Genomic DNA, 56115 nt, shown 5'->3' with positions numbered 1-56115 from the left:
TATACGAACGAGGCGATCTTTCTGTTTCACGCCACCACGCTGGTGTTCTTTTCCAGCTTTCCGGCGTTTCAACAGCGCGGTGACAGCCTGTATTATGCCAGCTATTTCGCCGACAAGACATTTAACCCCTTCGTCGCCTACCCCATCGTCGCAGGTTACTTCATCCTGCTGACCTTGTTGCTGATTTCCGTATTCGGCATAGTGAATCGGCGCCTGAACCGGCATCTGCCCGGCGCGGTGACAGGGCGCATGAAATATCGACCGCAACTGATCAGGTGACATATGGACTGGCTGAGGGAACACCCTGAGGTCAAGACGATCCGAATTGCCGCTGCCGACCTCAACGGGGTCGCGCGCGGAAAACGTGTGCCCGCCCGCTTTGCCGAGAAGGTGCTGACCGAAGGGACCAAGTTCCCGTATTCGGTGCTGAACCTCGACATCTGGGGCGAGGATATCGAGGACAGCCCGCTGGTCTTCGAATCCGGCGACCCCGACGGTATCCTGCTGCCGACAGAACGCGGCTTCCTGCCGATGCCCTGGCTGGACGCGCCAACCGCGCTGTTGCCCTTGTGGATGTTCCATCCCGATGGCCGCCCCTATGACGGCGATCCGCGTCAGGCGCTGGCCCAGGTGGTCGCGCGCTATGACGCCGCAGGTCTGGTGCCGGTGGTCGCCACCGAACTGGAATTCTATCTGATCGACGATTCCGGCCGCACCCTGCGCGTTCCTCCCAGCCCGCGTTCCGGCAAGCGTCGCACCGGGGGCGAGGTGCTAAGCCTGCGGGCGCTGGACGCGTTCGACCAGTTTTTCAGCGCGCTGTACGACGCCTGCGAATCCATGGACATCCCGGCCGATACCGCCATTTCCGAGGCCGGGCCGGGCCAGTTCGAGATCAACCTGATGCATCAGGCCGACCCGCTGAAGGCAGCCGATGATACCTGGCTGTTCAAGATGCTGGTCAAGGGTGTGGCGCGACAATACGGCTTTGCCGCCAGCTTCATGGCCAAGCCCTATGACATGTGGTCCGGCAACGGGATGCATATGCATTTCTCGATCCTGACCAAACAGGGCAAGAACATCTTTGACAATGGCGGCGACGAGGGAACCGAGGCTTTGCGTCATGCGGTCGGCGGCTGCCTGCGGGCCATGCCCGGCTCGACCCTGCTGTTTGCGCCGCATGAAAATTCCTATGATCGGTTGGTGCCGAACGCCCATGCGCCCACGGGGATTGGCTGGGCCTATGAAAACCGCACGGCGGCGATCCGCATCCCCTCATCCGGCCCCAAGGCCCGCCGGATCGAGCATCGCGTGGCGGGGGGCGATGTGAACCCCTATCTGACCGTCGCCGCCATCCTCGGCGCCGCGCTGAACGGCATCGAGGAAAAGCTGGAGCCACCCGCCGCCTTCCAGGGCAACGCCTATGATCAGAAGCTGGCGCAGCTTCCCGGCACCTGGCAAGAGGCCATCGACGCCTTTGCCGATTGCCCGGACATCAAGCGCATCTTCCCGGATCATCTGATCGAGAACTATCTGATGACCAAGCGCCAGGAACTGCATTACATGGCCGAACTGTCGGACGAGGAAACGGTCGAGCTGTATCTGGACACTGTCTAGGCTAAAGCGGCGCGGCGGCCCGACCTCGCCTTGAAAAAGCGGCGGCGCTGGATCACAGCGCCGCCTGCAACATGACCACCGAAATCGGGCGGGTCGCGATTCACGGGCGGCGGCCGACTGATCTGATCAGGTCCTTCGCAGCCGTCAGTGGTCTTTCAGCACATAGGCATCGCTGGCGCGCAGGCGGGTCAGATGCCGGTCGACGAAATCGGCGGGCACGGCATCGCGCACGCTGCGGCGCGCGGCCAGCTCGCGGCGCCAGGCATCCAGCCGGGGCAGATCCGCAAAAAGACCCAAGGGGGCCACTGTCTCGATCGCGTCGATCTGGCGGAAGGCCGGGGCATAGACCGCGTCAACCGCAGAAAAGCGCTGACCGGCGAAGAACGGCCCCTTCACCTCGGGTTCAAGCACGGCCAGCCGGTCGCGCAGCGCGGTCAGCGCTGCATCGAACCCTTCGGCGTCTTTGGCTTGGCCCAGTTTCCACAGATCGCCCAGCACGCTGCCGGCATATTCGATCCATGACCGCTGACGCGCGCGGTCCAGCGGATCGTCGGGGAACAGCCGGTCACCCGGCAAGGTCTCGTCAAGATAGGCCAGAATGACCGCGCTTTCGAACAGGATCGCAGGGTCATCGCCGTCGCGTTCAACCTTCAGCACCGGCACCTTGCCAAGGGGAGAGATCTGAAGGAACCAATCCGGCTTGTTGGCGAGGTCGATATAGGTGACCTGGAAATCGACGCCACGTTCCTTCAAGGCGATCACGGCGCGCTGCACATAGGGGCAGGTCGGAAAGCTGATCAGGGTAAGCCGTGGCAGTGCCACCGCCCCGGCTTCGGGGACGGCGCAGACGCCGCCCTCGCAGGTTGCCGCAGCATCGCCAAGGGGGGTGAGGGGGCTGGTCATTCAGATGTCTCCGTCTGTTCGGATTGCACCTTGTTCAGGGCTTGCAGAAACGTATCGGCTTCCTGCGCGCCTGACAGCCCATATTTGCCGCCCATGACGAAAAAGGGCACGCCCTGGATGCCAAAGGCCCGTGCCTGCGCCTTGTCATCGGCGACGTCCTTGGCGAAATCACCCGATTCCAGCGCCTGCCGGGCCGCCGCCCGATCAAGCCCGATTTCAGCCGCAAGATCGGCCAGATCGTCGATTCGGCCGACATGGCGGCCATCGGTGAAATAGGCCTTGAGCAGCCGTTCCTTCATCTCGGCGCCTTTGCCCTGGGTCTGGGCGAAATGGATCAGTTCATGGGCCTTGCCGGTATTGGTGATCTGCACGGCGTCCAGATCATAATCCAGCCCCTCGCGCGCGGCGAGGCTGGTGACCTGCGCGCTCATCTGCTGGACCTGCTGGGGCGAGGCACCCAGATGTTTCGCCAGATAGTCGGCCTGCGTCCCCGGATATTCGGCGGGCGCGTCGGGGTTCAGTTCGAAACCGTGCCAGGTGATCTGCACCGGTGCGCCGTCGAAACGGTCAAGCGCGGCTTCCAGCCGCCGCTTGCCGATATAGCACCAGGGGCAGGCGATGTCCGACCAGATGTCGATCTTGAAGGGGGCGGTCATGGTGTTCTCCTTCATCCGGGGTCAGGCTGCGGCGGGCAGGTTCAGCGCGGCCTTCAACTGGCCGCGATCCAGCCGCGCGCCAAAGACGGGCGTGCCGATGTCGAAGGCGCTGGCGGCGCTTAGCCGGCCGGCATCCACGGGGTCAAAGCCAAGGCGGTCGATGAACCCCGCCACGGTTTCGCGCGCCTGCGGATCATCGCCGGCGACCGCCATGGCGCGACGCTCGGCGTCGCCCTTGGGCCGGGCCTCGCCATCTATCTCGTGATAGCCCATGTGGTTGAAGCTGCGCACCAGCCGCGCGCCGGCCAGATGGTCGGCGACGACCTCGGTGCTGCTGGGCGCACCTTCAAATTCCGGCAAAACGCCATCGGTCGGTGCCCAATAGTTCATCGCATCGACCACGATCTTGCCAGCCAGCGCGTCGGGGCGCAGGTTGCGATATTTCGACAGCGGCAGGGCCAGCACGATGATGTCGCTGCCCGCGATCACCTCGTCAGCATCGGATGCGATCGCGCCGGGGGCCACGAATTGCAGCACCAGCGCGATCTCGGTCGCGGGGCGGGACGAGGCGACGCGCACCTGGTATCCCGCCGCAAGGGCGCGCCGGGCAATTGCCGTGCCCACGCGCCCCGCGCCAAGGATGCCGATCACTTTCGGTTCGGTCATCTTTTCCTCCATCATGCGGTTTCGGGCTGGGCATCGGCCTTTTCGGCCAGCGCAGCGTCGACCAGCGGTTTCACCTTCGTCCCCAACAGCTCGATCGAGCGCAGGAAGTCTTTTTGCGGCAATTGACCCAGATCCATCTGGAAGAAGTGCCGATCATGCTTCATCGCGCCATGCAGCGCCAGGATACGGTCTGCGATTTCCTCGGGCGAACCGACGAACAGGGCGCCTTTGCCATTGGCATCGCGATCGTAGCCGGCGCGCTGCGGGGCCGGGAAGCCGCGGATTTCGCCAATGGCGCGGAAAGCCTCGTGATAGTGGTTCCACCACAGTTCTTTGGCCGCGTTCGAATCCTCGCCGACAAAGCCGGGGCTGGCGACCGAGATGCGGACATCGGCGTTGGGCACCTTCACCTGCTCGACGGCCTGACGGTAAAGCTGGGCCAGCGGGGCAAAGCGTTCTGCATCGCCGCCGATGATGGCATAGCTGACCGGCAGACCGGCAATCGCCGCGCGAACGGTCGAGTTGGGGTTGCCGCCCGTGGCCAGCCAGATCGGCAGCTTGCCGTTTACAGGGCGCGGCACCACCAGGGCATCATCCAGCGACGGGCGGAAGCGGCCTTCCCAGGTGATCCGGTCCGATTCGTTCAGCCGCAGCAGCAGGTCCAGCTTTTCGGCATAAAGATCGTCATAGTCATTCAGGCTGTGCCCGAACAACGGGAAGCTTTCGGTCGAGGAACCGCGCCCCGCCGTGATCTCGGCCCGGCCGTTCGACAGCGCGTCAAGCGTGGCGAATTGCTGATAGACCCGCACCGGGTCATCGGTCGACAGCACCGTTACCGCGCTGCCCAGAAGAATGTTCTTCGTGGTCGCAGCCGCCGCGCCCAGAACCACGGTCGCGGCCGAGGCAGGCATTTCATAGGTGTGGTGTTCGCCAATACCGAAATAATCCAACCCGACCTGATCGGCCAGTTGGATCGCCTCCAGCAGGTTGCGCTGCGCCTCGGCCGTGGTGCCAAGCGCGCCGGTTTCAGGGTCGCGCTGCACATCGCCAAAACTGTAGACGCCAAGTTCCATATCAATCCCTCCTTGCATCAGCGGGTGCGAAATTTTTCTGCGATCCGCTGGTATAAATTTGTAACTTGCACCTATATTGATACTGAAAACCACGATGCAAGTAGGCACATCCATGTTACCTGATGCCCATCAGACGCCCCCCGGCACTGGCCCTGCCGATGATGCCGCCAACGGCCCCGGCCTGCTGGATGCCTGCGTCCCCGTGCGCCTGATCCTGAACCGGATCGGGGATAAATGGTCGATGCTGATCGTGATGGCGTTGTGCGGCGGGTCGCTGCGGTTCAATCAGCTGAAGCGCGGCATCGACGGCATTTCGCAGCGGATGCTGACCCTGACCCTGCGCGGGATGGAGCGTGACGGCCTGATCACCCGCACGGTCATTCCGACGACGCCGCCGCGCGTGGAATATGCGCTGACCGATCTGGGCCGGTCGCTGCGCGCGCCGGTCGAGGTGCTGGGCCAATGGGCGATCACGAACGAGCCCGCGATCGCTGCGGCTCAGGCGCGGTTCGACCGCGAGAATGGCTGAGGATCAGCCGACAACGATATCGTCATACTCCCGATGGGTGCTGTAGAACCGGCCCATGAAGCTGCATTTCAGCACAGCCTTGCGCCCGGATGCCCGGATCAGGTCAAAGACGCCGGTGGCCAGCTGGGTGCCGATGCCGCGACCGGAATAGGCGAAGGGCACCTCGGTATGGGTCAGAACGACATTGCCGTTTTCGTCGATCCGGTAATAGGCGGCGGCGATGTCCTCGCCATCCAGCGCCAATTCAAAGCGGTGTTCCGCGGGGTTGTCGATCACGGTGTCCGGCATCATTATCCCTGTCCTTCATCCTGAGGGGTCACGGGTTCAAGACCCAGATGGTCGACCAGTTCCCGCGCCGCCGCAGCCCCCGCGCGATTGGCCCCGATGGTCGAGGCCGATGGCCCATAGCCGACCAGATGGATGCGCGGATCCCTGACCACCTGCGTCGCCAGTCGCCCGCCCATGACGATGCCGCCATTGTCCTCGCGCAGTTGCAGCGGCGCAAGATGATCCAGCGCGCTGCGGAATCCCGTCGCCCAAAGGATCACGTCCACCTGTTCCTCGCGCCCGTCGGGCCAGCGAATGCCGGTGGGCGTGATCTGCGAGAACATCGGCTGCCGGTCCAGGACGCCGCGTGCCTCCATCGCGTCGATGGCGGGGGTGCGCGGAATGCCGGTGACGGACACGACCGAGCCGGGGATCAGCCCGCGCCGCACCCGATCCTCGACCAGCGCGACGGCGGCGCGGCCATCCTCGGGGGTGAAATCGCCGCGATGAAATTCGGGCGGGCGGCGCGTCACCCAGATCGTGTCGGCCACGCGCGAAATCTCGTCCAGCATTTGCAGCGCCGAGATGCCGGCGCCGACGATGGCAACGCGCTGCCCGGCAAATTCATCGGCCGTCTTGTAGTCATGGGTATGCATCTGCCGACCCTGAAACAGCTCGCGTCCGGGGTAATAGGGGATCTGCGGCATGTCCCAGGTTCCGGTGCAGTTGATGATGCCGCGGGCCGAGAAGGTCTCGTGATCGGTTTCCACCCGCAGCCGGTCGCCCCGACCGCAGACCAGCCGCACGGTCACCGGGCGATAGACCGGCAGGTGAAAGCGTTCCTCATAGGCCTGGAAATAGGCCGGCACGGCCTCGGCCGCGCGCACCTCGGTCTGGCCGGGGTCAAGCACCTCGGCAAAGCCCATGCCGGGCAGGTCATGCAGGCGGTTGATCGTCTTCATGGTCAGCGAGGGCCAGCGGAACTGCCAGGCGCCGCCGGCACGGGGTGACTTGTCCAGCAGCAGAAAGCCCTTGCCGCCGACCAGACCCAGGCGTTGCAGGTGATAGGCGGCCGACAGACCGGCCTGACCGCCGCCGATCACCAGGATATCAATCTTGTAAGCAAGCGCGTTTGTCATTTCCCCTGTGTGTCACAGGGTGCGCGCCACTGCTATCGGTAAAAAACCGACGGGCCCTGCGGTCAGGCCTGGCCTGTCGGTCTTGTGCTTTCGCGGATCAGCAATTCGACCGGCAGCATCTGTTCATCGGGGCAGCTTTGGCCGTCGATCAGCGCCAGCAGGCTGTTGGCGGCCTGACGGCCAAGCATGGCGCGATACTGCCTGATCGTGGTCAGCGGTGGCAGGGCATAGGCCGACATCTCGATATTGTCGAAACCGACGATGGACATGTCCTGCGGCACGTTCAGCCCGCCGCGCACAAGGCCGTTCAGCAGTCCGATCGCCATCTCGTCATTGTCGCAGAACACGGCACTGGGGCGGGTGGCCATGGACAGGATCTGCTCGGCCGCCGCGTGGCCCGATTGCAACGAGAAATCACCCGGAATCACCCGATCCTCGGCGCCGGCAGACAGGCCTGCATCGGCCAGGCCAATCAGCACACCCGCGCGTCGCGACGTGGTCAGCGAGTTTTTCAGCGGGCCGGTCAGGTGCAGGATGTTCTGATGGCCAAGCCCCGCCAGATGCGCGATGGCCAGCCGCCCGCCCTCGGCATTATTGGCCAGCACGCGCGGCGCAGGCAGATCCTCGATCCACTCGCAGGCCTGCACCACGGGCGGGCAGTTGGCGTGACGGAACAGCGCAGGGTCAAGCCCGCCATCCAGCACGATCACCCCGTCCGAATGCGAACGCGTCAGATAGGTGCCGATGGCCTGTTGCGCGGTGCCGCCGGTCGCGGTCGTGTCCAGCACCAGAAGGTTCAGCCCCTTGCCGCGCAGCACATCGGCGATGCCCGACAGGATGACCGAGAAGAACGGATTGGCCAGTTTCGGGACCAGCGCCAGCACTGCGCCGACCTGCTGCTGACGCAGGTTCCGGGCGGTCACGTTCAGGGTATAGCCGGTTTCGGCAATCGCATCCTCGACTGCGCGGCGGGTGGCCTCGGCGACGATTGCGGGGTTGGACATGACCCGGCTGACGGTGGCCACCGACACACCTGCAATCCGTGCAACATCATGAATTCTGGGCGGTCTTTTCGCGTCGCTCACGTCGGCCTGCCGATTGGATCTGTTCTGTCTTGGATAGCGCAAAAAAGAATGTTGTAAACCTTTTCATTCTGTGACAGTTTTCTATGAAACCGATTACATGAACAGAATCGGTTCCGGGGGGAGTTCCGGGGGGAAATATGAAAACGATCAAGGGTCCTGGGCTGTTTCTGGCCCAGTTCGTCGGCACGTCTGCGCCGTTCGACAATTTCGACGCCATCACGGGCTGGGCCGCCGGTCTGGGCTATCTGGGCGTGCAGGTTCCCTCGGGCGAGGCGTCGCTGATGGACCTCGATCTGGCAGCTGGTTCGCGCGGCTATTGCGACGACCTGCTGGGCCGTGCGCGCCAGAACGGCGTCGAGATCACCGAACTTTCGGCCCATGTTCAGGGGCAGCTGGTCGCCGTGCATCCGGCCTTTGACGAGGCCTTTGACGGCTTTGCGCCGGCGGCCCTGCGCGGCAATCCCAAGGCACGGCAGGTCTGGGGCGTCGAGCAGGTGATGAAGACCATCGACGCCTCGGCCAATCTGGGGCTGGACCGGATGGCGGCGTTTTCGGGCGCGCTGGCCTGGCCCTATTTCTACCCCTGGCCGCAGCGCCCGGCGGGCCTGGTCGAGGCCGCATTTGATGAACTGGCCGCTCGCTGGCGTCCGATCCTGGATCATGCCGAGGAAAAGGGCGTCGATATCTGTTTCGAGATCCATCCCGGCGAAGACCTGCATGACGGCGTCACCTTCGAGATGTTTCTGGACCGGGTGGACCAGCACCCCCGTGCGCGGATGCTTTACGACCCGTCGCATTATGTCTTGCAGCAGCTGGATTACCTCGACCACATCGACATCTATGCCGAGCGGATCGGCATGTTCCACGTCAAGGATGCCGAGTTCAACCCGACCGGGCGGCAGGGTGTCTATGGCGGCTATCAACCCTGGATCGACCGGGCGGGCCGGTTCCGCAGCCCCGGCGACGGGCAGGTTGATTTCAAGTCGATCTTTTCCAAGCTGACGCAATATGATTTCGACGGTTGGGCCGTGGTCGAATGGGAATGCGCGCTGAAACATCCCGAGGATGGCGCCCGCGAAGGGGCTGGGTTCGTGCGCGACCACATCATCCGCGTGACCGACCGTGTCTTTGACGATTTCGCCGACGCTGGCACCGATGAGGCGGCCAACCGGCGCATGCTGGGGCTGGAGGGTTGAGCATGGAACGGCATATTCCGATCAGGCTGGGCATGGTCGGCGGCGGCGCAGGCGCGCTGATCGGCAATGTCCATCGCATCGCCGCGCGACTGGACGGGCAGTATGATCTGGTCGCTGGCGCGCTGTCCTCGACCGCCGAGAAATCCGCGCAAAGTGCCGCAGCGGTGGGCATCGCAGCCGACCGCAGCTATGGCGATTTCGAAGAAATGGCACGCGCCGAGGCCGCCCGTGACGACGGCATCGAGGCCGTCGCCATCTGCACGCCCAACCATCTGCATTTTCCGGCGGCCAAGGCGTTTCTGGCGCAGGGCATCCATGTGATCTGCGACAAGCCGATGACCGTTTCGCTGGATCAGGCGCGGGAACTGGCGGAACTGGTGCGGACCTCGGATGCGCTGTTTGTGCTGACCCATAACTACTCTGCCTATCCGCAGATCCGTCAGGCCCGCGCGATGATCGAGCGCGGCGATCTGGGGGCTGTCCGGCTGGTGCAGGTCGAATATGCGCAGGACTGGCTGACCGAGCCTTCCGACAGCAAGCAGGCCGAATGGCGTGGCGATCCGGCGAAGGCCGGGGCAGGGGGCGCCATCGGCGATATCGGCACCCATGCCTTCCAACTGGCGCATTTCGTCACTGGCATGGCGCCCGATCAGATTGCCGCCGATCTGTCCAGCTTTGTCCCCGGCCGCAAGCTGGACGACAACGCCAATATCCTGATGCGCTATGCCTCGGGGGCGCGGGGGATGCTTTGGGCCTCGCAGGTCGCACCGGGCACCGAAAACGGGCTTAAACTGCGGGTCTATGGTGACAAGGGCGGTCTGGAATGGTCGCATGAGGTGCCGGAAACGCTGTGGTTCACGCCCTTCGGCCAGCCCGCGCAAAAGCTGCGCCGCAATGGGCCGGGCACGGCGCCGGGGCTTGGCCGGCTCAGCCGCACGCCGACCGGCCACCCCGAGGGCTATCTGGAAGGCTTCGCCAATATCTATACCGAGGCCGCTCTGGCCATCCGTGCCCGTCAGGCCGGGCAGGCCGCGCCCGAGGGGCTGGCCATGCCGGGCGTCGATGACGGGCTGGAGGGGTTGTTCTTCATCGACGCCTGCATCCGCTCTAACGCGCAAAACGCTGCTTTCGTGAAGGTGATGAAATGACTGACGCTATCCTTGAACTGAAGGGCGTAACCAAGTCCTTCGGCCCCATCGAGATCCTGCACGGCGTCAATTTTGCCCTGCGCCCCGGCGAGGTTCACGCCCTGATCGGCGAGAACGGGGCCGGGAAATCGACCACGATGAAAATCCTCGCCGGATACCTGTCCCAGACCGGGGGCGAGGTCATTCTGGACGGCAAGCCGATCCAGTTCACCGGCTCGGATGAGGCCGAGGACCTGGGGATCATCATGATCCATCAGGAATTCAACCTGGCCGAACATCTTTCGGTCGATCAGAACGTCTTTCTGGGCCGCGAATTGAAACGCGGCTGGCTGTTGGATCACCGCAGCATGCGGGACCGGACGGCGGAGCTGCTGTCGCGGCTGGAAAGCCGGGCCGATCCGGGCACCCGCGTCAGCCAGATTTCCGTGCCCGACAAGCAGATGGTGGAAATCGCCAAGGCCCTGTCGCGCAAGGCCCGCGTGCTGATCATGGACGAACCCACCGCCGTTTTGACCGAGCGCGAAACCGAAGTGCTGTTCCGTCAGGTGGAACGCCTGCGGGCCGAGGGCGTGGCGATCCTTTATACCTCGCACAAGCTGGGCGAGGTGAAGCATATCGCCGACAGGGTTACGGTGCTGCGCGATGGGATCATGGTGCGGTCAGACCTGATCGCAGACGTGACCGAGGATGACATGGCCACCGCGATGGTGGGCCGGGAACTGTCGGACCTTTACCCGCCCAAGGTTGCGCGGGGCGCCGAGCCGATCCTTGAGGTTGCGAATGTCAGCGTGCCGGGCGTGGTCGAGGATGCCAGCCTGACCCTGCACCGGGGCGAGGTTCTGGGCATTGGCGGTCTGGTCGGATCGGGCCGCACCGAACTGGCCGAGGCGATTGCGGGCCTGCGTCCGCGCAATGGCTCGGTCCGGCTGAAGGGGCAGGAACTGGCGCCCGATCACGTCTCGCAGGCGATGGCGGCGGGGCTGACCTATCTGACCGAGGATCGCAAGGGCGCGGGCCTGCTGCTGGAAAAATCCCTGCGCGAGAACCTGACCCTGCCTTTGCTGGAAAACTTTGGCCGCCCGCTGATCGACCGCAAGCGCGAGGAAGCGGCGCTGGACAAGGCCATCGCCGATTTCGCCATCCGCGTGCCTTCGCGCGATATGGCGGTGGGGGACCTGTCGGGCGGCAACCAGCAGAAACTGTTGCTGGCCAAGACCCTGCTTAGCAACCCGGACGTGGTCATCATTGATGAGCCGACGCGGGGCATCGACATCGGCACCAAACAGCAAATCTATAACCTGATCGCCCAGCTTGCGGCCGAGGGCCGCAGCATCATCGTCATTTCCTCGGAAATGCCCGAGCTGATCGGCCTCGCCTCGCGCGTGGTGGTCATGCATGCGGGCCGCATTCAGGGGGAATTGTCGGGCGAGGCCGTGACCGAACACGGTATCGTGCGACTGGCGATGGGCATGGAGCATTTGGACAAGGAGCACGCGGCATGAGCGCGGCAAGTATCTCGAATACCGGCGCCACCCGCGCCCGCAAGATTGATCTGCGCGTCATCGGGCCCCTGGTGGCGCTGGCGGTGCTGATCCTGATCGGGGTTTTGCTGAACCCCAATTTCCTCAGCTATGCCAACGTGACCAACGTGCTGGCGCGGTCGGCCTTTATCGGCATCATCGCCATCGGCATGACCTTCGTGATCACTGCGGGCGGGCTGGACCTGTCGGTCGGCTCGATGGCGGCCTTTGTCGCAGGGTTGATGATCATGGTCATGAACCTGCTCAGCGCCAGTATGGGTGACAGCATCGGGGTGATCCTTCTGGGCATCGCGCTGGCACTTGGCGCGGGTCTGGCGGCGGGCTTCATCAACGGCATCATGATCACAAGGGCCGGGATCGAGGCCTTTATCCTGACGCTTGGCACCATGGGCATCTATCGCAGCCTGATCACCTGGCTGGCCGATGGCGGCACGCTGTCACTGGGCACCGGCCTTAGCGAGATGTATCGGCCGGTCTATTACGGCGGCATCTTCGGGATCAGCTGGCCGATCATCGTCTTTGCGGCCCTGGCGATCATCGGTGAAATCGTCATGCGCCACACCGCATTCGGCCGCCATTGCGCCGCCATCGGGTCGAACGAAAAGGTCGCCCGCTATTCCTCGGTCCATGTGCAGCGGGTCAAGCTGGCCACCTATGTGCTGCTGGGTCTGCTGGTCGGCGTCGCGGTGGTCATGTATGTGCCGCGCCTTGGTTCGGCATCCGCCACCACCGGTCTTTTGTGGGAACTGGAGGCGATTGCGGCCGTGATCATCGGCGGCACCCTGCTGAAGGGCGGCTTTGGCCGGGTCTGGGGCACGGTGGTCGGCGTTCTGATCCTGTCTCTGATCGGCAACCTGCTGAACCTGACCGATTTCGTCAGCCCCTATCTGAACGGTGCCATCCAGGGCGTCGTCATCATCCTGGCCGTCGTCTTGCAGCGCAATACCGGCCCCGCCCGCTAACCAACCAATCCCAAGGAGGAGAAACCAGATGAAGAAAACCCTGATCGCTGCTACCGCCCTGACCGGCATTTTCGCATCGCCCTTGATGGCCGAGACCATCGGTGTCTCGATCCCCGCCGCGACGCATGGCTGGGCCGGCGCGCTGAACTTCCACGCCGAGCGCACCATCGAACGGCTGGAGGAAGCCAATCCCGATCTGGATTTCGTGCTGACCACGACGTCCAGCCCCAGCCAGCAGGTCTCGGATATCGAGGACATGGTGGCCACCCGCAACATCGACGCGCTGGTGGTGCTGCCCTTTGAATCAGAGCCGCTGACGGCGCCGATCCAGCGTGTGTCGGAAGGCGGGGTCTGGGTCACGGTCGTTGATCGCGGTCTGGCACAGGACGGGATCGAGAACCTGTATGTCGCGGGCGACAATGACAGTTTCGGCCGCACCGCAGGCACCTATTTCGCCGAAGCGCTGGATGATGGCGCCAAGATCGTGGTGATGCGCGGCATTGCCTCGGAAGTCGACAACGAGCGTGTGGCGGGCTTTGAAGCGGCGCTGGAAGGCTCGAATATCGAGGTTCTGGCCATGGATCACGGCAACTGGAACCGCGACACGGCCTTTGGCCTGATGCAGGATTATCTGTCGCGCTTCCCGGAAATCGACGCGGTCTGGGCTGCAGATGATGACATGGCGGTTGGCGCGCTGGCGGCCATCGACCAGGCCGGCCGCACGGGCGAGATGATCGTCGTCGGCGGCGCCGGGATGAAGGAAATGGTCGCCCGGATCCGCGACAATGACGCGACTGTGCCGGTGAACGTGACCTACCCGCCGGCGATGATTTCGACGGCGATCGAGATGACCGCGCTTGGCATCACGGGCGCGGCCCCGGTCAGCGGCGATCTGATCCTGGCCTCGGAACTGATCACGCCGGAAAACGCCGAGAACTTCTATTTCGAAGACAGCCCCTATTGATCGGCTGATCCAAGATCGGGGGCGGCGCCGGATGTGGCGCCGCCCCCCTCCGGCCCGCTGGTTGCGGTGCCGCTCACCGATCTGGAATCGGTAACCTTCGTCGCGAGATCGCTGCCTTTGCAGTGTCGACCGGCTGTCATCCCATCCCAAACCACCGTTGCAGGAGGAGAATTGACCATGTCGTCAAATCGAACAGACTTGCCCGCAGATCCCGGCAGGCGGGCGCTGGCGAAGGGCGCGGCAGGCCTTGCCGTATTGGGCGCGGGTTTTGCGGGTGCCGGATGGGCTGTGGCGCAGGAACCCGCCCCGCCCGAGGCGTTGAAGGGCAATATCAACCATTCCGTCGCCCGGTGGAGCTTTGGCGACCTGTCGCTGGCCGAGCTGTGCAATCTGGGCAAATCGGTGGGGCTGAAGGCCATCGACCTTTGCGGTCCGGCGGATTGGCCGGTGCTGAAGGAACACGGGCTGGACAGTTCCATGTGCAACGGCGCGGAAATCAGCCTTGAGGCGGGTTGGGCCGATCCGGCGAACCATGCCGAACTGATCCGCCGCTATACCGACCATATCCGGCTGGTGGCCGATGCGGGCTATGCCAACCTGATCTGTTTCAGCGGCAATCGCGGCGCGATCAGCGACCAGCAAGGTCTGGAGAATTGCGTCACCGGCCTGTCGCAGATCCTGCCAGCCGCGCAGGATGCGGGGGTCACCCTTGTCATGGAGCTGCTGAACAGCCGCGTCGATCACCCCGATTACATGTGCGACCGCAGCGCATGGGGCGTGGCGTTGTGCGAAAGGCTGAACGCGCCGAATTTCCGGCTGCTTTATGACATCTATCACATGCAGATCATGGAAGGCGACGTGATCCGCACGATCACCGAGAATCACCAATGGCTTGCCCATTACCATGTCGCCGGAAATCCGGGCCGCCATGAACCGGATGACAGCCAGGAACTGAACTATCCCGCCATTTGCCGGGCGGTCCGCGACAGCGGCTTTACCGGCTATGTCGCACAGGAATTCATCCCAAGCGACCCCGCCCCCGACGCCGCTGCGCAGGCCCTTCGTCAGGCCGTGCTGACCTGCGACGTCTGACCGACATCAAGCCATTTTTCAGGAGGAAAGCCAGATGGCAGACAATATGCATTACGACGCGATCGTCGTCGGATCGGGCATCAGCGGCGGTTGGGCCGCCAAGGAACTGACCGAGCGCGGGCTGAAGGTTCTGATGCTGGAACGCGGCCGCAACATTGAACATCTCACCGATTATGTGAATGCCGACAAGGAAGCCTGGAACTATCCCCACCGGGGCCAGGCGACCGTCGAGATGAAGGACAACTATCCGGTCCTGCGCCGCGACTATCCGCTGAACGAGGCGACCTTTGGCATGTGGGCCAATGAACAGGACAGCCCCTATGTCGAACAGAAGCGTTTCGACTGGTTCCGCGCCTATCAGATGGGCGGTCGGTCGTTGCTGTGGGGGCGGCAAAGCTATCGCTTTTCGGATATCGACTTCGAGGCGAATGCCCGCGAGGGCATCGCGATCGACTGGCCGATCCGTTACGCCGACATCGCACCGTGGTATGATCATGTCGAACGTTTTGCCGGTATCTCTGGCTCGAATGAGGGGCTGGAGCAGCTGCCCGACGGGCAGTTCCTGCCGCCGATCCCGCTGAACATCGTCGAAAAGGACGTGGCGGCGCGCATTCAGCAGGCCTTTGGCGGCACCCGGCACCTGATCAACTCGCGCTGCGCCAATATCACCGAACCCAAGCCCGAACAGAACCGGGTGAACTGCCAGTATCGCAACAAATGCTGGCTGGGCTGCCCCTATGGCGGCTATTTCAGCACCCAATCGGCGACGCTGCCGGTGGCGATGGCCACGGGCAATCTGACGGTCAGGCCGTTCTCGATCTTGCGGCAGGTGATCTATGACAAGGACACCAAACGCGCAAAAGGGGTCGAGATCATCGACGCCGAAAACAACCAGACCTATGAATACACCGCCAATATCATCTTCCTGAACGCCTCGTCCTTCAACTCGACCTGGGTGCTGATGAACTCGGCCACCGATGTCTGGGAAGGGGGCTTGGGGTCGTCGTCCGGGCAGTTGGGCCATAACGTCATGGACCACCATTTCCGTGTTGGCGCCGAGGGCCGGGTCGAGGGCTATGACGACAAGTATTACTTCGGCCGTCGTCCGGCGGGCTTCTATGTCCCCCGCTTCCGCAATATCGGCGAGGACAAGCGCGACTATCTGCGTGGCTTCGGCTATCAGGGCTCGGCCAGCCGTCAGGGCTGGCGGCGCGAGATCGCCGAGCTGAACATCGGCGCTGATCTGAAGAATGCGCTGTCGGTGCCGGGCGACTGGACCATTGGCATGACCGGCTTTGGCGAGATGCTGCCCTATCACGACAACACCATCTCGCTGGACCCCAGCAAGACCGACAAATGGGGTCTGCCGGTTCTGTCGATCAATGTCGACATCCGCGAGAACGAGCTGAAGATGCGCCGCGACATGCAGCAGGACGCGGTGGAACTGTTCGAGGCCGCCGGCGTCGTCGATGTGAAACCCACACAGAGCGAATATGCGCCGGGCATGGGCATTCACGAAATGGGCACGGCCCGCATGGGCGCCGATCCGGCCAGCTCGGTCCTGAACGCGCATAATCAGGTCTGGGACGCGCCCAACGTCTATGTGACGGACGGCGCCTGCATGACATCGTCGGCCTGCGTGAACCCCTCGCTGACCTATATGGCGCTGACCGCCCGCGCGGCGGAACACGCCGTCAACGCCCTGAAAAACGGAGAGTTGTGATGAACCGCCGCGAACTTCTGTCGATGATCGCCGCCTTTACGGGTGCGGCGATGGTGGGTGCCGAGCGCGCCTTTGCCTATGACCCGACCACCACGGGGCCGAACCTGTTCACCCCCGAGGACGCCGCCTTTCTGGACGAGGTGGCCGAGGTGATTCTGCCGGCGACCGACACGCCGGGCGCCAAGGATGCCGCTGTGGGCGCGTTCATGACCGTCTTTGTCAGCGATTGCTACACCGCGCCCCAGCAAGAGGCCTTCCGCGCCGGGATCGAGACGCTGAAAGCCAATGCCGAAGCGCAGACGGGCAAGGCCTTTCTGGACCTGACCCCGGACGAACGCCGCGCCTTCCTGCAACCCATCGCGGTCGAGGCCCAGGCCCAGGCCAGGATCGTGGGCGAGGCGACGGCGGCGATGAGGGTCGATATCGCGCAGCGCGTGGCCGAGGGCCAGGTCAGCGATGAGGACCGCGCGGCTGCGGCGGCCGGGCTGCCGGCGCTGCACTGGTTCACGCCGATCCAGCAATTGACGCTGATGGGCTTTTTCACCTCGGAAGTCGGGGCGACGCAGGTGCTGCGATACGAGGCGGTGCCGGGTGAATATATCGGCGATCTGCCTTACGCCGGCGAGCCTGCCTGGGCCACCTGAGTTTCCCCCGCGGCCCCGGTTCTCCCCACTGGGGCCGCACCTTCTTTATCCGAGGACATCATCATGACATTGAACAAATTCCTGATCGCCGGTCTGGCGACCTGCGCCATTGTCGCGCCCGCCGTCGCGCAAGAGGAAACCCCCGAACAGCGTCGGGCCAAATCCGAAGTCACCGAAATCTGGGAACCCGTTCCCGCCAGCGTGGCCACGCCCGAAGGCGCACCGCCCTCGGACGCCGTGGTGCTGTTCGACGGCTCGGGGCTGGATGCCTGGGAATCCGTCAATGGCGGCGCGGCGGAATGGCTGGTCGCCGATGGCGCCATGTCGGTGGCGCGCGGCAAGGGCGATATCCGCACCAAGGAAGGCTTCTGCGACGTGCAGTTGCATGTCGAATGGCGCTCGCCCCCCAATGATCAGGGCCATGACGGCCAGGATCGCGGCAATAGTGGTATCTTCCTGCAAGGCCTGTACGAGGTGCAGGTGCTGGATAGCAGCGACAACCCGACCTATGTGAACGGACAGGCGGGCTCTGTCTACAAGCAGCATCCGCCGCTGGTGAACGCCTCGCGCGCGCCGGGCGAGTGGCAGACTTATGACATCATCTTCACCGCGCCCATCTTTGCCGAGGATGGCAGCCTGCGCCGTCCGGCTGCGGTGACGGTGCTGCAAAATGGCGTGGTGGTGCAGAACAACGCCCAGATTCAGGGGCCGACTGAATGGATCGGCTATCCCAGCTACAAGGCCCATGATTGCGCGCCCATCGGGCTGCAAGACCATGACGCCGATGTCAGCTATCGCGATATCTGGGTCCGGCCGCTGTAAGACCGGGATCGGATGGCGAAACGGCCCCGGTGCAAACCGGGGCCGTTTTCATATGCGGCTTACATATAGGGGCCGAGCGCCAGCGCCCGCCCGGCGGCGCGATGCGCCTTGGTCCGGGCCGGGCCGTTGCCGCCCTTGTCAGGGCCGCGTCACATCCGCAGGCAGGTTCGCGGTCAGAAAATCCCCGCCGGTCTTGACCACAGCCGCGGCGTCCAGCGGCTGATCATGCTCGACGATATACCAGTCCGCGCCGGCAGCGTCGGCGGCCGGCAGGATCGTCGCCCAATCCAGCGTGCCCTGACCAAGCGCCTTGAAGCCGCGCTCGTCCTCGGCCTCGCCCTGGGGGGCGTTGTCCTTGGCGTGAACGGCAAAGACGCGGTCGTCAAAGCGGCCCAGATATTCCGCCGGGTCCAGCCCGCCGCGTGCAACCCATGCCAGATCCAGCTGGGCCATGACGTCGGGGCCGGCGGCCTCGAGCATGATTTCCAGCGCGGTGCGCCCGTCGAACTGGGCCATCTCGAAATCGTGGTTGTGATAGGCCAGCACCATGCCCTGCGCCTTGATCTGTTCGTTCAGCCCGGCCAGTTCCTCGCCAAGCGCAACCCAGCCCGCCGCGTCCTGGGGGCGTTCTTCCTCTTGCAGATAGGGCACGACGATGACGCTGTTGCCGATGGCCTTGTTGAAGGTCAGGACCGCATCCAGATTGTCGCGCAGGTCAGCCAGCTGGGCATGGGTCGAGATCGCGGTGATGCCATGGGCATCCAGCGCCGACTTCAGCGTCTCGGCATCGGTATTCTGCATGCCCACGGTTTCGACTGCCGTGATGCCGGCGGCCTGAACGGCGGCCAGCTGTTCGTCAAGCGTGCCATAATCGCGCAGCGTGAACATCTGGACCGCGATGGGCAGCTCGCCCGTGTTGCGGTCCTGGGCAAAGGCAGGAGCGGTCGTGGTCAAGACCGCCAGCAGCGATGCGCCGGCCAGAAGCCCGCGCAGGGGCAGCGTGGAAAATGTCATCCGAATCTCCTCGTTGATGCATCGCCTCCTCCGGGGACGCAACGTCAATGTAAAGGATTTCATCTGCGATGAAAAGGATTACATGCGGGGATAGGTTCGGCATATGCGCTGAAATCTGCCGATTGGGATTGGTCGTCCTTCATGTCATCGGACGCGCCGGCGCAAGGCCGCGATCGCGGGCCAGCGCGTCCAGATCGGCGACGACATTATCGGTCAACGGGATGCCTTGGGCGCGGCGCAGGGCTTCGGTGCGGACTTCGGGTTCGCCGGGCATCAGCACCTCGTCCACGCCGGCGGCGCGGGGCAGGGATTTGATGCGGCGATTGAACTCGTCCATGCGGGCCTGAAAATCGGTCAGGGCCATGAACAGATCGGGCCGGATTGCAAAGAACAGATGCCCCACATTTTGCGGCTCGGAGTGATCGAAATACAGGCTTTTTACATCGCCGCCGAAATTCGCCCCGGTGAAGGCACCGGCAAGCAGATCCATCATCGTGCCCAGAACCGAACCCTTGACGCCACCAAAGGGCAGGCAGACGCCCTCGAACGCCTTGGCGGCATCGGTCGTCGGCTGGCCGTCGGCATCCAGCGCCAGCCCCTCGGCAATCGGTTCGCCCCGCATCGCCGCCAGACGGATCTTGCCCCGCGCGATCACGGTCATGGCCATGTCCATGACAAAGGGCGCCGATGTTCCGCCGGGGATGCCGGCCGCAATGGGGCTGGCCCCCAGAAAGGCCGAACGCCCGCCCCACATCGCGATTGCGGGCGAGGAATTGGTAAAGATCATCGAGATATAGTTCCGCTCGATCGCCTGAAGCGCATAAAGCGCACCCATCCCGAAATGGGTGGATCGTGATACCCCGACCAGCCCGATCCCGGCATCCGCCGCCAGGTCCATCGCCGTATCCATCGCCAGATGCGAGGGCAGGAAGCCCATGGCGTTATCCGCGTCCACATGCGCCACGGCACCGGCGACCTTGGTGACCTGCATCTGCGGCCGGGAATTGACCAGCCCGCGATCAAGCCGTTCCAGATACATCGGCATGCGTGACACGCCATGCGAGTCCAGCCCCCGCAGGTTGGCCCTGACCAGATCCGAGGCCACCACGCGGGCATCTGTCTGGGGCAGGCCGGCCGAGGCAAAGGCCGCGCTGGCAAATTCGACAAGAGAACTGGCGGCAAACTGTATTGTGGCGGGCATGATCCGTGGTCCCCTGCATCCTGTTGATCGGCAGGCCAGGCATGGCGGCGACCAACTGCCGCGCCGCCGGGTCTGGCCCAGCCTGCCGGATGATTGTCATTTCAGCAGCGGAAATCAAGGTTTTTTGAATTAATAAAGCCAATTTTGGCGTTTGACGAAGAATGACGGTCCCAAGGCCGCGCCATGTGCCTGATATCGAGGCCGTTTGTTCCGTCCCTGCTGATTGGCCGGATTGGCCGATCTGGGCGGATCAGACAGCATGAGGCGTCATTTGGTCATTTTTGTCTATAAACGCAGCAGGATTGCATTTTTAGCGCAGCGTTGGCGGATCGGCCCTGACCTCGGATGACCAGCTCCATGCCATCGGCAGTTTGCGCTGCAACGCGTCCGACAGGTGGCGGCGCAAGAAGTAAGAGGCCTCGACAACCTCGCCGCGTTCAAGCAGCGCGATGATTTCCAGATGCTGCGATGATTGCACCAGGACACGCTGCCGGTCGACGCGGGCGCGATATTCCATCAGTCGCCGCATTCGGTTCACGCGCTCTAGCGCGCTGACATAAAAGGGGTTTCCTGACATCCTGATCAGTTCCTCATGGAACTCGGCGCCATTTGCCAGCAGACGTTCGGCCGGGATGCGCGCTATGTCGCAATCCAGCATGGATTCCTGAATCCGGCGCTGTTCATCGAGGGCCCTCCTGTTGATCTCGAATCCCGGTTCAAGCATCGCGGCAGGTTCGATCGTCATGCGAAACCGATAGATCTGGTCAAAAGCCTCGGCTGTCTTTGCGACCGGCAACAGGCGCCAGCCGTAACCCTCTTTCCGCTCAGCCCAACCTTCGCGTGCGGCGCGCGCGAGAATGTCGTTCAGCCGTGACTTGGTGATGCCATAGCGTTGCCGCAGGCTTTGCTCGGTGACGTTTTCGGATAGCTGATCGGTCAGCCAGTCTTCGGCAAGACGTTGATATTCCTCGTGATCATCACTTGCCTGGGCCGAGGCGCTGTCGATGGCGGATTGTGGGATCTGTTCCATCACGAAATAGCCGCGATTGGGTTCGCGCTGAAGGAACCCGGCCTGTTCCAGCAGCGCCAGCGCATCCCTGACGGGCGTGCGGGAAACCTGATAGCGATCTGCGATCTGCTGGGTTCCGACGCGCGCCCCGCGTTCGATCGTTCCGGTCAGAATGTCCTGTGCCAGACGGTTCGAGATCCGCGTCGCCAGTTCGCTGCCAGCCATCGTCATCCCCTCTCAAATCTTGTTCTGCCTGGCGCGAGGCCACCCACGGCGGCGGCGGCCAGCAGGTCGCCTAGGCGCGAATCATCCGATCCATGATCTTTTCAAAAGCCAACCAGTTCAAGCGCGGCCCGATGGCCGGCTGCGCCGCGCCAGCCGAATATTCCTAGCCGAGGTCACGTCCGTAATTCGATGAAACAACAGAGAAATAGCACCCTGCCGCCGCGTGTCCGACGCTTTCAGCCGCATGCGATGAAATTTTTTATTGGCTTTTTATGTCGATAAGACCAATAAAGGCACAACCCCGGCAGCATCGCCGGAATCTGTGGGAGGAACAGACATGCGGATCAGAACCAACTTTGCGGCCGTGGCGGGCCTTGCCATTGCCGGTCTCGTGCCGGCGGCGGCTGCGGCCGAGGATTTCAAGCCCGAGAACCCGGAATGCATCGCCCCTTCGGCGCCGGGGGGCGGGTGGGATTTCATCTGCCGGACCACGGGGAAATTTCTTCAGGAACAGGGGCTGATCACCAGCACGATGCAGGTGTCGAACATGACGGGCGCGGGTGGCGGGGTGGCCTATGCCTATGTCGCCAAGGACCGCGCTGACGATGACAATCTGATCGTTGCCGCCTCGAACGGCACGACATCGCGGTTGGCGCAGGGCGCCTTTCCGGGTTCGACGCCCGATGATGTGGACTGGCTGGCGACCTTTGGCGCCGAATATGGCGCAATCGCCGTCGATGCCGATTCCGAATATACCGATCTGAAATCGCTGATGGATGCGGTTGTCGCAAACCCCTCGTCAGTCGCCTTTGCCGGTGGCTCGGCCGTTGGCGGCTATGACCACATCAAGCCGCTGCTGCTGGGCAAGGCCGCGGGGGTCGAGGATGTGCGCAAGGTCAAATATGTCGCCTTCTCGGGCGGGGGCGAGGCGATGACCGCGCTGCTGTCGGGCGCGGTGCAGGCGGTGTCCGGTGATTTCTCGGAAATTCGCGGCTTTGTCGAATCGGGCGATATTCGCGTGATCGCCGTTCTGGCACCAGAGCGTCTGACCGGCTTTGACGACCTTCCAACGGCGAAAGAGCAGGGATACGACGTTCTGGGCGCGAACTGGCGCGGGCTGTATATGCCCAAGAACGCCTCGGATGAGGCAAAGGCCTTCTGGTCCGATGCGATCCGCCAGATGGCGGAATCGGCCGAGTTTCAGCAATACCTGATCGACGCTGCCATCGAGCCGTTCAACAATTTCGGCGAGGATGCCGACAAGTTCGTCGCCGAGAACATCCAGCAGATCACCGAAATCTCGAAGGAAATCGGCATCATCCAGTGATCCGATGCCAGTCGGCTGCCCCCGGACGGGGCAGCCTCGGTCTTACCCACGGGAGGAAATGATGAGTGATCGCATCTTCGGCGGTATCGGGCTGGTGGTGGCCGCGTTCTATATCTGGGCCGCGACCATCATCCCTGAAAGCTTCATGGCCGACGCCATCGGCCCAAAGACCTTTCCGATCATCATCGGGGTCATCCTGGCGATCTGCTCGGTCGTGTTTCTGATGCGGCCCGACCCCGAACCGGAATGGCCCACGACCGGAAGTCTGGCCGAGATCGCTTTGGCCGCCCTGGTGATGATGCTGTATGGCATGCTGCTGCCCGAACTGGGTTTCGTGTTCGCTACCATCCTTGCGACGGCCTATCTGACCTGGCGGCTTGGCACCCGTCCCGTCGCCTCGCTGATCACCGGGATCGCCACGTCGGTTGGCATTTACGTCGTCTTTCACCTGATCCTGGGTTTGTCGCTGGCCAAGGGGCCGTTCGGTTTCTGAGGAGGGAATCATGGAAACTCTTGCATCTCTTGCGGATGGCTTCATCGTTGCCTTCACGGTTCAGAACCTGTTTCTGGCGCTGCTGGGCTGTTTTCTGGGCACGTTGATGGGCGCGTTGCCGGGGCTTGGGCCGGCCAATGGCGTCGCCATCCTGATCCCTATCGCTTTCTCGCTTGGGCTTGGCCCGACCCCATCGCTGATCCTGCTGACCTCGGTGTATTATGGGGCCATGTATGGCGGACGGATCAGTTCGATCCTGCTGAACATTCCCGGCGATGAACCGGCGATGATGACCTGTCTTGACGGCTATCCCATGGCCCAGCAGGGCAAGGCGGGCGAGGCGCTGTCGCTTTCGGGTATCGCATCCTTTGTCGGCGCGTTCTTCGCCACATGGGGGCTGGTGCTGCTGGCGCCGCAGTTGGTCAAGGTCGCGCTGCTGTTCGGCCCGGCCGAGTATTTCGTGCTGTTCACCCTGGCCTTTGCCACGCTTGGCGGCATTTCCTCGACCAATCAGGCCAAATCCGCCTTTGCCGCGGCGCTTGGGCTGGCGATTGCCATGATCGGCGTCGATACCCAGACCGGCGTTCAGCGGTTCACCTTTGGCGAGATGCATCTGTTCGACGGTATCGACTTTCTGATCGCCATTGTCGGCCTGTTCGCGTTAAGCGAGGTGTTCATCTTTCTGGAACATCACCGCGGCGGCGCGGCGGGCAAGGCCGGGGCCATGCAGATCGGCTCGCTCATGCCGGATATGGCCACGCTGAAACGCTGTGTGCCGACCATGGGACGCTCGACCGTCATCGGCTTTATCGCGGGCGTGTTGCCCGGCGCCGGGGCCTCGCTTGGGTCATTCCTGTCCTATTCGCTGGAAAAGCAGATCGTCGACCGCGACGGCAAGACCTTCGGCAAGGGCGATCCGCGCGGTGTCGTGGCACCCGAGGTCGGCAACAATGCCGCATCCGGTGGCGCGCTGGTCCCGATGCTGGCGCTTGGGGTGCCAGGATCGGGGACCACGGCGGTCTTGCTGGCGGTTCTCTTGTCGCTGAACATCACGCCCGGCCCGCTTCTGTTCACCAACAATCCCGACGTCGTCTGGGGGCTGATCGCCGCGCTGTTCATCGGCAACTTCATGTTGCTGGCGCTGAATATCCCCATGGTGGGCCTGTTTACCCGCGTGCTTCTGGTGCCGACGCGGATCCTGATGCCCGTGGTGGCGATGATTTCCTTCGTGGGGATCTATGGCATCTCGGGGTCGACCTTCGACCTGACGCTGATGGTGGGTTTCGGTCTGCTGGGCTGGGTGCTGCGCAAGCTGGACGTGCCGCTGGTGCCGGTTATCCTTGGCATCCTGCTGGGCAACCAGATGGAGGTGAACCTGCGCCGCGCGATGACGATTTCGGATGGCGACTGGACGGCGCTGTTTGCCAGCCCGCTGGCCATCGGGCTGTGGATCGTCGCGATCACCGGCTTTGTCCTGCCGATCATCCTGGGTCGTCGGATCAAATCGGGGATCGAGGCGCAGCGCCCGCATGAAGCCGTGTCGGATGGCGACTGACGGCATCTTACAGACAACGCCCGGCCCCGCCATTCGGGGCGCGTGGGCATCCCGGCAACGATGGGCAGGACTGTCCCGCCCGCACCCCATCACAGAAGGAAAATCGAATGCGCATCATGACCCTGCCTTGCGACGGCATCGGCCCGGAAATCATGACCGAGACGCTGAAAGTCGTCGCGGCCGCCAACCGGAAATACGACCTGGGCCTGACCTTTCAGGAAGAAGAGGTCGGCTTCACCTCGCTGAAGAAATACGGCACCACCCTGCGGCAGGACGTTCTTGACCGCGCTCGGACCGAGTTCGACGGCATCATCCTGGGCACGCAGTCGCATATGGACTATCCGCCGGTGGCCGAGGGCGGGCGCAATGTCTCGGGCGGGTTCCGGGTGGGGCTGGATCTTTACGCCAATGTCCGCCCCGCGCGGTCGCGCCCATCCATCCCGAACAAGGCGCCCGGCATGGATCTGGTCATCATGCGCGAGGCGACCGAGGGGTTCTATCCCGACCGCAACATGTTCAAGGGCGTGGGCGAGATGATGCCCGATCCCGATATGGCGCTGTCGGTTCGCAAGATCACCCGCCACAGTTCGATGCGGATCTGCCGTCAGGCGTTCACGCTGGCGATGAAGCGCAACAAGAAAGTGGCGGCGATCCACAAGGCCAATTCCTTCCTGATGACGGATGGGCTGTTTCTGGAATGCTTCCGCGCCGTCGCCGCCGATTTTCCCGAGGTGCAGACCGAAGAACTGATCGTCGACGCCTTTGCCGCGCTGCTGGTGCGCAAGCCCGAAACCTATGACGTGGTGGTTGCGACGAATTTCTATGGCGATATCCTGTCCGATCTGGCCTCGGAACTGTCAGGGTCTTTGGGGCTGGCGGGTTCGATAAACGCCAATGCCGAAACGGGGCTGTGCTGCGCGCAGGCGCAGCATGGCTCGGCCCCCGATATTCAGGGGCAGAACGTGGCCAACCCGACCTCGCTGATCCTGTCGGCGGCGATGATGCTGTCCTGGCTGGGCGAACAGCGCGGTATCCAGAAGCTTCAGGATGCGGGCGCGGCAATAGACCGGGCGGTCGACAAGGTGGTCGATGATCCGACCCGCCGCACGCGCGATCTGGGCGGTCAGGTCAATACCGACCAGTTCGGCAGCTTCGTCGCCGAGGCCGTCGCGGTGGGCTAAGCCTGCCGTCCCCTGCTTCACCAGCGAAAGGTTCGCCCCATGACCAGCACCCCACGCATCGCACTGATCCATGCCACGCGCGTGGCGATCCAGCCCATCGAGGCGGCCTTTGCCGCGCATTGGCCGCAGGCGCAGATCTTCTCGATCCTGGAAGAGGCGCTGTCGGGCGATCTGGCAGCCGGGCGGGCATCGCAGGCCCAGCTTGACGCACGGATCCTGCGGCTGGCCGACTATGCGCGGGATCTGGACCCGGCCGCGATCCTGTTCACCTGTTCGGCCTTCGGCACCGGCATCGAGGCCGCCGCGCGGCTTGCCCCGATCCCGGTGCTGAAGCCGAACGAAGCGATGTTTCAGGCCGCCATTGCCTTGGGCGGGCGAACGGCCATGCTGTATACCTTTCCCCCCGCCGCTGATGGTTTGAAGCAGGAATTTCACGACGAGGCGGCAAGGATCGGCGCGGATGCGCGGATCACGCCGATCTTCGTGCCTGGTGCCCTGGACGCGCTGAAGTCGGGCGATGGCGCGCGCCATGACCTGCTGATTGCCGAGGCTGCGGCGGGGCTTGCCGGTTTTGATGCCATCATGCTTGCGCATTTCTCGATGGCTCGGGCGGCGGTCGAGGTTGGCGGCGCCACTGCGCTGCCGGTTCTGACCAGCCCGGAATCTGCGATTGCGAAGCTGCGTGGCCTGCTGGGCGCGGGCGCCGTTGGAAAGGGTGCTGCCTCATGCTGATCGGCGTCATTGCGGATGATTTCACCGGCGGCAGCGATATCGCCAATACGCTGGCCAAAGGCGTTGCCCCTGAAGGCGGGTTGCGAACGGCGCAATATCCCGGTGTGCCGCAGGGATCGGCGGATCCGTCGGTCGAGGCGGCGGTGATTTCGCTGAAAAGCCGCTCGGTCCCGGCGGATCGGGCCGTGGCCATGTCCCTGGCTGCGCTGGATTGGCTGTTGGTGCAGGGCTGCGAACAGATCGTATTCAAATATTGCTCGACCTTCGATTCCACCGATCAGGGCAATATCGGCCCTGTGGCCGAGGCACTGGCGCGGGCCATGGATGCGCGCGCGGTCGTGGTCTGCCCGGCCTTTCCGGGGGCGGGGCGCACCGTCTATCAGGGGCATCTGTTCGTCTTTGACCGGCTGCTGAACGAAAGCGGGATGCAGGATCACCCGCTGACGCCGATGACTGATCCCGACCTGCGGCGCGTGCTTGGCCGGCAAAGCGATGCGGGCATCGGGCTGGTGCCGCTGTCGCAGGTGACGGCCGGTGCCAGTGTTATCCGGGCGGCGCTGGACGGGATCGCGGCGCAGGGGCAGGGCTTTGCCGTTGTGGATGCGATATCCGATGCCGATCTGCTGGAAATCGGTGCGGCGCTGGACGGCGTTTCACTGTTGACCGGGGGCTCGGGCATCGCGCTTGGCTTGCCGCGCAACTTCATCAGGGCGGGCAGAGCGCAAGGCGGGGTGCAGGACTTTGCCCCGGCGGATGGACCGGCGGTCATTCTTGCGGGCTCTTGTTCGGGGGCGACGCGCGGGCAGGTTCGGGCCCATGCCGCCGGCCACCCGACCCTTGCGATCGACGTGCCCGCGGTAATGGAAGGCCGCGTTACCGCCGCTGATCTGGTGGCGTTCGTGGAAGGTCATTCCGGGCGGGCGCCGCTGGTCTATTCCTCTGGAACGCCCGATCAGGTGGGCGCCATGCAGCGGCGCTTTGGCCGCGAACAGGTGGCGGACCGGCTGGACGCGCTGTTTGCCCAGACAGCGCGGGATCTGGTCGCGCGCGGCTATCGTCGGATCGTCGTGGCGGGGGGCGAGACCTCGGGCGCGGTGGCGCAGGCGGTGACAGCGACATTGGGCGCGCGGGATATGCGGATAGGCCCGGAAATCGACCCCGGCGTGCCGATCCTGGGCCTGGGCCAGGCAGATGGCGCGCCGGTGCTTCTGGCGTTGAAATCGGGCAATTTTGGCGCCGAGGATTTCTTTGCCAAGGCCCTGCGCATGATGGAAAGACGGTCATGACCGATCAGGAACGTCAGGCGCGGTTGCAGATGGCGGATCTGTGCAGGTCGCTGTTTCAGCGCGGGTTTTCGGTGGGCACGGCGGGCAATGTCTCGGTCCGGCTGGACGATGGCTTTCTGGTCAGCCCGACGAATGTGGGCCTTGGCGATCTGGACCCCGACCGTATCGCCCGGCTGGACGCCAATGGCCGGCATCTCGCGGGGGACAAACCCACGAAAGAGGTGTTTCTGCATCAGGCCTTTTACGATACCCGGCCACAGGCGGGCGCGGTCGTGCATCTGCATTCGACATGGGCCACTGCCCTGTCCTGCCTTGCCGATACCGACCCCGACGACTGCATTCCGCCCTTGACCCCCTATGTGGTCATGCGGGTGGGGCGGGTCAGGCTGGTGCCTTATGCCAAACCCGGCGATCCGGTAATGGGCGACCTGGTCCGCGCGCTTCAGGGACGTCACGCCGCCGTGCTTCTGGCCAATCACGGGCCGGTGGTCAGCGGCACGGACCTGTTTTCCGCCGTTGCCGCCGCAGAGGAGTTGGAGGAAACCGCCCGCCTGCTGGTTGCGCTGCGCGGCCAGAAGCTGCGTTTGCTGACGCCAGCGCAGGTCGCAGACCTGACGGCCAGCTTTGGCCCCGCCTGAGGTTCCGATGCAGGCGGAAACCTTCATCGACGGGCGGCGCCTTCGCCATACCGATCTGCGCGGCGTGCTGGGCGACCGGCTGCCGCGCCTGCCTTATGTGCTGCGCCTGCTGGCGGAAAATCACCTGCGCGAAACCGGACAGACCGGCCCGCTGTTGCAGGCGCTGGATGCCTGGCTTCAGCGACGGCCCACGGGGTTCGAGTTCAGCTTTCGCCCCAACCGCATCCTGATGCATGACACGACCTGCACCCCGGCGCTGGCCGATATCGCCGGGTTGCGCGATGCGCTGGCCGAGGCGGGGGGCGATCCTCGCGCGCTGACACCGCAATTGCCGGTCGAGGTGTCGGTCGATCATTCGCTGGCCGTCGATATCCGGGCCGAGCCGACCGCCAGCCGCCAGAATGCCGCGCGCGAGATTGCCCGAAACCGCGAACGCTATGCCTTCATGAAATGGGCCTCGGCCAATATGGCGGGGGTGCATGTCAACCCGCCCGGCACCGGCATCATGCACACGATCAATCTGGAACAGCTGGCAAGCGTTCTGGACATCGGCGCGGATGGTCGGGCTCATCCCGATATGCTGCTGGGGACGGACAGCCATACGCCGATGATCAACGGCATCGGCGTGCTTGGCTGGGGCATCGGCGGGCTAGAGGCCGAAAGCGTGATGTTCGGGCAGGCCACGGCGCTGGCCATGCCCGAGGTCGTTGGTGTGCGGCTGGATGGCGCTTTGCCGGGGGGCGTGCTGTCGACCGATCTGGCCTTGGAAATCACGCATCGCCTGCGCCAGATCGGGGTGGCGGGCAGCTTTGTCGAGTTTTTCGGGCCGGGCGTGTCGACGCTGTCCGCAGGTGCGCGCGCGGTTATCGCGAATATGGCGCCGGAATATGGCGCCTCGACCGGGTTTTTCGCGGTGGATCAGCGGACGGTCGATTATCTGGAACAGACGGCGCGGCCAAAGCGGTTGACCGATGCGATCGGGCCGGTGTTTCGCGCCATGGGCCTGTGGTTCGACCCCGTTCAGGCACCGCATTTTGACCGGGTGCTGGTGATCGACCTGTCATCCCTGTCGCCCACAATTGCCGGGCCGCGCCGCCCGCAGGACCGCATCGCCCCGGCACAGGCGCGCAGCGGGATCGAGCAGGCCATTGGCCGCAAGCTGACCGATCCCGATCCCGATCCCGATGCGGCGGGCGCGGTGCCCGATGGCGCGGTAGGGATCGCGGCGATCACCAGCTGCACCAACACCTCTGACCCAAGATTGCTGATCGCGGCGGGGCTGCTGGCGCGAAAGGCGCGGGCGCGCGGATTGTCGGTGCCGGGCTGGGTCAAGACCTCGCTGGCGCCGGGCTCGCCCTCGGCGCGGGATTATCTGGCGCGGGCGGGGCTGCTGGGCGACCTGTCGGCGCTTGGCTTTGACATTGTCGGTTTCGGCTGCACCACCTGCATCGGCAATTCCGGCCCCTTGCCTGCGGTGATCGAGGGGGCGCTGGAACAGGGCCGCGCGATCTGTGCCGTGCTGTCGGGCAATCGCAATTTTCCCGGTAGGGTGCATCCGAAGCTGGACCTTGGCTATCTGGCCTCGCCGCCGCTGGTCATCGCCTATGCCATCAAGGGCAGGGTCGATGGCGACATCCTGAACGATCCGCTTGGGCCGGGGCGCGATGGCAGGCCCGTGCGACTGGCCGATATCTGGCCTGACGACGCCGAAATCGAGGCCGCCATGCAGGCGGGTTTTCGTGCCGGTGACGTGCCTGCGGCCTTTGCAAGGGCGGCTGGAAACCCGGATTGGGACGCGATCGACAGCCCGGTCTCGCCGCGTTTCCCCTGGGATCCGGCATCGCGCAACCTGCGCCGGCCGAAATTCGCGGCCTTGTCCAAGACATCGCGGCTTGGCCGGTATCAGGCCGCGCCGCTTATGGTTCTGGGCGACGACATGACGACCGACCATATCTCGCCTGCGGGGTGGATCAGCCCTGACAGCGAGGCCGGGAAATGGCTGGTCGAACGTGGCGGTGACCCGAATGACCTGAACGTCTATGCCGCCTATCGTGGCAATTGGCAGGTGATGCTGCGCGGGTTGTTCACCAACAGGCTGGCGCGGAACCATCTGGCGCTGGACCTGCCAGCGGCCTGGACGCTGCTTGATGATGGTGCCCGGATGCCGGCCTATCTGGCCGCCGATCTGCTGGCAGGTCGAGGGGTGCCGGTCGTGATCCTTGCGGGTGAACGCTATGGCATGGGGTCCAGCCGGGACTGGGCCGCGAAGGGCGCGGCCCTGCTGGGATGCCGCGCGGTGATCGCCCGCAGTTTTGAGCGTATTCACCGCACCAATCTGATCGGCATGGGCGTGCTGCCCTTGCAGATCACAGATGAGATGCAGCCCGCCGGTGCCGGTATCAAGCCATCTGATCGGTTCGGGATCGACCTGCCAGATGCGGCGCTGTCACCCGGCATGGCTGTGCCTGTGCGCTGGTCGCGATCAGGGGGGGACGCGCATATGATCCAGTGCCGCGCCGCCGTCGAGACCGGGCAAGAGGTCGATCTGCTGCGCGCGGGTGGTGTGCTGTCATCAATCCTGCGCCGCATGCTGGCGCAAACGAAGCGTTGACGGCGATGAAACGAAAACGCCCCGCCGGAAGGGGCGGGGCGTCGCGCTGTGGTCTTTGGGGGCGGGCTTATTTCGGGATCTGGGCGGTGATGCCCTCGACGAAGAAGTTCATCCCCGACAGTTCCTCATCCGTGGCCACCTGACCCTCGGCCAGCCAGTCGCTGCCATCCTGCTTTTTCAGCGGTCCGGTGAAGGGATGATAGGCGCCCGATCCGATCTGGTCGCGCAGGGCCTCGGCCTCGGCCTTGACCTCGGCGGGGACGGCATCGGTGATCTCGCCGATCTCGACCTCGCCATCGCCGATCCCGGCCCAGGTGCCCTTGGATTCCCAGGTGCCATCCAGAACCGCGCCCACACGTTCGATATAATAGGGCGCCCAGTTGTCGATGATCGAGGAGACACGCGGCGAGGGCTTGAAATTGGCCATGTCGCTGGCCTGACCAAAGCCGATGGCGCCGGCTTCCTGTGCCTTGGCCAGCGGCGCGGTCGAATCGGTGTGCTGAAGGATCACGTCCACGCCTTCGGCGATCAGGGCGGCGGCGGCATCGGCCTCTTTCGCGGGGTCGAACCAGCTATAGGCCCAGACCACCCGCATATCGACATCGGGGTTCACCTTGCGGGCGTGGATGAAGCTGGAATTGATGCCCTGAATCACCTCGGGGATGGGGAAGCTGCCGATATAGCCGATCTTGTTCGACGTGGTCATCCGCCCGGCAATGGTGCCCATGACGGCGCGGCCTTCATAGAAACGCGCGTCATAGGTCGAAAGGTTCTCGCTGCGTTTGTAGCCGGTGGCGTGTTCGAACTTGATGTCGGGGAATTTCGCGGCGACGTTGACCGTTGCATCCATGAAGCCAAAGCTGGTCGCAAAGATCAGCTTGTTGCCGGCCAGCGCCAGCTGGGTCAGGGCGCGTTCGGCATCGGCACCTTCGGGAACGCTTTCGATGAAGGTGGTTTCGACGCGGTCGCCGAATTCAGCCTCGATCGCCTGGCGGCCCAGATCGTGCTGATAGGTCCAGCCGCCATCGCCCACCGGGCCGACATAGATAAAGCCGACCTTCAGCGGTTCGTCCTGCGCCCAGACCGGCGATGCCAGCGAAACCGTCGCGATTGCGGCGACACTGGCGATAAGTTCTCTGCGGTTCATCGTCTCTTTCTCCTGTTGGGTCTGCGTCTCAGCGCAGTGCGTGAAAATTCTGGCCAAGCGATCCGGGCGCGCCCAGCCCTGCGCGGCGGCTGTATTTTTGCAGCGCCGATATCACCACGAGAACCAGGATCGTGGCAAGATAAGGGGCCATGGACAACAGTTGCACGGGCACATTCGCCCCGCCGGCCTGAAGCTGCAATTGCAAGGCGGTGACGCCGCCGAACAGCCAGGCGCCGGCCAGAACGCCCGGCGCGGTCCAGTTCGAGAACACCACGATGGCCAGCGCGATCCAGCCGGCACCGGCGGTCATGCCTTCCGTCCATTGCAGCACGATGGCGATAGAGATGAAGGCGCCGCCGATCCCCGCCATGGCACCGCCAAAGGCGATGGCCATGATGCGGACGCGGCGCACAGGATGGCCCAGACCATGCGCGGCATCGTGGTTTTCACCGACGCCACGCAGGATCAGGCCGGGGCGGGTGCGGTTCAGGAACCACCAGATCACCGGCACGGCCAGCAGGCCCAGCCAGATCACCCAGTTCAGCCCCAATGGGCCGGACGCCATGGCCGGCGCCTTGACCCCTTCATAGGTCTTGCCGAACAGCGCCGCCAGACCCAGCCCGAACAGCGTCAGCGCCAGACCCGACGCGACCTGATTGGCCAGCAGATATTGCGTCAGCAGCGCGAATACCATCGACACGGCCGCCCCCGCCACCGCCGCCGCGACAAAGCCCAGTACCGGGCTGCCCGTCGCCACCGCCATTGCAAAGCCGGCCAGGGCGCCGACGATCATCATCCCTTCGACGCCAAGGTTCAGCACGCCCGTGCGTTCGGTGACCATCTCGCCAAGGGCGGCAAACAGGATCGGGGTCGAGGCCGCCATCAGGATCGGCAGGAATGTGGACAGGTCGATCATGCCAGCGCCCTCAAGAACGGAAGTTCGATCATCAGTGTCGCGATCAGGCTGGCAGCGAAGCCAAGCGCAAAGATTGCCCGCAGCGCGCCCGGAACCGGCTGATCGGGATCGACACCGGCCCATTTCTCGCCCGCGCGGGCGATCGTTTTCCAGACAGGTTCGGAAATCGCAACGCCGATGTCGGCCAGAACGTCCAGCTCGGCCATGGTGCCGATCACCAGCAGCGCAAGGATCACCAGAAAGCCGATACCAAGCCAGCTGTTCGCCGCCAGCCAGCCGATGATCGCGCCCATGGCCAGCCCGATGGCGGCGAAAAGGGCCGCGGATCGTGCGTTTGGCTGGGTGTCGCCCGTCATGCCGCGACCCTCCGTTCCACGCGGAACCGCGTCAGCAGATCAAATCCCAGCAGGAAGAACAGCAGCATCCCCTGAAAAACCTGAACGGTCGCAGCGGGAAGCTGCATCGTCAGCTGTGCCAACTCTCCCCCGATATAGGTCAGCGCCAAGAGCAGTCCGGCCAGTAGGATGCCAAGCGGGTTCAGCCGCCCCAGAAAGGCCACGATGATCGCGGTAAAGCCATAGCCCGATCCGAAACTTTCAGTGATCTGGCCGGCCGGGCCTGCCACCTCGAACAGACCCGCCATGCCGGCCAGCGAGCCGGACAGGCCAAGGCAGAAGGCGACCAGCGTTTCGGGCCGGACGCCGGCGAAACGGGCCGCGCGCGGGGCAAGGCCCGAGGCGCGGATATGCAGGCCCCGGATATGGCGGCTCATCAGCACCCAGATGGCCAGCACCGCCAGCGCTGCCGCGACCACGCCCCAATGCGCGCCCGTGCCCGCGATCAGTTCCGGGTTCGAGGCCGAGGGATATTGTTGCAGGTTGCGAGAGCCTGGAAAGCCGAAGCCTTCGGGGTTTTTCATCGGGCCAAAGGCCATCCACGCGGCGACCTTTTGCGCCACATAGACCAGCATCAGCGAGACCAGAATTTCCGAGGCGCCGGCCCAGTTGCGCAGCATGGCCGGGATCATGCCCCAGGCCCAACCGCCCAGGGCGCCGGCGGCGACCATGGCCGGAAACAGCCACCAATGTTCGCCGGGATAGGCTGCCAGCGCAACCGCAGCACCGCAGATGCCGCCGATGATATATTGCCCCTCGGCCCCGATGTTCCAGATGCCGGCGCGAAAGCCCACCGCCAGCCCCGAGGCGATCAGGATCAGCGGCGCGGCCTTGACCAGCAATTGCGGCCGCGAATAGGCCGAGGCCTGACCGAACAGCGGATCCCAGAAAATCGTGCGGATTGCGGCCACCGGATCATAGCCCATGATCGCGAACAGAATGCCGCCGGTGATCATCGTCGCCAGAACCGCAAGGATCGGCGTGGCGATCTGCCAAAGGGGCGCGGCCTCGGACCGGGGAACCAGCCGGATCATATCTGTGCCTCGGCCATGCCATGCGCACCGCCCAGCATCAGCCCGATCTCGTCCAGGGTCAGGCTTTCGGTGGGGCGCGGATCGGACAGGCGGCCTTCGTTCAGGGCGCAGAAACGGTCGGAAAGCTCCATCAATTCATCCAGATCCTGACTGATGACGATCACCCCCGCGCCAGCCCGCGCAAGGTCCAGCAGCGATTGCCGCACGGCGGCGGCGGCGCCCGCATCAACGCCCCAGGTTGGCTGGTTCACCACCAGCACGCGCGGGGCTTGCAGTACCTCGCGTCCGATGACGAATTTTTGCAGATTGCCGCCCGACAGCGCGCGGGCCGCCGTTCCGGGGCCGGGGGTGCGCACGTCGAAATCCCTGATTACCTGTTCGGCATAACCGCGCGCGGCAGCGCGGTCGATCAGTCCGTTGCGGACCAGCGACTTGCGCCCCGAGGCGGTCAGCAGCGCGTTGTCGGTCAGGCTGAAATCGGGCACCGCCGCGTGGCCAAGACGATCCTCGGGGGCGGCCAGCAGCCCGGCCATGCGCCGCGCCTCGGGCCGGGCCTGAGACAGGTCGCGCCCCTCCAGTGTCACCGACCCGGCAGGGCTTCGGGTTTCGCCCGACAGGACGGAAAGCAATTCCTCTTGCCCGTTTCCGGCCACCCCGCCGATTCCAAGGATCTCGCCAGAACGGACCGAGAAGGTTATGTTTTTCAGTGCCGTCCCTTCGGCCGTTGCCGCAGAAATGGAAATATTTTCCGCATGCAGCAGAACCTCGCCCGCAATCCGGCCCGAACGGTCGATATCGCGCATCTCGCCGCCGACCATCATCGCCGCCAGTTCGCGTGCGGACAGGGCGCGGGGATCGCAACTGTCCACGACGCGGCCAGCCCGCAGGATCGTGGCGCGGTCGCAATGGGTGCGGATCTCTTCCAGCTTGTGACTGATATACAGGATCGCCGTGCCCTGATCGGCCAGCTTGCGCAGCGTGGTGAACAGCAATTCGGCCTCTTGCGGGGTCAGAACGCTGGTGGGTTCGTCCATGATCAGCAGGCGCGGATTCTGCAACAGGCAACGAATGATCTCGACCCGCTGGCGCTCGCCTGCGGACAGGGTGGCGATCCGGCGCGCCGGGTTCAGGGGCAGGCCGTATTCATTGCTGACCTGCGCGATGCGTGCCGACAATTCGCGCCTTGCGGGCGGGTTCTCCATGCCGAGGGCGATGTTTTCGGCCACGCTCAGCGCGTCGAACAGGGAAAAATGCTGGAACACCATCGCCACGCCGGCGGCACGGGCGGCGCGCGGATCGCTTGGCTGATGCGTTTCCCCCAGCAGCGTCATGTGCCCCTGATCGGGCCGCACCAGGCCATAGATCATCTTGACCAGGGTGGATTTGCCCGCGCCATTCTCGCCCAGCAGCGCGTGAATCTCGCCTCTGGTTACAGCAAAGGACACATCGTCATTGGCGCGGACGCCCGGATAGGACTTGCCGATTCCCTCTGCCTGAAAGACCACCTGCTCGTTCAAATTTGTCCCCTTGGTCAAATCCCTATCTGCATAGCGCGGAATTCCGTGTTCAGGCAATTGCACAGTTTGGCAGGTCGGGGATAGTGTCGCGCCATGCCCGATAAATCACCCCGATTCATTCACCTGCGCACGCATTCCGAGCATTCGCTGCTGGAAGGTGCGATTCCCGTGGCCAAGCTGGCGAAACTTGCGGCAGGGGCAGGAATGCCCGCCGTGGCGCTGACCGACACGAATGCGATGTTCGCGGCGCTGGAATTCAGCGTCAAGGCGATGGATGCGGGGGTGCAGCCGATCATCGGGTGCCAGCTGACACTGGCTGCGGCGGCCACCGGCCCCGTTGTCGCGCTGGCGCAGAATCAGGCGGGCTGGCTGAACCTGATGGCGCTGAATACCGCGCTGTATATGCGCAAGGATGGCAGCCTGCCGCATGTGACGCTGGACGAATTATGCGCCCATGCCGACGGGCTGATCCTGCTGACTGGCGGGGCGACCGGCCCGCTTGGTCAGTTGATCGCGCAGGGAAAGCAGGCCGATGCCGAGGTTCTGGCCGACCGCCTGGCCGAGGCTTTCCCGACGCGGCTTTACATCGAATTGCAGCGCCATCCCGCGCAGAACGATCAGTTGATGGCTGCCGAGGCGGCCAGTGAGGCCGGGCTGATCCGTCTGGCCTATGACAAGGCGCTGCCGCTGGTGGCCACGAATGACGTCTATTTCCCCAAGCCCGACATGTACGAGGCCCATGACGCGCTGATCTGCATCGCCGAAAAGGCCTATGTCGATCAGGTGCAGCCCCGCCGCCGGCTGACGCCGCAGCATTATTTCAAATCGGCCGAGGAAATGGCCGTTCTCTTCGCCGACCTGCCCGAGGCGCTGGAGAATACCGTGGAAATCGCCCGGCGCTGTGCCTTTGCAGTGTCCCGGCACAAACCCATTCTGCCCATCTTTGCCGATGACGAGGTCGAGGAACTGCGCCGTCAGGCGAAAGAGGGGCTGGCCGCGCGGCTGAAGGTGATCCCCCATGCCGTCAGCGTCGAGGATTACGAGGCGCGGCTGGATTTCGAACTGGGCATCATCGAGCAGATGGGCTTTCCCGGCTATTTCCTGATCGTGGCCGATTTCATCAAATGGGCCAAGGATCACGATATTCCGGTGGGTCCGGGCAGGGGGTCGGGGGCCGGGTCGCTGGTCGCTTATGCGCTGACCATCACCGATCTTGACCCTTTGCGTTACAGCCTGCTGTTCGAACGCTTCCTGAACCCGGAACGGGTCAGCATGCCGGATTTCGACATCGACTTCTGCATGGATCGCCGGGAAGAGGTGATCCGCTATGTGCAAGAGAAATACGGCGCCGACAAGGTGGGCCAGATCATCACCTTTGGCGCGCTGCTGTCCAAGGCTGCCGTGCGCGATGTGGGCCGGGTCTTGCAGATGCCGTTCGGGCAGGTGGACCGGCTGTCCAAGATGATCCCGGTCGAAGGGGTAAAGCCCGTCAGCGTAACCAAGGCCCGCGCCGAGGAACCGCGCCTGCGCGAGGCTGCGCGGGAAGAGGTGGTCAAACGGCTGCTGGATTACGCCGAGCAGTTGGAGGGGCTGTATCGCAACGCATCCACCCATGCCGCGGGCGTGGTGATTGGCGACAGGCCGCTGGATCGGCTGGTGCCGCTGTATCGCGATCCGGGTTCCGACATGCCGGCCACGCAATTCAACATGAAATGGGTCGAACAGGCCGGGCTGGTGAAGTTCGACTTTCTGGGGCTGAAGACGCTGACGGTCATTCAGAACGCCGTCGATCTGATCAACGGTGGCGGCCGGCCACTGCATGTCGCTGCCGATGGGCGCGAATTGTATCAGCCGCCCGAGGGTGCGTTGAACCAGATCAACGCCATCCCGCTGGATGACAAGGCCAGCTATGACCTGTTTGCCAGCGCCCGGACGGTCGCCGTGTTCCAGGTGGAAAGTTCGGGCATGATGGACGCGCTGCGCCGGATGCGGCCCACCTGCATCGAGGATATCGTGGCCTTGGTGGCGCTGTATCGTCCCGGCCCGATGGAGAATATCCCGACCTATTGCGAGGTAAAGAACGGCGCGCGCGATCTGGAATCGCTGCATCCCAGCATCGACCACATCCTTGCCGAGACGCAGGGCATCATCGTCTATCAGGAACAGGTGATGCAGATCGCGCAGGAAATGGCGGGCTATAGCCTTGGCGGCGCAGACCTGCTGCGCCGCGCCATGGGCAAGAAGATCGCCGAGGAAATGGCCAAGGAACGGCCGAAATTCGTCGACGGCTCGGTCGCGAACGGGGTCGATTCCAAGAAGGCGGGCGAGGTTTTCGACCTGTTGGAGAAATTCGCGAATTACGGTTTCAACAAATCCCACGCGGCGGCCTATGCCGTGGTCAGCTATCAGACCGCCTGGCTGAAGGCCAATCACCCGGTCGAGTTCATGGCGGCGGTGATGAACTGCGATATCCACCTGACCGACAAGCTGGCCGTCTACAAGCGCGAGGTCGACCGGATGGGGATCGAGATCGTGCCGCCCTGCGTCAACCGCTCGGCGCCGAAATTCACCGTGCAGGACGGGCGCATCCACTATGCTCTTGGCGCGCTGAAGGGCGTGGGCGTGGACGCGATGCGGCTGATCCACGAGGCGCGGGTGACGCCGGATGGGGGTGATCAGCCGTTCCGCGACCTGAACGATTTCGCCCGCCGCGTCGACATGCGCCGGGTGGGCAAGCGCGCGCTGGAGATGCTGGCCCGTGCTGGCGCGTTCGATCTGCTGGATGGCAACCGCGCGCGGGTGTTGAAGTCGCTGGACGGGCTGGTTGCATGGTCGGCGGCGGTGCAGGAACAGGCGGCGTCAACGCAATCCTCGCTGTTTGGCGGGGGCGAGGATCTGCCGCCGCCGCGTCCGCCCATGGCCTCGGTCTGGTTGCCCACCGAAAAGCTGGGCGAGGAACACAAGGCCATCGGCTTTTATCTGTCGGGGCATCCGCTGGACGATTATCTGACGGCGCTGCGCCGCAAGAAGGTGCAGACGCTGGCCGAGATCACCGCCGAGGCCGATGGCGGGGCGATGGTGGCAATGATCGCGGGCACGGTCGCCGCGCGGCAGGAACGCAAATCGGCCAAGGGCACACCCTTCGCATTCGTCAGCCTGTCCGATCCGACGGGCCTCTATGAGGTGACGGTCTTTTCCGATCTGCTGACCAGCGCGCGCGACCTGCTGGAACCGGGCGAGAATGTCGTCTTGCAGGTCAAGGTCGAGCCGTCTGGCGATCAGGTGAAGATGCTGGCCGGTTCGGTGACGCGGCTGGAAGATGCGGTGGCCGATGCCGGGGCGGGCAGCCTGCTGGTCGAATTGGTCGAACCCGATGCCGCGATCCGCGTGGCCGAGACGCTGGCCCGGATCCAGGACGAGATCAAGGCCGGCTCGCGGGCGCGGGGTACGATCCGGCTGCGGATCAAGGATGGCCCCCGGCTTGTCCAGATCGAGGTGGCGCAGGATGCGCCCGTGAACACCCCGGCGCGGCAGGCGCTGCGTGCGGTGCCGGGGGTGCTGGACGTGATCGAGGAATAGGGCTTTCTCGTCCGCTCGCGCTGGATTAGCGTGCCGTAGGTGATCATTTTTAACGAGGGATGTTATGCAGGCTCCGACAATCAGGGTAGGCGGGGAACCCGCGGGTGATGGCGATGTGACGCGCTATGTCTCGCCCGAGGTTCGCGACAAGGGCTGGTTCAACGCCAATCGCCGGATCATCTTTGTGAACGGCATGGACAACACCCCCAAGAATCACGCCACCAGCTGCTACGAGCTGTCGCTGATGATGGGGGCCAGCGTGCTGGGGGTCTATAACAAGACCAATGGCAAATGGGCTGATCTGGGCCAGTGCATCAAGGACAAGGTCACGCTGAGCGCGGTTCAAAGCCAGGCCATGATGTCCTTCGAGGGCTGGTTTGCGGTCGTCGACACCGCCTATCGCGCGGCCAAGGCGGCCAATCCGGCGCTGAACAAGACCGATTTCGTCGGCAGCCTGATCGCCGGGAACAAAGCGGCCCATGCGTTGTATGCGCTGCTGGTGGGGCAGGGCGGCACCGGCACGGCGGTGGAGATCTACTGCCACAGCCAGGGCAATCTGATCACCTCGAACGCATTGACGGCGGTGGCTCTGGCCAAGGGCCTGCCGGCGATTGCGGGGATGCAGGTCAACAGCTTTGGTTCGCCCTGCCGTTACTGGCCTCCGGGCATTTCGCGGGTGAACAACGCCTTTACCTTTGACGGGGTCAGCTTCCTGGATCTGCGCATGGACCTGACCAGCAGCAAGGTCGGCTTCAAGGTGGCCCATGGCTTCCTGGAATACGCCAAGCATGACGGCGAATTCGTGGTGAACAGGTTCCGTTGGGGGGGCTGGGGCATGACCTTCAGCCTGAACGAAAAGGCGCTGGCGCAATTCTGCGTCGAACAGGGCGACAATGTCCGGCGCCTGCGGGCGATCTTTGACCGGCTGGAAAGCGCCCATCCGACCGACAGCGACGATGTGGCCGTCGCCTATGTCAACCTGCTCAGCGATGTGCGGATCGCGCGGCTGAAAACGCTGAGCCCCGAGTTGATCGCCCAGCTGGAGCGTCTGTTGAAAAGCGGTATGGCCTTCGGTGATGAACGCGCGGCCGTCGAACGGCTGCGGGCCGCCTGATCCGGCGCGACAGCATCAGGCGACGGCACCAGCCGGGCTGACAGGTCTTAGCCCGGCTGACCCTGATCCTCGCTTTTCGCGGCGGTCCCGGCCTCGCGGTCGGGAGCACAGGTCGCCCAGTTGTCATCGGGCGCAGGCGTGGGCAGTTCGTTCCATCGCCAGCTGCGGTGGATATGGGACTTGGCGATCATCAGCCCGGTGATTGGCGCGGTCAGAAAGATGAACAGGATGATCAGCAGCTCGTGCCAGCTGTCATGTTCGCCATAGATCGCAAACCACAGAATCGACGCCACAAGCACCGATCCCACGCCCACCGTGGCGGCCTTGGTCGGCGCATGCAGTCGCGTCATCGGATCGGGCAGCTTGACCAGCCCATAGGATCCGATCAGCCCGAAGGTGCCGCCGATGACGATCAGCGCCGCAATCAGGATTTCCGCGAATTGTTCCATTCTTCCGGTCCTCTTACTCGATCACGTCGCCGCGCAGGATGAATTTCGCATAGGATACGGTCGAGACAAAGCCGACCATGGCGAACAGAAGCGTGGCCTCGAAATACATGGCAGTGCCGTGCAGGATGCCAAACAGCGTCAGCAGCGCGATCATGTTGATCGTCATCGTGTCCAGCGCCAGCACCCGGTCGCTGACGCCCGGCGCAATGACCACGCGATACAGGCAGAACAACTGCGCAAGGCCGAAACAGGCAAAGGCGAAATTCAGGGCATATTCGATCATTCGAAGATCTCCTTCAGCCGGGCCTCGTAGCGGGTCTTGATCTCGTCGCGCACCGCATCGGGATCGGGGGCGTGCAGGCAATGGACCAGCAGCGCGCCACCTTCCTCGGACATGTCGCAGGTGACGGTGCCGGGGGTCAGGGTGATGGTGCCGCCAAGGACGGCGATCGCCTCGGGGGCGGTCAGTTCCAGCGGCACATTGATCCATGCGGGCTTCAGGTCGCGATTGCGTTTGAACAGCACGATCCGGGCCACCTGGATATTGGCGACGATGATGTCCCAGACCACCATTGCCGCATAGACCAGAAACTTGATCGGCCGGCGGATGCGTGGCCGGTCGGGCCAATAGGGCGCGATCAGCGCCGGAACCACGATCGACAGCAGCACGGCAAAGACCAGCGACCCCCAGGCAAAGCGGTTGACCAGCATCATCCAGACCAGGATCAGCAGGATCGACAGCAACGGATGAGGGAACAGGCGGCGGAAGATCATTTCGTGTCCTCCTGCATATGCAGCACCGGTTGCAGATAGCTGTTCGGATCATGCAGCTGCGCGGATGTATCCGCCAGATAGCTGGTCACCGGTCCCGCAAATATGCTGAGCAGCGCCAGGGCGCTCAGCAGCACGCCCACCGAGGCAAAGGCCAGTGCCGGCGAGGCAGAATCAGCCACGTCCTGAATTGCTTCGTCGGTTTCCAGCTTGGTCGGGATCGGCCCTTTTTTCGGGCGCGGGCCCTCGTCGCTGTCATTGCCCGGTTCGGGGTCCAACTCGTGCGATTTCCAGAAGATGACCGATCCGGCGCGGCCAAAGCCCACCAGCGCCACCACCGAGGTGGCAAGGATCACCGTCCAGATCAGCGGCATCCAGGGATCGGCCATCGTGGCCTGCATGATCAGCAGCTTGCCCACGAAGCCAGACAGCGGCGGCAGGCCGACGACCGCGATGGCGGTGGCAAAGAACAGCGCCGATACAAGACCGGTATTGGCGATGGCCGGGCGTTGGCGCAGCCAGATATCGCCGCCGCGCCGCGCCCCGATCATGTCGACCACCAGAAACAGCGCGCCCGCCGCCAGCGTCGAATGGATCAGGTAATACATCGCCGCCGTAAGCCCCGGCTCGTCAAAGCGGGCGACCGCGATGGTCAGCGTGCCGATCGAACCGATGGCCGCATAGGCCGCCATCCGCGTCAGGCTGCGCGTGCCCAGAACCCCCAGCTGCCCCAGCAGCAGCGTCACCAGCGCGGCCGGCAGCAGCAGGTCGGTGGCGATGGTCTCGATCACCGTGTCCTGCGGAAAGACCAGCGTGAAAAAGCGGATGATCGCATAGATGCCGACCTTGGACATGATCGCGAACAGTGCCGAGGACGGCCCCGGCGCGTTGGCATAGGTCGAGGGCAGCCAGAAATGCAGCGGCACCAGCGCCGCCTTGACCGCAAAGACGATCAGCAGCAGCACCGCGCCCACGCGCAGAAGGGCGGTGTCATCGGCCGGCATCGCCGCCACGCGCACCGCCAGATCGGCCATGTTCAGCGTGCCGGTCGAGGCATAGATCGCCCCGAGTGCCGCAAGAAACAGGGTCGAGCCGGCAAGGTTATAGCTGATATACTGCACGCCCGCGCGCAGCCGCATCGGGCCCCCGCCATGGATCATCAGGCCATAGCTGGCGATCAGCAGCACCTCGAAAAAGACGAACAGGTTGAAGGCGTCGCCGGTCAGGAAGGCGCCGTTCAGCCCCATCATCTGAAACATCCACAGCGCATGGAAGTGCCAGCCCTTGCGATCCCAGCCCGAGCCGAAGGCGTAAAGCTGGACCACCAGCGCCAGGAAACCGGCCAGCAGCAGCATCATCGCGGACAGCCGGTCCAACATCAGCACGATGCCGAAGGGCGCCGCCCAATTGCCAAGGCGATAGACATAGACCTCGCCGCTGGCGGCAAGGATGTTCAGATACAGCGCCACTCCCAGCAGGCACAGCGACCCGATGATGCCGAAAGTCCGCTGCAACAGCAGATCGTGCCGCATCCACAGGATGATCAGCGCGCCAAACAGGGCAGGCAGCAGAACCGGGGCGATAATCCAGTGGTTCATGCTTGGCTACCTTTTTCCGTCTCGGCCGGGGCCGGCTCGTCCGTGGTGTCGACCAGATGCAGCGGCGGCATGCGGCGGTCATCCTCGGGCATGTCGATATAATCGTCGCCCCCCTCGATAAAGGCGCCAAGCGCCATCATCACCACCACGGCCGTCATCCCGAACGAGATGACGATGGCGGTCAGCACCAGCGCCTGCGGCAGCGGGTCGGTATAGCCGCTGATGTCGCCGCTGTGGTCGCGCAGGATCGGCGGCTGGTTCACCACCAACCGGCCGGACACGAACAGGAAGGCATTGATGGCATAGGTCAGCATGGTCATGCCCAGCACGACCGAAAAGCTGCGCCGGCGCAGGATCAGATAGACCCCTGCGGTGGTCATCGCGCCGATTGCGGATGCGACAAGCATTTCCATTACTGCGCCTCCTCTTGCCGGGGTCGAAGGCCCTCGGGGTCAATATTGTCCATCGGCTCCAGATTCACCGTGCCCCCCGCATGCCGCGAGATCCGCGACAGCGAGTTCAGCGCCAGCATCACCGCCCCCAGCACGCACAGGAACACGCCAAGGTCAAAGCCCATGGCGGTGGCCAGTTCGAACTCTTCCAGCAGGGGCAGTTTGAAATAGCCGTAATCCGAGGTCAGGAATGGCCGGTTGTTGAACCAGGCGCCAAGGCCGGTCGCCGCCGCCGCCACCACGCCCACGCCGATCATGGCGTGATAGGGAATGCGCTGACGGTCCTGCGCCCAGGCATAGCCCGAGGCCATGTATTGCATCAGGAACGCGATGGCGACGACCAGGCCGGCGATGAAGCCGCCGCCCGGTTCATTATGGCCCCGCAGGAAGATAAAGACGCCCACGACCAGCGAAATGGGCAGCAGCATCCGCGTCGCCACCACCAGCATCAGCGGATGGCGATCGCCGGCGCGGCGGTAATCGCGCACCCAGTTGCGCAACCGGCGCGAGGATTTGCCCTGCAACAGCGTTTCCGTCAGGGCAAAGATGACCAGCGCGGCGATGCCCAGAACGGTAATCTCGCCGAAGGTATCATAACCACGGAAGTCGACCAGAATGACGTTGACGACATTGTCGCCTCCGCCCTTCTTGTAGCTGTATTCCAGCATATAGCCCGAGATCGTCTCGAAGGCGAAACCGCCTCGCATCATCGCATAGGACAGCGCGCCAAAGCCGACCCCGGCCAGTGTGGCGATGAAGGCATCGGTGCCGCGCCGTCGATCGGTCGATTCGACGGCGGTGCGCTTGGGCAGATAGTTCAGCGCCAGCAGCAGCAGAATGACCGTGACGATCTCGACCGAGATCTGGGTCAGCGCCAGATCGGGCGCCGAGAAATAGGCAAAGCCGACCGACACGATCAGCCCGACGATCGCCACCAGCACCAGCGCCAGCAGGCGATAGCGGTGGAACGCCACCATGCAGCCCGTGGCCACCATCATCATGATCCAGCCGACTGCTGGCACCAGTTCAATCGGCAGCATCGGTCGTGCGAACGGGCCGATGCTTCCCGTCGACCAGGCCAGCGCGCCGCAGGCAACGGCCGTCATCGTGAACGCAGCCAGCGCGCGCGACATGGTCCCGTCAGTGATGCCATTGGTCAGTTCGCGCGCGCCGCGCACCGTCCAGCGGATGACGGCGTGGAACATGGCCTTGGCCTCGGGGTGGGGGCCTGCCTGCCACAGCGCATAGATCGCCGGATAGACCGTCAGCAGGATCGCACCGCCGGCGATGGCGATCATCGACATGATCAGCGCCGCGTTCACGCCGTGCCACAGGTAGATATTTGATTGCTGCGCCTCGCCCGTCACCGCGCTGGCCGAGGCATCGACCAGCCACCCCGCCATGGTGTTCGGAAACAGCCCGATCAGAATGACCAGCGACACCAGGAATGCCGGCCCGATCCACATGCCCAGGCCCGGATCATGTGGCTTGTGCGGATAATCGTCGCGCACCGGCCCAAGGAAAACATGCACGATGAAGCGGAACGAATAGGCGACCGAGAACAGCGCCGCCATCGTCGCGACCACCATAAAGACCTGCCGCGCCTGTTCCAGATGGCTGGTCTCGTACAGCATCATTTCCTTTGACAGGAAGCCGTTCAGCGGCGGAATGCCCGCCATGGACAGCGCCGCGATGGTGCCGATGGCGAAGGTGATCGGCATCAGCCTGCGCAGGCCTCCAAGTCGCTGGATCGAGCGCGTATGCGTTTCGTGATCGACGATGCCTGCGGTCATGAACAGCGCGGCCTTGAAGGTCGCGTGGTTGATGATGTGAAACACCGCCGCGATGGCGGCCTCGGGCGTGCCAAAGCCCAGCAGCATCGTGATCAGACCCAGATGGCTGACGGTTGAAAAGGCCAGCAGGGCCTTCAGATCGTCCTTGAACAGCGCGATGAAGGCGCCGATCAGCATGGTCACCAGGCCTGCGGTCGAGACGATCCAGAACCATTCCGGCGTGCCAGACAGCACCGGCCACAGCCGCGCCATCAGGAACAGCCCGGCCTTCACCATCGTGGCGCTATGCAGGTAGGCCGAAACCGGCGTCGGCGCGGCCATGGCGTGCGGCAGCCAGAAATGGAACGGGAATTGCGCCGATTTGGTGAATGCGCCCAACAGAATCAGGATCAGCGCCGGGAAATACAGCGGGCTGGCCTGAATGGCGTCCTTGGCCAGCAGGATGTCACTGATCTCATAGCTGCCGGCGATATTGCCCAGAATCAGCATGCCCGCGATCATCGCCATGCCGCCAGCCCCGGTCACGGTCAGCGCCATGCGCGCGCCCTGCCGCCCCTCGGGCAGATGCCGCCAATAGCCGATCAGCAGGAAGGAGGACAGCGATGTCAACTCCCAGAACACAAGCAAAAGCAGGATGTTGTCCGACAGTACGATGCCCATCATCGCGCCTTGGAACAGCATCAGATAGGTATAGAACTTGCCGATCGGATCGTGCCGCGACAGGTAGAAGCGCGCATAGGTGATGATCAGCAGCCCGATCCCCAGGATCAGCGTGCCAAACAGCAGCCCCAGCCCGTCGACGCGGAAGCTGGCGGCAAGCCCGATCTGAGGCAGCCAGGAAAAGCTGGTCGTGATGACCTCGCCGCGCATGATGGCCGGGATATGCAGCAGCAATCCGATAAAAGCGACCAGTGTTGCGGTTCCGCAACTGATCGCCGCCACGTTGCGCCCGGATCGGATCAGCAATCCAGGCAACAGCGCGCCGAAAAAGGGCAGCAAGGCAATAAGAGCTGGCGACATCAGATCGTCTTCCCCGTTCGCTCGTGACGTTATTTTTGTTGTTAACCCATCTCTTGCGGGCATAGTTTGTGGGAGTCAAGCAACCTCTGGGCTGTGCCGTCATTCGGTACTGGCCCTTGTTTACCATGATAATTCTTGCGGCGAATCGTGGATTGGTTATATGACCTATTCACTTGTTTGCGGTTTGCCCGCGTCGACGAAGTTTATCTGCGTCTGAAAGGAATTTGAAATGCCTACCAGTGATACGTTCAAGGTTATCTATCTGGGAAATCTCCCGATTATCGACCCGGTGGAGGGGACGCGAACCCGCCCTGATTTCGATGCCGAGAATGCCGGCCAACTGGTGAACCGGAACTTCACCTCGTTCACCAATGCCAGCGTTCAGACCTTCAGTCCTGGCAGCTATAGCAGCAATGACGGCGGTGGCTCGTCGGCGGCCAACCTCTCCTATAACCAGGATAACTCCCGGGGTAACGATACCTTCTATATCACTGATGCGAACGGCAATACCGTCCAGCACACCTTTGATGCGCTTGTCCAATACAATGTCGTCGTCACCTATGCTGACGGCACCACGGCGACCGGGCATTTGAACGTGTTTCAGGACACGGCCGGCAACACATGGGCCGCGCCCCCCAGTATCTGGTCGGCCGACGCCCTGTTGCTGGAAAATGCCCCGATTCAGGGGATTCGGATTACCGGCGTCCATGACAATGACGCGAGCGGGATGTACTACAATCGCGAGTACATTGAGGACATCGTCACGGTGCCCTGTTTCGCGGCGGGCACGATGATCCGCACCCCCGACGGCGAGGTGCCGGTCGAGGGGCTGAAGGTCGGCGATCTGGTGCTGACTCGCGACCACGGCGCCCGGCCGATCCGCTGGGTCGGTTCGCGCCACTTCAGCGCCGCCGAGCTGGATGCTGAAACCCGCCTGCGCCCGATCCGCATTTCTGCGGGCGCGCTGGCCCAGACGACGCCCGAGCAGGATCTGATGGTTTCGCCTCAGCACCGCGTTCTGGTCCGGTCGCGCATCGCGCAGCGCATGTTCGGCACGGACGAGGTTCTGGTTGCCGCCAAGCAACTGGTGATGCTGGAAGGGATCGACGTGGACGCGGCCGAGGGCGGTGTCACCTATCATCACGTCATGTTCGACGAGCATGAGGTGGTTTTCTCCAACGGCGCCGAGACGGAATCGCTTTATGCCGGCGAACAGGCGCTGCGGTCGGTTGGCCAGGCGGCGCGCGACGAGCTGTTCGCAATTTTCCCCGAATTGCAGGGGGATGAACGGCCGGCTGCGGCACGACCGCTGGCCTCGGGCCGGATGGGGCGCAAGCTGGCCATGCGGCATCGCCAGAACCGGGTCGCCTTGCAGCGCAACTGATTGGCTTCTTTTCGCAATCCATGAAAGCCAGGGTCGTTTTTCGCGGCCCTGGCTTTTTTCATTGTAATGTGGCGTGACGCACGGGCCTTGTCCGGTTTGCGATCGGGGATGACCGGGCCGGCAAGGCGCTTTCCTCGTCCTGGTGAATGGCGCAAGCTTTGCGGACAAAGGCTCTAGGCGATGTTCGCGTTTCGTGCTAACCCTTTGAAAAAGGAAAAAAGAGGGCAGAGATGCGGGTTCTGGGCATTGACCCTGGTTTGCGGAACATGGGCTGGGGGGTGATTTTCGTCGATGGGCCGCGTCTGCGCCATGTCGCCAACGGTGTCATTCGGTCAGAAACGGGTGAACTGGGTGTCAGGCTTCTGGCCCTGTATCGGGGGCTGCGGGCGGTCATCGCCGAACATGCGCCTGACGCAGCGGCGGTTGAGCAGACTTTTGTGAACAAGGATGCGGCCGGCACGCTGAAACTGGGGCAGGCGCGTGGGATCGCGCTTCTGGCGCCGGCCGAGGCTGGGCTTTCGGTTGGCGAATACGCCCCGAACGCGGTCAAGAAAACCGTGGTCGGCGTGGGGCACGCGGCAAAGGAACAGGTGCAGCATATGGTGCGCATGCAATTGCCTGGCGTCCACTTCGACGGCGCCGATGCGGCGGATGCGCTGGCCATCGCGATCTGTCACGCCCGCCATTTGCAGGGCCGCAATATCCGGGTGGTCGCATGATCGGCCGCATCGCCGGGGTGATCCTGCACCGCGCCCGCGATCATGTGCTGATCGACGTGCGCGGGGTCGGCTATATCGTCCATGTCAGCGAACGCACGGCGGCGGCCCTGCCGCCGGCCGGGCAGGCAACGGCGCTGTATACTGATCTGCTGGTGCGCGAGGATCTGCTGCAACTGTTCGGCTTTCCCACCATGCTGGAAAAGGAATGGCACCGGTTGCTGACGGGTGTGCAGGGGGTTGGCGCCAAGGTCTCGCTGGCCATTCTGGGCACGCTTGGACCCGAGGGGCTGGCCCGCGCGATCGCGCTTGGCGATTGGTCCACGGTGCGCAAGGCGCAGGGCGTCGGCCCTAAACTGGCGCAGCGCGTGGTGCTGGAACTGAAGGACAAGGCCCCCGCCATCATGGCCATTGGTGGCGATCTGACGGTCGAGGCCGAAGGTGCAGGTGTGCCGGCCATCGAGGCCGACACACCTGCCGCGCCCNCGCGCCCTCGTGCAGCCGTAACCGCGCAAGCTGCGGCCGAGGCATTGTCGGCGCTGTCGAACCTGGGCTATGGCGCCTCCGAGGCGGCAATGGCCGTGGCGCAGGCCCAGACCGAGGAACCCGAGGCCACCACGACGGCGTTGATCCGGGCATCGCTGAAGAAACTGGCGCCGAAAGGATAGGGTCATGGCCGGCAACGCACGCACATTCATCCTGATGGCTGCAATGACAGCCCTGCTGATGGGGCTGGGCTGGATGCTGGGCGGGCAGGGCGGCGCGATCATCGCGCTGGTTTTTGCCGGGGCCACGAATGTCTGGGCCTGGTGGAACAGCGACAAGGCCGTTTTGCGCCAGCAGAATGCCATTCAGGTCGACAGCCAGTCAGCCCCCGAACTGGTCGATATGGTCGCCGCCCTCGCGCAGCGGGCGGATCTGCCCATGCCGGCTGTCTATGTCTTGCAGACCGAACAGCCCAACGCTTTCGCCACCGGGCGCAACCCCGAAAACTCGGCCGTGGCGGTGACGCAGGGGCTGCTGGCCAATATGCCGCGCGATGAACTGGCCGGCGTGATCGCGCATGAGCTTGCCCATATCAAGAACCGTGACACGCTGACCATGACGGTAACGGCGACGCTGGCGGGCGCGATTGCGATGATGGGCAATATGCTGCTGTTCAGCGGCGGGCGCAGTGACCGGGGCGGTGGACTTGGCGCGGTTCTTGCCATGGTCATCGCGCCGCTGGCCGCTGGTCTTGTGCAGATGGCGATCTCTCGCGCCCGCGAATACGAGGCTGACCGGGACGGCGCTTTGATCAGCGGCCAGCCGCTTGCGCTGGCGAATGCGCTGGCCCGTATAGCCCAATTGGCGGGCCGCACCGTCAATATGCCCGCCGAACGCAACCCGGCCTCGGCTGCGATGTTCATCATCAACCCGCTGCATGCGCTGCGTGCTGATCGGTTGTTCGCGACCCACCCGCCGACCGAAGAACGCATCGCGCGGTTGCAGGCGATGGCCCGTGGACGGTGAGAGGGGGATGAGCCAGCCCGACCCGACCCTGCGCCCCGAACGACTGGATGGCGAGACCGAGGACCGCGCCCTGCGCCCACAGGTGCTGACCGATTTCGTGGGTCAGGCCGAGGCGCGGGCCAATCTGCGCGTCTTTATCGACAGTGCCCGAATGCGCGGGCAGGCGATGGATCACACGCTGTTTCACGGCCCTCCCGGTCTGGGCAAGACCACGCTGGCGCAGATCATGGCGCGCGAGCTTGGGGTCAATTTCCGCATGACCTCGGGGCCGGTTCTGGCGCGGGCGGGCGATCTGGCCGCAATCCTGACCAATCTGGAAGCCCGTGACGTGCTGTTCATCGACGAAATTCACCGCATGAACCCGGCGGTCGAAGAGATCCTTTATCCGGCGATGGAGGATTTCGAGCTTGATCTGGTGATCGGTGAAGGCCCCGCCGCCCGCACCGTAAGGATCGAATTGCAGCCGTTTACGCTGGTCGGCGCAACCACGCGGCTTGGCCTTTTGACCACACCGCTGCGCGATCGCTTTGGTATTCCGACGCGGCTGCAATTCTATGAGATCCCCGAACTGGACCTGATCGTCCGCCGGGGTGCCAGCAAGCTGGGGATCGAGGCCGAACCCGAAGGCACGATGGAAATTGCCCGCCGCGCAAGGGGCACGCCGCGCATCGCCGGGCGGCTGCTGCGCCGGGTGATAGACTTTGCGCTGGTCGAGGGTGATGGCCGCCTGACCCGCGCGATCGCCGATAACGCGCTGACCCGGCTTGGCGTCGACGATCTGGGGCTGGACGGGGCCGACCGGCGCTATCTGATGCTGATGGCGGAACATTACGGCGGCGGCCCTGTGGGGGTTGAGACCCTGTCGGCTGCGCTGTCGGAAAGCCGCGATGCCATCGAAGAGGTGATCGAGCCCTATCTGCTGCAACAGGGCCTGATCGCGCGCACCCCGCGCGGCAGACAACTGGCCCCACGCGCCTGGCGGCACCTTGGCCTTGATGCCCCAAGAACGGATCTGTTTGATGACTGACCTCTCACCGGAAATCGCCGCCAAGGTGCAAGACAGCTTTGATCGCCAGACGATGATGCAGACCCTTGGCGCGCAGATGACCCGGATTGCCGCCGGGCAGACCACGATTGTCGCACCGATCCTGCCGACATCCTTGCAGCAACAGGGCGCGGGCCATGCCGGGTTGGCCTTCAGCATTGGCGATTCGGCGGCCGGTTTCGCGGCGCTGACGCTGATGCCCGCGGATGCCGAGGTGATGACGGTCGAGATGAAACTGAACCTGATGTCACCCGCCATTGGCGACAGGCTGGTGGCCGAGGGCCGCGTGATCCGCGCCGGCCGTCGGATCATGGTGGTCGCCGCCGATGTCTGGGCCGAAAAGGATGGCAGCCGCAAACATGTCGCCATGATGCAGGGGACGATGATCCCGGTGTGACCATCCGGTCAGCCGCCGGCGGATCAGGTCCGGCAGGTCTGGTGCGGCCGCATCAGCGCCGCCGCACCCATTTCCAACCGTTGAGCATCGGGCGGATCAGATCTTCGTTCTTCCAGATGCGATAGAACAGGATTACCCCGATATGCAGCAGCACCAGCAACAGTATGACATTGCTGCCGGCCTCGTGCCAGCCGGGTGCCTTGGTTGCGATGTCGCTGCCCACAGCGCCGGCCAGCGGCCCCACATTGATGAAGTCCTCGGGGTCCGAGATCAGCCCGGTGCCGACCTGCCAGAACAGTGCAAGCAGCATGGCGATCACCGCCAGGGCGCCAAGCGGGTTGTGGCCGGGCCAGTTGCTTGGCTGGCGGCTGAACATGTGCCGCAGATAGTCGCGGATCGCGCCGGGGCCACGGATAAAGCTGGAAAACCGCGCCGGTTCCGGCCCGATGAACCCCCAGATCACCCGAAAGACCAGCAAGGCCAGAATGGCATAACCCAGCACGAAATGCAGGCTCATGTCATTGGGGCCGAACTTGCCCAATAGCCAGTTTGCAACGACCAGGCCCGCCAGCAGCCAATGGAACCCGCGCAGAAGCGGGTCCCATATCCTTACACGTTCGGGCTGGCTGGCCCTGCCCGGCTCATTTCTCACGGTAGTCGTCATGACAGGCTTTGCAGGCACCGCCCAGCTGTTGCAGCGCGGGGCCGATGGCATCCTGGCCGCCGCCGACCGCCGCGCCGGCACCTGCCGCTGCCTCTTGCAGACCGGCGAATTTGGTGGCGAAATCATCGCTGTTTGACCAGATCGCCGGCAAGGCCTCGGTTTCGACACCATCATCCACCGATGTGCCCTCGATGAACAGGGCGGGCAACGAATACTGGCTGAGCGCCTCGATATTCGCGCCGGCCTGAGTGGCCGCAGCGGCATCATAGGCGATGTCGCCCTTGGCCATGCCGGACAGCGTGCCCATGTTGATCGACAGCATTTTCATGAAGCCTTGCCGCGCCTCCAGCGCGTCTTCGGCTGCGTCTGCATGGGCAAGCATGGGTAGCGCCGCAATCGCGGCTGCGAGGATCAGTTTCATCATAACCTCCTGACAGGCGGCCCCTCGGCCGTCCGGGGCAGTGTGGCAAAGGCCTTGCTTTCGATCAACTGCAAGCTGGCCTCCGCCGGAAATGTGACCATTATTCAGGGCGGATGGCCGCAAACTGCCGTTCCATCTGGCGGCGGATGCTGACGGCCTGATTATCGGGTGCGTCGATATCGGCCCAGCCCAGCACGGCACCGGCCCCGACGTCGCGCTTCAGCCTGACCCCATGGGCCAGCCCGATCGGCAGCGCGCCCTTGGTCAGCGAATCCTGGGCCTGCATCAGCCGGCCCCAGACGGTAAAGCCGCCCTCGCCGTCCAGCATCTCGCCCGCGCGCAGGTCGCGTTTGGCCACGGCAACGACATCGGCGGTGAAATCGCGGGTTTCGCCCGTCGGCTCGCCGCGCAGCGCGGCGCTGGCCACGCTGACCGGCAGTTCCAGCCCGATCAGATGCGAGGGACGATACAGCGAGGCATAGCGCCCGCTGCGATCCGTCGCGACCTGATATTCGCCAAAACAGCGCCGCACGTAATCCGCCCCCGCGCCGGAATCATCGCCGGCCTCGAAGGTGACATAGACCCCCCACCGCAGATCACGCGCAACCGGTGATCCGTCGCGGTTCAGGCTGGATACGACCTCGACCATGCCGGCGCGTTCCAGCACGCCGCCATCGGCGCGCGGTTTCAGCAGATCGGCCAGATCGTCGGTGCCGGCAGGGGGGAAGGCCAACCCGTCCCGCGGCGCCGCCAATCCCGATGCATTCGAGATCGCGGCCATTTCCAGCGCCGATTTGGTGCCGTCGAGGAATGAGTTGAACATCTGCGGGTTCATCCCGCCCGTCGCAGCCTGCTCGGGCGTCAGCCCATAGTGATCCCAAACCGTATCGGGGGTCGAGCCGGCATAGGCCGGCAGGTATTTCGTGCCCTTGCCCGCCGCCACGACGCGAAAACCGCAGGTGCGCGCCCAGTCAATCATTTCGCAGACCAGCGCGGGCTGATCGCCATAGGCCATGGAATAGACCAGCCCGGCCTGGCGGAACCGTTCGGCCAGATAGGGGCCGGCCAGCACATCGGCCTCGACATTGACCATGATCATGTGCCGCCCCTGTTCGGCCGCCAGCAGCGCATGGCGGATGCCGGCGGCGGGAATGCCGGTGGCGTCGATGATCACCTCGATGCCGCCGGCGCGGATCAGCGCCTCGGGGTCATCGGCGACGCAGATCCGTCCGTCGCGCAGGGCGGTGCCGAAATCGGGCGCGATGGCGGCATCGACATCCCAGCCCGTCGCAGTCAAGGCGGCACGCGCGCGGTCGGGCGACAGGTCGGCCAGCCCCATCAGATGCATCCCCGGCACATGCCGCACCTGCGCCAGAAACATCGAGCCGAATTTTCCGGCCCCGATCAGCCCCACCCGCACAGGGTTTCCCGCCTGCTGTCGCGCCATCAGTTTTGCGTAAAGGTTCATGCCGGGGCCTCCTCATCCCAAACCACGGGCAGATTGCACGGCAAAGCGACCGAAATGCAAATGCCGCCCAAGGTCTCCCTTGCGCGGCACTGGCTATGCGGTCTTGCGAAAGGTTCAGGCGTACAGGTTCTGCACGCCGACCTGTTCATGGATCTGGTTCACCGTCTGCTGGTTCAGCCCAAGGCCCTGCGCCAGCGCGTGCAGGTATTCAGCCTCGGCCCGGCTGTCAAAGTCGATGGCCATCAGCGACATCAGATAGACCTGCGCCTCCAGCCCCGAGGGCACGTCGCGCGCCAGCGCCTGCGCGTCGACGGGCATGGCCATCTGTTCGCGGATGAACTGGCGTTCGTCGTCATCCAACTCGCCCAATTCGCCCAGAAGGCGCTGTTTCTCGGCATCGTCGATCTTGCCGTCGGATTTGGCCGCCTGGATCATCGCGCGCAGCATCAGGCCGGCGACGGCGTTCTGTTCGGGCGTTGGCGCGACCTCGGGTTCATTGCCCGATGACAGCGAATCGTTGAACAGCTCGCCAAAGCTGGCGTCGTTATTGGATTGCGATCCCTTGCGCGACAGCGCGTCGGCAGCACCCGCGCCGGCCGCGCCACCCAGGATCGCACCCAGCACATCGCCCAGCCCGCCGCCGGTGCTGGTGCCACTGGTGCCGCTGCGGCTGGTGCCGGTGGATGTCTTGGATCCGCCAGTCAGCTGGTCCAGAATGCCCCCCAGCCCGCCCGAAGCCGAGCTGCTGCCACCCCGGCTGTTGCGGGCCTGATTGGTCAGGTTGTCCAGAATGCCGCCCAGCCCGCCCTGCGCGCCGGTCGAGTTCGGCCCGCCATAGCGTCGCCCGCTGCCAGCACCGGCGCTGCCGCCGCCTAGAACCTGCCCCAGCATATCGCTGAGCCCGCCCGAACCGCTGCGCCGATCGCCGGAATTGCCGGTATTGTTACCCAGCAGATCGCCCAGGATGCCGCCGCCGGTCTGCCGGCTTGAGGTGGTTGTGGTGCTGCGGGTGCCGCCGCCTTGCGCGTTTTTCATCACCGCGCCGATCCCCTTTGCAAGCATCACACCGGCCGCCACGCGGGCGAGGGTCTTCATCAAGCTCATCGCTTCCTCCTGCTTTGTGCAGCCGTTTTTGATCAGGCAGCATCTATCCGAATTTGAACGCGATCTGGCCGGGCAGGGTTCCATCACGCGGGCTGGCTTTCCTGCCCTTGATTTTTCCCCAATGGGCTTATACATCGCGGCGGATGTTTCAACCGGGGTGCGGACCGCCAACACCCCGCGATAGGAGGCCCTCATGGCAAAGGCAAAGTTTGAACGTAACAAACCGCATGTCAACATCGGGACGATTGGTCACGTTGACCATGGCAAGACGACGCTGACGGCTGCGATTACGAAGTATTTCGGCGAATTCAAGGCCTATGACC

At 64.1% G+C, this 56115-nt stretch carries 54 protein-coding genes (1 of these 54 only partly in view); 29 read left to right on the top strand and 25 right to left on the bottom strand.

Annotated elements, in window-relative coordinates; all coding sequences use genetic code 11:
- Window positions 1–279 carry the end of an ABC transporter permease gene (locus FNJ84_RS00270; protein ID WP_143790919.1) on the top strand. The gene continues 549 nt to the left of window position 1, outside the view, so only the last 279 of its 828 coding nucleotides appear in the window; its start codon lies beyond the left edge, outside the window; its stop codon occupies window positions 277–279.
- A 3-nt stretch (window positions 280–282) separates the two neighbouring features.
- Window positions 283–1614 (top strand): glutamine synthetase family protein, encoded by a 1332-nt coding sequence (locus FNJ84_RS00265; RefSeq protein ID WP_143790918.1) that lies wholly within the window; start codon window positions 283–285, stop codon window positions 1612–1614.
- A 144-nt stretch (window positions 1615–1758) separates the two neighbouring features.
- Here FNJ84_RS00265 and FNJ84_RS00260 read toward each other — a convergent pair whose 3' ends face one another.
- Genes FNJ84_RS00260 through FNJ84_RS00245 form a run of 4 tightly spaced genes read right to left on the bottom strand, consistent with a single transcriptional unit; the run spans window position 1759 to window position 4912 of the window.
- The gene (locus FNJ84_RS00260; RefSeq protein WP_185968373.1) at window positions 1759–2517 is read right to left on the bottom strand and encodes a glutathione S-transferase family protein; all 759 of its coding nucleotides are present in this window, start codon (window positions 2515–2517) and stop codon (window positions 1759–1761) included.
- Window positions 2514–3173 (bottom strand): DsbA family protein, encoded by a 660-nt coding sequence (locus FNJ84_RS00255; RefSeq protein WP_143790917.1) that lies wholly within the window; start codon window positions 3171–3173, stop codon window positions 2514–2516. Before FNJ84_RS00255 ends, FNJ84_RS00260 begins: the two co-directional genes overlap by 4 nt.
- A gap of 21 nt (window positions 3174–3194) precedes the next feature.
- Window positions 3195–3839, bottom strand: coding sequence for an NADPH-dependent F420 reductase (locus tag FNJ84_RS00250; protein WP_221931901.1), 645 nt, complete (start codon window positions 3837–3839; stop codon window positions 3195–3197).
- Window positions 3840–3850: 11 nt separating this feature from the next.
- Window positions 3851–4912: an LLM class flavin-dependent oxidoreductase gene (locus FNJ84_RS00245; RefSeq protein WP_143790915.1), complete on the bottom strand. Its 1062-nt coding sequence runs from the start codon at window positions 4910–4912 to the stop codon at window positions 3851–3853.
- A 112-nt stretch (window positions 4913–5024) separates the two neighbouring features.
- On the opposite strand from FNJ84_RS00245, the gene FNJ84_RS00240 reads away from it, so the two are divergent.
- Window positions 5025–5441 carry a helix-turn-helix domain-containing protein gene (locus FNJ84_RS00240; RefSeq protein WP_143790914.1) on the top strand — a complete coding sequence of 139 codons (417 nt, stop codon included), beginning with the start codon at window positions 5025–5027 and terminating at the stop codon, window positions 5439–5441.
- Window positions 5442–5444: 3 nt separating this feature from the next.
- On the opposite strand, the gene FNJ84_RS00235 is transcribed toward FNJ84_RS00240, so the two are convergent.
- The 3 genes from FNJ84_RS00235 to FNJ84_RS00225 form a co-directional block, all read right to left on the bottom strand.
- Window positions 5445–5732, bottom strand: a complete 288-nt coding sequence (locus FNJ84_RS00235) for a GNAT family N-acetyltransferase (RefSeq protein WP_143790913.1) — start codon at window positions 5730–5732, stop codon at window positions 5445–5447.
- The gene (locus FNJ84_RS00230; protein ID WP_143790912.1) at window positions 5732–6847 is read right to left on the bottom strand and encodes an NAD(P)-binding domain-containing protein; all 1116 of its coding nucleotides are present in this window, start codon (window positions 6845–6847) and stop codon (window positions 5732–5734) included. Before FNJ84_RS00230 ends, FNJ84_RS00235 begins: the two co-directional genes overlap by 1 nt.
- Before the next feature lie 62 nt (window positions 6848–6909).
- The gene (locus FNJ84_RS00225) at window positions 6910–7932 is read right to left on the bottom strand and encodes a LacI family DNA-binding transcriptional regulator (protein ID WP_143790911.1); all 1023 of its coding nucleotides are present in this window, start codon (window positions 7930–7932) and stop codon (window positions 6910–6912) included.
- A 137-nt stretch (window positions 7933–8069) separates the two neighbouring features.
- On the opposite strand from FNJ84_RS00225, the gene FNJ84_RS00220 reads away from it, so the two are divergent.
- From FNJ84_RS00220 to FNJ84_RS00180, 9 genes are all read left to right on the top strand, one after another.
- On the top strand, window positions 8070–9128 hold the full coding sequence (locus tag FNJ84_RS00220; protein WP_143790910.1) for a sugar phosphate isomerase/epimerase: 1059 nt from the start codon (window positions 8070–8072) through the stop codon (window positions 9126–9128).
- A gap of 2 nt (window positions 9129–9130) precedes the next feature.
- On the top strand, window positions 9131–10276 hold the full coding sequence (locus FNJ84_RS00215; RefSeq protein WP_221931900.1) for a Gfo/Idh/MocA family protein: 1146 nt from the start codon (window positions 9131–9133) through the stop codon (window positions 10274–10276).
- The gene (locus tag FNJ84_RS00210; RefSeq protein WP_143790909.1) at window positions 10273–11778 is read left to right on the top strand and encodes a sugar ABC transporter ATP-binding protein; all 1506 of its coding nucleotides are present in this window, start codon (window positions 10273–10275) and stop codon (window positions 11776–11778) included. The genes FNJ84_RS00215 and FNJ84_RS00210 overlap by 4 nt, the downstream gene beginning before the upstream one ends.
- Window positions 11775–12779 (top strand): ABC transporter permease, encoded by a 1005-nt coding sequence (locus FNJ84_RS00205; protein ID WP_143790908.1) that lies wholly within the window; start codon window positions 11775–11777, stop codon window positions 12777–12779. Before FNJ84_RS00210 ends, FNJ84_RS00205 begins: the two co-directional genes overlap by 4 nt.
- A gap of 28 nt (window positions 12780–12807) precedes the next feature.
- A complete protein-coding gene (locus tag FNJ84_RS00200; RefSeq protein ID WP_143790907.1) occupies window positions 12808–13743 on the top strand; it encodes an ABC transporter substrate-binding protein in 936 nt (311 codons plus the stop codon).
- A gap of 177 nt (window positions 13744–13920) precedes the next feature.
- Window positions 13921–14835 carry a hydroxypyruvate isomerase family protein gene (locus FNJ84_RS00195; RefSeq protein WP_143790906.1) on the top strand — a complete coding sequence of 305 codons (915 nt, stop codon included), beginning with the start codon at window positions 13921–13923 and terminating at the stop codon, window positions 14833–14835.
- Between the two features lie 34 nt (window positions 14836–14869).
- Window positions 14870–16558, top strand: coding sequence for a GMC oxidoreductase (locus FNJ84_RS00190; RefSeq protein WP_143790905.1), 1689 nt, complete (start codon window positions 14870–14872; stop codon window positions 16556–16558).
- A complete protein-coding gene (locus tag FNJ84_RS00185) occupies window positions 16558–17202 on the top strand; it encodes a gluconate 2-dehydrogenase subunit 3 family protein (protein WP_143790904.1) in 645 nt (214 codons plus the stop codon). Before FNJ84_RS00190 ends, FNJ84_RS00185 begins: the two co-directional genes overlap by 1 nt.
- 63 nt (window positions 17203–17265) lie before the next feature.
- Window positions 17266–18024: a DUF1080 domain-containing protein gene (locus FNJ84_RS00180; protein WP_143790903.1), complete on the top strand. Its 759-nt coding sequence runs from the start codon at window positions 17266–17268 to the stop codon at window positions 18022–18024.
- A gap of 138 nt (window positions 18025–18162) precedes the next feature.
- On the opposite strand, the gene FNJ84_RS00175 is transcribed toward FNJ84_RS00180, so the two are convergent.
- The 3 genes from FNJ84_RS00175 to FNJ84_RS00165 all read right to left on the bottom strand — a co-directional run bounded on the left by FNJ84_RS00175 (window position 18163) and on the right by FNJ84_RS00165 (window position 21473).
- Entirely contained in the window at window positions 18163–19038 is an 876-nt protein-coding gene (locus tag FNJ84_RS00175; protein ID WP_143790902.1) for a sugar phosphate isomerase/epimerase, read from the bottom strand.
- A gap of 139 nt (window positions 19039–19177) precedes the next feature.
- Entirely contained in the window at window positions 19178–20239 is a 1062-nt protein-coding gene (locus FNJ84_RS00170; RefSeq protein ID WP_143790901.1) for an Ldh family oxidoreductase, read from the bottom strand.
- A gap of 310 nt (window positions 20240–20549) precedes the next feature.
- Complete coding sequence (locus FNJ84_RS00165; protein WP_143790900.1) at window positions 20550–21473, bottom strand: GntR family transcriptional regulator; 924 nt, start codon at window positions 21471–21473, stop codon at window positions 20550–20552.
- A gap of 337 nt (window positions 21474–21810) precedes the next feature.
- Between FNJ84_RS00165 and FNJ84_RS00160 the strand changes: the two genes are divergently transcribed.
- From FNJ84_RS00160 to acnA, 8 genes are all read left to right on the top strand, one after another.
- On the top strand, window positions 21811–22800 hold the full coding sequence (locus FNJ84_RS00160; protein WP_143790899.1) for a tripartite tricarboxylate transporter substrate binding protein: 990 nt from the start codon (window positions 21811–21813) through the stop codon (window positions 22798–22800).
- Window positions 22801–22861: 61 nt separating this feature from the next.
- Window positions 22862–23293, top strand: coding sequence for a tripartite tricarboxylate transporter TctB family protein (locus FNJ84_RS00155; protein ID WP_143790898.1), 432 nt, complete (start codon window positions 22862–22864; stop codon window positions 23291–23293).
- Window positions 23294–23303: 10 nt separating this feature from the next.
- Window positions 23304–24848 (top strand): tripartite tricarboxylate transporter permease, encoded by a 1545-nt coding sequence (locus FNJ84_RS00150; RefSeq protein ID WP_143790897.1) that lies wholly within the window; start codon window positions 23304–23306, stop codon window positions 24846–24848.
- A 107-nt stretch (window positions 24849–24955) separates the two neighbouring features.
- Window positions 24956–26029, top strand: coding sequence for an isocitrate/isopropylmalate dehydrogenase family protein (locus tag FNJ84_RS00145; protein WP_143790896.1), 1074 nt, complete (start codon window positions 24956–24958; stop codon window positions 26027–26029).
- A 39-nt stretch (window positions 26030–26068) separates the two neighbouring features.
- Window positions 26069–26761, top strand: a complete 693-nt coding sequence (locus FNJ84_RS00140) for an aspartate/glutamate racemase family protein (RefSeq protein ID WP_143790895.1) — start codon at window positions 26069–26071, stop codon at window positions 26759–26761.
- Window positions 26755–28047, top strand: a complete 1293-nt coding sequence (gene otnK / locus FNJ84_RS00135; RefSeq protein WP_143790894.1) for a 3-oxo-tetronate kinase — start codon at window positions 26755–26757, stop codon at window positions 28045–28047. The genes FNJ84_RS00140 and otnK overlap by 7 nt, the downstream gene beginning before the upstream one ends.
- A complete protein-coding gene (otnC, locus tag FNJ84_RS00130) occupies window positions 28044–28685 on the top strand; it encodes a 3-oxo-tetronate 4-phosphate decarboxylase (protein WP_143790893.1) in 642 nt (213 codons plus the stop codon). Before otnK ends, otnC begins: the two co-directional genes overlap by 4 nt.
- Window positions 28686–28692: 7 nt before the next feature.
- On the top strand, window positions 28693–31296 hold the full coding sequence (acnA, locus tag FNJ84_RS00125; RefSeq protein WP_143790892.1) for an aconitate hydratase AcnA: 2604 nt from the start codon (window positions 28693–28695) through the stop codon (window positions 31294–31296).
- A gap of 67 nt (window positions 31297–31363) precedes the next feature.
- Here the strand turns inward: acnA and FNJ84_RS00120 are convergent, their stop codons facing one another.
- The 5 genes from FNJ84_RS00120 to FNJ84_RS00100 are packed head-to-tail and all read right to left on the bottom strand — an operon-like array spanning window position 31364 to window position 36305.
- A complete protein-coding gene (locus FNJ84_RS00120; protein ID WP_143790891.1) occupies window positions 31364–32443 on the bottom strand; it encodes a BMP family ABC transporter substrate-binding protein in 1080 nt (359 codons plus the stop codon).
- Window positions 32444–32471: 28 nt separating this feature from the next.
- On the bottom strand, window positions 32472–33359 hold the full coding sequence (locus FNJ84_RS00115; protein ID WP_143790890.1) for an ABC transporter permease: 888 nt from the start codon (window positions 33357–33359) through the stop codon (window positions 32472–32474).
- Entirely contained in the window at window positions 33356–33715 is a 360-nt protein-coding gene (locus tag FNJ84_RS00110) for a hypothetical protein (protein WP_143790889.1), read from the bottom strand. The genes FNJ84_RS00115 and FNJ84_RS00110 overlap by 4 nt, the downstream gene beginning before the upstream one ends.
- On the bottom strand, window positions 33712–34788 hold the full coding sequence (locus FNJ84_RS00105; protein ID WP_143790888.1) for an ABC transporter permease: 1077 nt from the start codon (window positions 34786–34788) through the stop codon (window positions 33712–33714). The genes FNJ84_RS00110 and FNJ84_RS00105 overlap by 4 nt, the downstream gene beginning before the upstream one ends.
- Window positions 34785–36305 (bottom strand): ABC transporter ATP-binding protein, encoded by a 1521-nt coding sequence (locus tag FNJ84_RS00100; RefSeq protein WP_255470987.1) that lies wholly within the window; start codon window positions 36303–36305, stop codon window positions 34785–34787. Before FNJ84_RS00100 ends, FNJ84_RS00105 begins: the two co-directional genes overlap by 4 nt.
- A 93-nt stretch (window positions 36306–36398) precedes the next feature.
- On the opposite strand from FNJ84_RS00100, the gene dnaE reads away from it, so the two are divergent.
- Both dnaE and FNJ84_RS00090 read left to right on the top strand, forming a co-directional pair.
- Window positions 36399–39884: a DNA polymerase III subunit alpha gene (gene dnaE / locus FNJ84_RS00095; protein WP_143790887.1), complete on the top strand. Its 3486-nt coding sequence runs from the start codon at window positions 36399–36401 to the stop codon at window positions 39882–39884.
- 64 nt (window positions 39885–39948) lie between these two features.
- Window positions 39949–40998, top strand: coding sequence for a hypothetical protein (locus tag FNJ84_RS00090; protein WP_143790886.1), 1050 nt, complete (start codon window positions 39949–39951; stop codon window positions 40996–40998).
- 47 nt (window positions 40999–41045) lie between these two features.
- Here the strand turns inward: FNJ84_RS00090 and FNJ84_RS00085 are convergent, their stop codons facing one another.
- From FNJ84_RS00085 to FNJ84_RS00060, 6 genes are read right to left on the bottom strand one after another with little or no spacing between them, the layout of a single operon-like run.
- Window positions 41046–41447, bottom strand: coding sequence for a Na+/H+ antiporter subunit G (locus FNJ84_RS00085; protein ID WP_143790885.1), 402 nt, complete (start codon window positions 41445–41447; stop codon window positions 41046–41048).
- Window positions 41448–41460: 13 nt separating this feature from the next.
- Window positions 41461–41730, bottom strand: coding sequence for a K+/H+ antiporter subunit F (locus FNJ84_RS00080; protein WP_143790884.1), 270 nt, complete (start codon window positions 41728–41730; stop codon window positions 41461–41463).
- Window positions 41727–42218, bottom strand: a complete 492-nt coding sequence (locus FNJ84_RS00075; RefSeq protein WP_143791451.1) for a Na+/H+ antiporter subunit E — start codon at window positions 42216–42218, stop codon at window positions 41727–41729. The genes FNJ84_RS00080 and FNJ84_RS00075 overlap by 4 nt, the downstream gene beginning before the upstream one ends.
- A complete protein-coding gene (locus tag FNJ84_RS00070; protein WP_143790883.1) occupies window positions 42218–43816 on the bottom strand; it encodes a monovalent cation/H+ antiporter subunit D in 1599 nt (532 codons plus the stop codon). The genes FNJ84_RS00075 and FNJ84_RS00070 overlap by 1 nt, the downstream gene beginning before the upstream one ends.
- Window positions 43813–44229, bottom strand: a complete 417-nt coding sequence (locus tag FNJ84_RS00065) for a Na+/H+ antiporter subunit C (protein WP_143790882.1) — start codon at window positions 44227–44229, stop codon at window positions 43813–43815. The genes FNJ84_RS00070 and FNJ84_RS00065 overlap by 4 nt, the downstream gene beginning before the upstream one ends.
- On the bottom strand, window positions 44229–47081 hold the full coding sequence (locus FNJ84_RS00060; RefSeq protein ID WP_143790881.1) for a monovalent cation/H+ antiporter subunit A: 2853 nt from the start codon (window positions 47079–47081) through the stop codon (window positions 44229–44231). Before FNJ84_RS00060 ends, FNJ84_RS00065 begins: the two co-directional genes overlap by 1 nt.
- Window positions 47082–47310: 229 nt before the next feature.
- Here FNJ84_RS00060 and FNJ84_RS00055 point away from each other — a divergent pair, with 229 nt between their 5' ends.
- The 6 genes from FNJ84_RS00055 (at window position 47311) to FNJ84_RS00030 (ending at window position 52135) form a co-directional block, all read left to right on the top strand.
- Entirely contained in the window at window positions 47311–48465 is a 1155-nt protein-coding gene (locus FNJ84_RS00055; RefSeq protein WP_143790880.1) for a Hint domain-containing protein, read from the top strand.
- A 230-nt stretch (window positions 48466–48695) separates the two neighbouring features.
- Complete coding sequence (ruvC, locus tag FNJ84_RS00050; protein ID WP_143790879.1) at window positions 48696–49184, top strand: crossover junction endodeoxyribonuclease RuvC; 489 nt, start codon at window positions 48696–48698, stop codon at window positions 49182–49184.
- Window positions 49181–49849 (top strand): Holliday junction branch migration protein RuvA, encoded by a 669-nt coding sequence (gene ruvA / locus FNJ84_RS00045; RefSeq protein WP_143790878.1) that lies wholly within the window; start codon window positions 49181–49183, stop codon window positions 49847–49849. Before ruvC ends, ruvA begins: the two co-directional genes overlap by 4 nt.
- A 4-nt stretch (window positions 49850–49853) precedes the next feature.
- The gene (locus FNJ84_RS00040) at window positions 49854–50693 is read left to right on the top strand and encodes a M48 family metalloprotease (protein ID WP_143790877.1); all 840 of its coding nucleotides are present in this window, start codon (window positions 49854–49856) and stop codon (window positions 50691–50693) included.
- A gap of 7 nt (window positions 50694–50700) precedes the next feature.
- Complete coding sequence (ruvB, locus tag FNJ84_RS00035; RefSeq protein WP_143790876.1) at window positions 50701–51720, top strand: Holliday junction branch migration DNA helicase RuvB; 1020 nt, start codon at window positions 50701–50703, stop codon at window positions 51718–51720.
- Window positions 51713–52135 carry a PaaI family thioesterase gene (locus FNJ84_RS00030; protein WP_143790875.1) on the top strand — a complete coding sequence of 141 codons (423 nt, stop codon included), beginning with the start codon at window positions 51713–51715 and terminating at the stop codon, window positions 52133–52135. Before ruvB ends, FNJ84_RS00030 begins: the two co-directional genes overlap by 8 nt.
- Window positions 52136–52187: 52 nt before the next feature.
- Here FNJ84_RS00030 and FNJ84_RS00025 read toward each other — a convergent pair whose 3' ends face one another.
- From FNJ84_RS00025 to FNJ84_RS00010, 4 genes are all read right to left on the bottom strand, one after another.
- Window positions 52188–52787, bottom strand: coding sequence for a cytochrome b/b6 domain-containing protein (locus FNJ84_RS00025; protein WP_255470986.1), 600 nt, complete (start codon window positions 52785–52787; stop codon window positions 52188–52190).
- Window positions 52777–53220 carry a cytochrome c gene (locus FNJ84_RS00020; RefSeq protein WP_185968372.1) on the bottom strand — a complete coding sequence of 148 codons (444 nt, stop codon included), beginning with the start codon at window positions 53218–53220 and terminating at the stop codon, window positions 52777–52779. Before FNJ84_RS00020 ends, FNJ84_RS00025 begins: the two co-directional genes overlap by 11 nt.
- Before the next feature lie 100 nt (window positions 53221–53320).
- Window positions 53321–54688 (bottom strand): NAD(P)H-dependent oxidoreductase, encoded by a 1368-nt coding sequence (locus FNJ84_RS00015; RefSeq protein ID WP_143790872.1) that lies wholly within the window; start codon window positions 54686–54688, stop codon window positions 53321–53323.
- A gap of 114 nt (window positions 54689–54802) precedes the next feature.
- The gene (locus tag FNJ84_RS00010) at window positions 54803–55792 is read right to left on the bottom strand and encodes a tellurite resistance TerB family protein (protein WP_143790871.1); all 990 of its coding nucleotides are present in this window, start codon (window positions 55790–55792) and stop codon (window positions 54803–54805) included.
- A gap of 193 nt (window positions 55793–55985) precedes the next feature.
- On the opposite strand from FNJ84_RS00010, the gene FNJ84_RS00005 reads away from it, so the two are divergent.
- On the top strand, window positions 55986–56115 hold a 130-nt coding region (locus FNJ84_RS00005; protein WP_255471015.1), incomplete at its 3' end, for a GTP-binding protein.

This window comes from Paracoccus sp. M683 (assembly GCF_007096355.1).
Classification (GTDB): Bacteria; Pseudomonadota; Alphaproteobacteria; order Rhodobacterales; family Rhodobacteraceae; genus Paracoccus.
Note: the sequence above shows the minus strand (reverse complement) of the source record. Positions and strands in the feature narration are given on the sequence as shown.

Excerpts from the sequence above, each read along its gene's own strand:
- FNJ84_RS00180 (WP_143790903.1), top strand. The coding sequence starts at position 17,266 with ATGACATTGAACAAATTCCTGATCGCCGGTCTGGCGACCTGCGCCATT.
- otnC (WP_143790893.1), top strand. The coding sequence starts at position 28,044 with ATGACCGATCAGGAACGTCAGGCGCGGTTGCAGATGGCGGATCTGTGC.
- FNJ84_RS00245 (WP_143790915.1), bottom strand. The coding sequence starts at position 4,912 with ATGGAACTTGGCGTCTACAGTTTTGGCGATGTGCAGCGCGACCCTGAA.
- FNJ84_RS00220 (WP_143790910.1), top strand. The coding sequence starts at position 8,070 with ATGAAAACGATCAAGGGTCCTGGGCTGTTTCTGGCCCAGTTCGTCGGC.
- FNJ84_RS00120 (WP_143790891.1), bottom strand. The coding sequence starts at position 32,443 with ATGAACCGCAGAGAACTTATCGCCAGTGTCGCCGCAATCGCGACGGTT.
- FNJ84_RS00175 (WP_143790902.1), bottom strand. The coding sequence starts at position 19,038 with ATGACATTTTCCACGCTGCCCCTGCGCGGGCTTCTGGCCGGCGCATCG.
- ruvC (WP_143790879.1), top strand. The coding sequence starts at position 48,696 with ATGCGGGTTCTGGGCATTGACCCTGGTTTGCGGAACATGGGCTGGGGG.
- FNJ84_RS00080 (WP_143790884.1), bottom strand. The coding sequence starts at position 41,730 with ATGATCGAATATGCCCTGAATTTCGCCTTTGCCTGTTTCGGCCTTGCG.
- FNJ84_RS00165 (WP_143790900.1), bottom strand. The coding sequence starts at position 21,473 with ATGGCTGGCAGCGAACTGGCGACGCGGATCTCGAACCGTCTGGCACAG.
- FNJ84_RS00190 (WP_143790905.1), top strand. The coding sequence starts at position 14,870 with ATGGCAGACAATATGCATTACGACGCGATCGTCGTCGGATCGGGCATC.
- otnK (WP_143790894.1), top strand. The coding sequence starts at position 26,755 with ATGCTGATCGGCGTCATTGCGGATGATTTCACCGGCGGCAGCGATATC.
- FNJ84_RS00200 (WP_143790907.1), top strand. The coding sequence starts at position 12,808 with ATGAAGAAAACCCTGATCGCTGCTACCGCCCTGACCGGCATTTTCGCA.
- FNJ84_RS00070 (WP_143790883.1), bottom strand. The coding sequence starts at position 43,816 with ATGAACCACTGGATTATCGCCCCGGTTCTGCTGCCTGCCCTGTTTGGC.
- FNJ84_RS00205 (WP_143790908.1), top strand. The coding sequence starts at position 11,775 with ATGAGCGCGGCAAGTATCTCGAATACCGGCGCCACCCGCGCCCGCAAG.
- FNJ84_RS00235 (WP_143790913.1), bottom strand. The coding sequence starts at position 5,732 with ATGATGCCGGACACCGTGATCGACAACCCCGCGGAACACCGCTTTGAA.
- FNJ84_RS00085 (WP_143790885.1), bottom strand. The coding sequence starts at position 41,447 with ATGGAACAATTCGCGGAAATCCTGATTGCGGCGCTGATCGTCATCGGC.
- FNJ84_RS00145 (WP_143790896.1), top strand. The coding sequence starts at position 24,956 with ATGCGCATCATGACCCTGCCTTGCGACGGCATCGGCCCGGAAATCATG.
- FNJ84_RS00150 (WP_143790897.1), top strand. The coding sequence starts at position 23,304 with ATGGAAACTCTTGCATCTCTTGCGGATGGCTTCATCGTTGCCTTCACG.
- FNJ84_RS00040 (WP_143790877.1), top strand. The coding sequence starts at position 49,854 with ATGGCCGGCAACGCACGCACATTCATCCTGATGGCTGCAATGACAGCC.
- FNJ84_RS00240 (WP_143790914.1), top strand. The coding sequence starts at position 5,025 with ATGTTACCTGATGCCCATCAGACGCCCCCCGGCACTGGCCCTGCCGAT.
- FNJ84_RS00265 (WP_143790918.1), top strand. The coding sequence starts at position 283 with ATGGACTGGCTGAGGGAACACCCTGAGGTCAAGACGATCCGAATTGCC.
- FNJ84_RS00015 (WP_143790872.1), bottom strand. The coding sequence starts at position 54,688 with ATGAACCTTTACGCAAAACTGATGGCGCGACAGCAGGCGGGAAACCCT.
- FNJ84_RS00160 (WP_143790899.1), top strand. The coding sequence starts at position 21,811 with ATGCGGATCAGAACCAACTTTGCGGCCGTGGCGGGCCTTGCCATTGCC.
- FNJ84_RS00030 (WP_143790875.1), top strand. The coding sequence starts at position 51,713 with ATGACTGACCTCTCACCGGAAATCGCCGCCAAGGTGCAAGACAGCTTT.
- FNJ84_RS00215 (WP_221931900.1), top strand. The coding sequence starts at position 9,131 with ATGGAACGGCATATTCCGATCAGGCTGGGCATGGTCGGCGGCGGCGCA.
- FNJ84_RS00260 (WP_185968373.1), bottom strand. The coding sequence starts at position 2,517 with ATGACCAGCCCCCTCACCCCCCTTGGCGATGCTGCGGCAACCTGCGAG.
- FNJ84_RS00170 (WP_143790901.1), bottom strand. The coding sequence starts at position 20,239 with ATGCCCGCCACAATACAGTTTGCCGCCAGTTCTCTTGTCGAATTTGCC.
- FNJ84_RS00185 (WP_143790904.1), top strand. The coding sequence starts at position 16,558 with ATGAACCGCCGCGAACTTCTGTCGATGATCGCCGCCTTTACGGGTGCG.
- FNJ84_RS00210 (WP_143790909.1), top strand. The coding sequence starts at position 10,273 with ATGACTGACGCTATCCTTGAACTGAAGGGCGTAACCAAGTCCTTCGGC.
- FNJ84_RS00010 (WP_143790871.1), bottom strand. The coding sequence starts at position 55,792 with ATGAGCTTGATGAAGACCCTCGCCCGCGTGGCGGCCGGTGTGATGCTT.
- FNJ84_RS00020 (WP_185968372.1), bottom strand. The coding sequence starts at position 53,220 with ATGAAACTGATCCTCGCAGCCGCGATTGCGGCGCTACCCATGCTTGCC.
- FNJ84_RS00065 (WP_143790882.1), bottom strand. The coding sequence starts at position 44,229 with ATGGAAATGCTTGTCGCATCCGCAATCGGCGCGATGACCACCGCAGGG.
- FNJ84_RS00250 (WP_221931901.1), bottom strand. The coding sequence starts at position 3,839 with ATGACCGAACCGAAAGTGATCGGCATCCTTGGCGCGGGGCGCGTGGGC.
- FNJ84_RS00255 (WP_143790917.1), bottom strand. The coding sequence starts at position 3,173 with ATGACCGCCCCCTTCAAGATCGACATCTGGTCGGACATCGCCTGCCCC.
- FNJ84_RS00195 (WP_143790906.1), top strand. The coding sequence starts at position 13,921 with ATGTCGTCAAATCGAACAGACTTGCCCGCAGATCCCGGCAGGCGGGCG.
- FNJ84_RS00055 (WP_143790880.1), top strand. The coding sequence starts at position 47,311 with ATGCCTACCAGTGATACGTTCAAGGTTATCTATCTGGGAAATCTCCCG.
- FNJ84_RS00060 (WP_143790881.1), bottom strand. The coding sequence starts at position 47,081 with ATGTCGCCAGCTCTTATTGCCTTGCTGCCCTTTTTCGGCGCGCTGTTG.
- FNJ84_RS00115 (WP_143790890.1), bottom strand. The coding sequence starts at position 33,359 with ATGATCGACCTGTCCACATTCCTGCCGATCCTGATGGCGGCCTCGACC.
- FNJ84_RS00105 (WP_143790888.1), bottom strand. The coding sequence starts at position 34,788 with ATGATCCGGCTGGTTCCCCGGTCCGAGGCCGCGCCCCTTTGGCAGATC.
- FNJ84_RS00155 (WP_143790898.1), top strand. The coding sequence starts at position 22,862 with ATGAGTGATCGCATCTTCGGCGGTATCGGGCTGGTGGTGGCCGCGTTC.
- dnaE (WP_143790887.1), top strand. The coding sequence starts at position 36,399 with ATGCCCGATAAATCACCCCGATTCATTCACCTGCGCACGCATTCCGAG.
- acnA (WP_143790892.1), top strand. The coding sequence starts at position 28,693 with ATGCAGGCGGAAACCTTCATCGACGGGCGGCGCCTTCGCCATACCGAT.
- ruvB (WP_143790876.1), top strand. The coding sequence starts at position 50,701 with ATGAGCCAGCCCGACCCGACCCTGCGCCCCGAACGACTGGATGGCGAG.
- FNJ84_RS00090 (WP_143790886.1), top strand. The coding sequence starts at position 39,949 with ATGCAGGCTCCGACAATCAGGGTAGGCGGGGAACCCGCGGGTGATGGC.
- FNJ84_RS00230 (WP_143790912.1), bottom strand. The coding sequence starts at position 6,847 with ATGACAAACGCGCTTGCTTACAAGATTGATATCCTGGTGATCGGCGGC.
- FNJ84_RS00110 (WP_143790889.1), bottom strand. The coding sequence starts at position 33,715 with ATGACGGGCGACACCCAGCCAAACGCACGATCCGCGGCCCTTTTCGCC.
- FNJ84_RS00140 (WP_143790895.1), top strand. The coding sequence starts at position 26,069 with ATGACCAGCACCCCACGCATCGCACTGATCCATGCCACGCGCGTGGCG.